The 54,771-nt window shown below is 64.8% G+C and carries 55 protein-coding genes and 3 pseudogenes (1 of these 58 only partly in view); 28 read left to right on the forward strand and 30 right to left on the reverse strand.

Annotated elements, in window-relative coordinates; genetic code table 11:
- Nucleotides 1-140 precede the first annotated feature (140 nt).
- On the forward strand, nucleotides 141-893 hold the full coding sequence (locus tag ACFFWD_RS23380) for a sulfate transporter family protein (protein WP_376968957.1): 753 nt from the start codon (nucleotides 141-143) through the stop codon (nucleotides 891-893).
- Between the two features lies 1 nt (nucleotide 894).
- On the opposite strand, the gene ACFFWD_RS23385 is transcribed toward ACFFWD_RS23380, so the two are convergent.
- From ACFFWD_RS23385 to nth, 5 genes and pseudogenes are all read right to left on the reverse strand, one after another.
- Nucleotides 895-2,397, reverse strand: coding sequence for a DHA2 family efflux MFS transporter permease subunit (locus tag ACFFWD_RS23385; RefSeq protein WP_376969383.1), 1,503 nt, complete (start codon nucleotides 2,395-2,397; stop codon nucleotides 895-897).
- A gap of 62 nt (nucleotides 2,398-2,459) precedes the next feature.
- Nucleotides 2,460-2,952: pseudogene (locus ACFFWD_RS23390) on the reverse strand (isoprenylcysteine carboxyl methyltransferase family protein).
- On the reverse strand, nucleotides 2,949-4,001 hold the full coding sequence (locus tag ACFFWD_RS23395; RefSeq protein WP_376968959.1) for a type III polyketide synthase: 1,053 nt from the start codon (nucleotides 3,999-4,001) through the stop codon (nucleotides 2,949-2,951). Before ACFFWD_RS23395 ends, ACFFWD_RS23390 begins: the two are co-directional and overlap by 4 nt.
- A 108-nt stretch (nucleotides 4,002-4,109) precedes the next feature.
- Nucleotides 4,110-4,310: pseudogene (locus tag ACFFWD_RS23400) on the reverse strand (MFS transporter); the annotation flags it as partial.
- A gap of 71 nt (nucleotides 4,311-4,381) precedes the next feature.
- Nucleotides 4,382-5,155: an endonuclease III gene (gene nth / locus ACFFWD_RS23405; RefSeq protein ID WP_376969385.1), complete on the reverse strand. Its 774-nt coding sequence runs from the start codon at nucleotides 5,153-5,155 to the stop codon at nucleotides 4,382-4,384.
- A gap of 22 nt (nucleotides 5,156-5,177) precedes the next feature.
- Here nth and ACFFWD_RS23410 point away from each other — a divergent pair, with 22 nt between their 5' ends.
- Both ACFFWD_RS23410 and ACFFWD_RS23415 read left to right on the forward strand, forming a co-directional pair.
- Nucleotides 5,178-5,723, forward strand: coding sequence for a DUF2244 domain-containing protein (locus tag ACFFWD_RS23410; RefSeq protein ID WP_376968961.1), 546 nt, complete (start codon nucleotides 5,178-5,180; stop codon nucleotides 5,721-5,723).
- Nucleotides 5,724-5,832: 109 nt separating this feature from the next.
- On the forward strand, nucleotides 5,833-6,729 hold the full coding sequence (locus ACFFWD_RS23415) for a methylated-DNA--[protein]-cysteine S-methyltransferase (protein WP_376969387.1): 897 nt from the start codon (nucleotides 5,833-5,835) through the stop codon (nucleotides 6,727-6,729).
- A gap of 170 nt (nucleotides 6,730-6,899) precedes the next feature.
- On the opposite strand, the gene ACFFWD_RS23420 is transcribed toward ACFFWD_RS23415, so the two are convergent.
- The 8 genes from ACFFWD_RS23420 to dnaK form a co-directional block, all read right to left on the reverse strand.
- Nucleotides 6,900-7,523 carry a 2,3-bisphosphoglycerate-dependent phosphoglycerate mutase gene (locus ACFFWD_RS23420; RefSeq protein ID WP_376968963.1) on the reverse strand — a complete coding sequence of 208 codons (624 nt, stop codon included), beginning with the start codon at nucleotides 7,521-7,523 and terminating at the stop codon, nucleotides 6,900-6,902.
- Between the two features lie 30 nt (nucleotides 7,524-7,553).
- Nucleotides 7,554-8,366 (reverse strand): 4-hydroxy-tetrahydrodipicolinate reductase, encoded by an 813-nt coding sequence (gene dapB, locus ACFFWD_RS23425; protein WP_376968965.1) that lies wholly within the window; start codon nucleotides 8,364-8,366, stop codon nucleotides 7,554-7,556.
- Between the two features lie 130 nt (nucleotides 8,367-8,496).
- Entirely contained in the window at nucleotides 8,497-8,793 is a 297-nt protein-coding gene (locus tag ACFFWD_RS23430) for a DUF1330 domain-containing protein (protein ID WP_376968967.1), read from the reverse strand.
- Nucleotides 8,794-8,875: 82 nt separating this feature from the next.
- Nucleotides 8,876-9,583: an orotidine-5'-phosphate decarboxylase gene (gene pyrF / locus ACFFWD_RS23435; RefSeq protein ID WP_376968969.1), complete on the reverse strand. Its 708-nt coding sequence runs from the start codon at nucleotides 9,581-9,583 to the stop codon at nucleotides 8,876-8,878.
- 6 nt (nucleotides 9,584-9,589) lie between these two features.
- Entirely contained in the window at nucleotides 9,590-10,168 is a 579-nt protein-coding gene (locus ACFFWD_RS23440; protein ID WP_376968971.1) for an NADPH-dependent FMN reductase, read from the reverse strand.
- 46 nt (nucleotides 10,169-10,214) lie between these two features.
- Complete coding sequence (locus tag ACFFWD_RS23445) at nucleotides 10,215-10,817, reverse strand: class I SAM-dependent methyltransferase (RefSeq protein ID WP_376968973.1); 603 nt, start codon at nucleotides 10,815-10,817, stop codon at nucleotides 10,215-10,217.
- A 98-nt stretch (nucleotides 10,818-10,915) separates the two neighbouring features.
- Nucleotides 10,916-12,043: a molecular chaperone DnaJ gene (gene dnaJ, locus ACFFWD_RS23450; RefSeq protein ID WP_376968975.1), complete on the reverse strand. Its 1,128-nt coding sequence runs from the start codon at nucleotides 12,041-12,043 to the stop codon at nucleotides 10,916-10,918.
- A gap of 149 nt (nucleotides 12,044-12,192) precedes the next feature.
- Nucleotides 12,193-14,094, reverse strand: a complete 1,902-nt coding sequence (gene dnaK, locus ACFFWD_RS23455) for a molecular chaperone DnaK (protein ID WP_376968977.1) — start codon at nucleotides 14,092-14,094, stop codon at nucleotides 12,193-12,195.
- Nucleotides 14,095-14,694: 600 nt separating this feature from the next.
- Between dnaK and ACFFWD_RS23460 the strand changes: the two genes are divergently transcribed.
- The 4 genes from ACFFWD_RS23460 to ACFFWD_RS23475 all read left to right on the forward strand — a co-directional run bounded on the left by ACFFWD_RS23460 (nucleotide 14,695) and on the right by ACFFWD_RS23475 (nucleotide 17,088).
- Entirely contained in the window at nucleotides 14,695-15,633 is a 939-nt protein-coding gene (locus tag ACFFWD_RS23460; protein ID WP_376968979.1) for a hypothetical protein, read from the forward strand.
- An 89-nt stretch (nucleotides 15,634-15,722) separates the two neighbouring features.
- The gene (locus tag ACFFWD_RS23465; RefSeq protein ID WP_376968981.1) at nucleotides 15,723-16,577 is read left to right on the forward strand and encodes an AraC family transcriptional regulator; all 855 of its coding nucleotides are present in this window, start codon (nucleotides 15,723-15,725) and stop codon (nucleotides 16,575-16,577) included.
- A 77-nt stretch (nucleotides 16,578-16,654) separates the two neighbouring features.
- Complete coding sequence (locus tag ACFFWD_RS23470; protein ID WP_376968983.1) at nucleotides 16,655-16,867, forward strand: VOC family protein; 213 nt, start codon at nucleotides 16,655-16,657, stop codon at nucleotides 16,865-16,867.
- Between the two features lie 32 nt (nucleotides 16,868-16,899).
- Nucleotides 16,900-17,088: a VOC family protein gene (locus ACFFWD_RS23475; protein ID WP_376969389.1), complete on the forward strand. Its 189-nt coding sequence runs from the start codon at nucleotides 16,900-16,902 to the stop codon at nucleotides 17,086-17,088.
- Between the two features lie 43 nt (nucleotides 17,089-17,131).
- Here the strand turns inward: ACFFWD_RS23475 and grpE are convergent, their stop codons facing one another.
- Together grpE and hrcA are read right to left on the reverse strand one after the other, a co-directional pair.
- On the reverse strand, nucleotides 17,132-17,737 hold the full coding sequence (grpE, locus tag ACFFWD_RS23480) for a nucleotide exchange factor GrpE (protein WP_376968985.1): 606 nt from the start codon (nucleotides 17,735-17,737) through the stop codon (nucleotides 17,132-17,134).
- Between the two features lie 165 nt (nucleotides 17,738-17,902).
- Entirely contained in the window at nucleotides 17,903-18,991 is a 1,089-nt protein-coding gene (hrcA, locus tag ACFFWD_RS23485; RefSeq protein ID WP_376968987.1) for a heat-inducible transcriptional repressor HrcA, read from the reverse strand.
- A gap of 160 nt (nucleotides 18,992-19,151) precedes the next feature.
- Here hrcA and rph point away from each other — a divergent pair, with 160 nt between their 5' ends.
- From rph to hemW, 3 genes are read left to right on the forward strand one after another with little or no spacing between them, the layout of a single operon-like run.
- Nucleotides 19,152-19,865, forward strand: a complete 714-nt coding sequence (gene rph, locus ACFFWD_RS23490) for a ribonuclease PH (RefSeq protein WP_376968989.1) — start codon at nucleotides 19,152-19,154, stop codon at nucleotides 19,863-19,865.
- An 11-nt stretch (nucleotides 19,866-19,876) separates the two neighbouring features.
- Nucleotides 19,877-20,512, forward strand: coding sequence for an RdgB/HAM1 family non-canonical purine NTP pyrophosphatase (gene rdgB / locus ACFFWD_RS23495; protein WP_376968991.1), 636 nt, complete (start codon nucleotides 19,877-19,879; stop codon nucleotides 20,510-20,512).
- Entirely contained in the window at nucleotides 20,499-21,656 is a 1,158-nt protein-coding gene (gene hemW, locus ACFFWD_RS23500) for a radical SAM family heme chaperone HemW (RefSeq protein ID WP_376968993.1), read from the forward strand. Before rdgB ends, hemW begins: the two co-directional genes overlap by 14 nt.
- Here the strand turns inward: hemW and ACFFWD_RS23505 are convergent.
- Nucleotides 21,653-22,864, reverse strand: a complete 1,212-nt coding sequence (locus tag ACFFWD_RS23505) for a penicillin-binding protein activator (RefSeq protein WP_376968995.1) — start codon at nucleotides 22,862-22,864, stop codon at nucleotides 21,653-21,655. The two genes, hemW and ACFFWD_RS23505, sit on opposite strands and share 4 nt — an antisense overlap.
- A 219-nt stretch (nucleotides 22,865-23,083) precedes the next feature.
- Here ACFFWD_RS23505 and rsmI point away from each other — a divergent pair, with 219 nt between their 5' ends.
- From rsmI to ACFFWD_RS23545, 8 genes and pseudogenes are all read left to right on the forward strand, one after another.
- A complete protein-coding gene (rsmI, locus tag ACFFWD_RS23510) occupies nucleotides 23,084-24,049 on the forward strand; it encodes a 16S rRNA (cytidine(1402)-2'-O)-methyltransferase (protein ID WP_376968997.1) in 966 nt (321 codons plus the stop codon).
- Nucleotides 24,036-24,419: a YraN family protein gene (locus tag ACFFWD_RS23515; protein WP_376968999.1), complete on the forward strand. Its 384-nt coding sequence runs from the start codon at nucleotides 24,036-24,038 to the stop codon at nucleotides 24,417-24,419. The genes rsmI and ACFFWD_RS23515 overlap by 14 nt, the downstream gene beginning before the upstream one ends.
- A 31-nt stretch (nucleotides 24,420-24,450) precedes the next feature.
- The gene (gene gshB, locus ACFFWD_RS23520) at nucleotides 24,451-25,398 is read left to right on the forward strand and encodes a glutathione synthase (protein ID WP_376969001.1); all 948 of its coding nucleotides are present in this window, start codon (nucleotides 24,451-24,453) and stop codon (nucleotides 25,396-25,398) included.
- A 178-nt stretch (nucleotides 25,399-25,576) separates the two neighbouring features.
- Nucleotides 25,577-26,548 carry an MBL fold metallo-hydrolase gene (locus ACFFWD_RS23525; RefSeq protein ID WP_376969003.1) on the forward strand — a complete coding sequence of 324 codons (972 nt, stop codon included), beginning with the start codon at nucleotides 25,577-25,579 and terminating at the stop codon, nucleotides 26,546-26,548.
- A 421-nt stretch (nucleotides 26,549-26,969) separates the two neighbouring features.
- Complete coding sequence (locus ACFFWD_RS23530; protein ID WP_376969005.1) at nucleotides 26,970-28,721, forward strand: adenylate/guanylate cyclase domain-containing protein; 1,752 nt, start codon at nucleotides 26,970-26,972, stop codon at nucleotides 28,719-28,721.
- A gap of 103 nt (nucleotides 28,722-28,824) precedes the next feature.
- A pseudogene (locus ACFFWD_RS23535) lies at nucleotides 28,825-30,343 on the forward strand (YifB family Mg chelatase-like AAA ATPase).
- Between the two features lie 117 nt (nucleotides 30,344-30,460).
- Nucleotides 30,461-30,928, forward strand: coding sequence for a hypothetical protein (locus ACFFWD_RS23540; protein WP_376969007.1), 468 nt, complete (start codon nucleotides 30,461-30,463; stop codon nucleotides 30,926-30,928).
- Nucleotides 30,929-31,112: 184 nt separating this feature from the next.
- The gene (locus ACFFWD_RS23545; protein WP_376969009.1) at nucleotides 31,113-33,362 is read left to right on the forward strand and encodes a PAS domain-containing hybrid sensor histidine kinase/response regulator; all 2,250 of its coding nucleotides are present in this window, start codon (nucleotides 31,113-31,115) and stop codon (nucleotides 33,360-33,362) included.
- Nucleotides 33,363-33,469: 107 nt separating this feature from the next.
- On the opposite strand, the gene coaA is transcribed toward ACFFWD_RS23545, so the two are convergent.
- The 7 genes from coaA to hisB all read right to left on the reverse strand — a co-directional run bounded on the left by coaA (nucleotide 33,470) and on the right by hisB (nucleotide 38,302).
- Nucleotides 33,470-34,426 (reverse strand): type I pantothenate kinase, encoded by a 957-nt coding sequence (gene coaA / locus ACFFWD_RS23550; protein ID WP_376969011.1) that lies wholly within the window; start codon nucleotides 34,424-34,426, stop codon nucleotides 33,470-33,472.
- A gap of 76 nt (nucleotides 34,427-34,502) precedes the next feature.
- Nucleotides 34,503-34,826, reverse strand: a complete 324-nt coding sequence (locus ACFFWD_RS23555; protein ID WP_376969013.1) for a phosphoribosyl-ATP diphosphatase — start codon at nucleotides 34,824-34,826, stop codon at nucleotides 34,503-34,505.
- 94 nt (nucleotides 34,827-34,920) lie between these two features.
- Nucleotides 34,921-35,697, reverse strand: coding sequence for an imidazole glycerol phosphate synthase subunit HisF (gene hisF / locus ACFFWD_RS23560; RefSeq protein WP_376969015.1), 777 nt, complete (start codon nucleotides 35,695-35,697; stop codon nucleotides 34,921-34,923).
- 3 nt (nucleotides 35,698-35,700) lie between these two features.
- Entirely contained in the window at nucleotides 35,701-36,444 is a 744-nt protein-coding gene (gene hisA / locus ACFFWD_RS23565; RefSeq protein ID WP_376969017.1) for a 1-(5-phosphoribosyl)-5-[(5-phosphoribosylamino)methylideneamino]imidazole-4-carboxamide isomerase, read from the reverse strand.
- A complete protein-coding gene (gene hisH / locus ACFFWD_RS23570; RefSeq protein WP_376969019.1) occupies nucleotides 36,441-37,091 on the reverse strand; it encodes an imidazole glycerol phosphate synthase subunit HisH in 651 nt (216 codons plus the stop codon). Before hisH ends, hisA begins: the two co-directional genes overlap by 4 nt.
- The gene (locus ACFFWD_RS23575) at nucleotides 37,088-37,621 is read right to left on the reverse strand and encodes a DUF2628 domain-containing protein (RefSeq protein ID WP_376969021.1); all 534 of its coding nucleotides are present in this window, start codon (nucleotides 37,619-37,621) and stop codon (nucleotides 37,088-37,090) included. Before ACFFWD_RS23575 ends, hisH begins: the two co-directional genes overlap by 4 nt.
- An 87-nt stretch (nucleotides 37,622-37,708) precedes the next feature.
- Nucleotides 37,709-38,302, reverse strand: coding sequence for an imidazoleglycerol-phosphate dehydratase HisB (gene hisB, locus ACFFWD_RS23580; RefSeq protein WP_376969023.1), 594 nt, complete (start codon nucleotides 38,300-38,302; stop codon nucleotides 37,709-37,711).
- A gap of 182 nt (nucleotides 38,303-38,484) precedes the next feature.
- Here hisB and hslV point away from each other — a divergent pair, with 182 nt between their 5' ends.
- From hslV to ACFFWD_RS23605, 5 genes are all read left to right on the forward strand, one after another.
- Nucleotides 38,485-39,042, forward strand: coding sequence for an ATP-dependent protease subunit HslV (hslV, locus tag ACFFWD_RS23585; protein WP_376969025.1), 558 nt, complete (start codon nucleotides 38,485-38,487; stop codon nucleotides 39,040-39,042).
- A 2-nt stretch (nucleotides 39,043-39,044) separates the two neighbouring features.
- On the forward strand, nucleotides 39,045-39,530 hold the full coding sequence (locus tag ACFFWD_RS23590; RefSeq protein WP_376969027.1) for a GNAT family N-acetyltransferase: 486 nt from the start codon (nucleotides 39,045-39,047) through the stop codon (nucleotides 39,528-39,530).
- Nucleotides 39,527-40,123 (forward strand): DUF2585 domain-containing protein, encoded by a 597-nt coding sequence (locus tag ACFFWD_RS23595; protein ID WP_376969029.1) that lies wholly within the window; start codon nucleotides 39,527-39,529, stop codon nucleotides 40,121-40,123. Before ACFFWD_RS23590 ends, ACFFWD_RS23595 begins: the two co-directional genes overlap by 4 nt.
- A 64-nt stretch (nucleotides 40,124-40,187) precedes the next feature.
- Entirely contained in the window at nucleotides 40,188-41,492 is a 1,305-nt protein-coding gene (hslU, locus tag ACFFWD_RS23600) for an ATP-dependent protease ATPase subunit HslU (RefSeq protein WP_376969031.1), read from the forward strand.
- Between the two features lie 181 nt (nucleotides 41,493-41,673).
- Nucleotides 41,674-42,804: a hypothetical protein gene (locus tag ACFFWD_RS23605; RefSeq protein WP_376969033.1), complete on the forward strand. Its 1,131-nt coding sequence runs from the start codon at nucleotides 41,674-41,676 to the stop codon at nucleotides 42,802-42,804.
- A gap of 4 nt (nucleotides 42,805-42,808) precedes the next feature.
- Here the strand turns inward: ACFFWD_RS23605 and ACFFWD_RS23610 are convergent, their stop codons facing one another.
- The 3 genes from ACFFWD_RS23610 to ACFFWD_RS23620 are packed head-to-tail and all read right to left on the reverse strand — an operon-like array spanning nucleotide 42,809 to nucleotide 45,634.
- Nucleotides 42,809-43,396, reverse strand: a complete 588-nt coding sequence (locus ACFFWD_RS23610) for a Smr/MutS family protein (protein WP_376969035.1) — start codon at nucleotides 43,394-43,396, stop codon at nucleotides 42,809-42,811.
- Entirely contained in the window at nucleotides 43,393-44,952 is a 1,560-nt protein-coding gene (mltA, locus tag ACFFWD_RS23615; RefSeq protein WP_376969037.1) for a murein transglycosylase A, read from the reverse strand. Before mltA ends, ACFFWD_RS23610 begins: the two co-directional genes overlap by 4 nt.
- Complete coding sequence (locus ACFFWD_RS23620) at nucleotides 44,930-45,634, reverse strand: Tim44/TimA family putative adaptor protein (protein ID WP_376969039.1); 705 nt, start codon at nucleotides 45,632-45,634, stop codon at nucleotides 44,930-44,932. The genes mltA and ACFFWD_RS23620 overlap by 23 nt, the downstream gene beginning before the upstream one ends.
- Nucleotides 45,635-46,055: 421 nt before the next feature.
- Between ACFFWD_RS23620 and secB the strand changes: the two genes are divergently transcribed.
- Nucleotides 46,056-46,544, forward strand: a complete 489-nt coding sequence (secB, locus tag ACFFWD_RS23625; protein WP_376969041.1) for a protein-export chaperone SecB — start codon at nucleotides 46,056-46,058, stop codon at nucleotides 46,542-46,544.
- 233 nt (nucleotides 46,545-46,777) lie between these two features.
- On the opposite strand, the gene dnaQ is transcribed toward secB, so the two are convergent.
- Genes dnaQ through ACFFWD_RS23645 form a run of 4 tightly spaced genes read right to left on the reverse strand, consistent with a single transcriptional unit; the run spans nucleotide 46,778 to nucleotide 49,619 of the window.
- Nucleotides 46,778-47,497, reverse strand: coding sequence for a DNA polymerase III subunit epsilon (dnaQ, locus tag ACFFWD_RS23630; protein ID WP_376969043.1), 720 nt, complete (start codon nucleotides 47,495-47,497; stop codon nucleotides 46,778-46,780).
- A gap of 26 nt (nucleotides 47,498-47,523) precedes the next feature.
- On the reverse strand, nucleotides 47,524-48,123 hold the full coding sequence (gene coaE / locus ACFFWD_RS23635; protein WP_376969045.1) for a dephospho-CoA kinase: 600 nt from the start codon (nucleotides 48,121-48,123) through the stop codon (nucleotides 47,524-47,526).
- Between the two features lie 40 nt (nucleotides 48,124-48,163).
- Nucleotides 48,164-48,772, reverse strand: a complete 609-nt coding sequence (locus ACFFWD_RS23640; RefSeq protein WP_376969047.1) for a Maf family protein — start codon at nucleotides 48,770-48,772, stop codon at nucleotides 48,164-48,166.
- Between the two features lie 10 nt (nucleotides 48,773-48,782).
- Nucleotides 48,783-49,619, reverse strand: coding sequence for a pyruvate, water dikinase regulatory protein (locus ACFFWD_RS23645; RefSeq protein ID WP_376969049.1), 837 nt, complete (start codon nucleotides 49,617-49,619; stop codon nucleotides 48,783-48,785).
- Nucleotides 49,620-50,064: 445 nt separating this feature from the next.
- On the opposite strand from ACFFWD_RS23645, the gene hemJ reads away from it, so the two are divergent.
- From hemJ to mnmG, 4 genes are all read left to right on the forward strand, one after another.
- Nucleotides 50,065-50,487 carry a protoporphyrinogen oxidase HemJ gene (gene hemJ / locus ACFFWD_RS23650; RefSeq protein ID WP_376969051.1) on the forward strand — a complete coding sequence of 141 codons (423 nt, stop codon included), beginning with the start codon at nucleotides 50,065-50,067 and terminating at the stop codon, nucleotides 50,485-50,487.
- Between the two features lie 251 nt (nucleotides 50,488-50,738).
- The gene (rho, locus tag ACFFWD_RS23655; protein ID WP_376969053.1) at nucleotides 50,739-52,004 is read left to right on the forward strand and encodes a transcription termination factor Rho; all 1,266 of its coding nucleotides are present in this window, start codon (nucleotides 50,739-50,741) and stop codon (nucleotides 52,002-52,004) included.
- A 308-nt stretch (nucleotides 52,005-52,312) separates the two neighbouring features.
- A complete protein-coding gene (gene mnmE / locus ACFFWD_RS23660; RefSeq protein ID WP_376969055.1) occupies nucleotides 52,313-53,647 on the forward strand; it encodes a tRNA uridine-5-carboxymethylaminomethyl(34) synthesis GTPase MnmE in 1,335 nt (444 codons plus the stop codon).
- Nucleotides 53,648-53,849: 202 nt separating this feature from the next.
- A protein-coding gene (mnmG, locus tag ACFFWD_RS23665; RefSeq protein ID WP_376969057.1) for a tRNA uridine-5-carboxymethylaminomethyl(34) synthesis enzyme MnmG crosses the window boundary here: on the forward strand, nucleotides 53,850-54,771 show its 5' end (the start). Its footprint extends 962 nt past the window's final position; 922 of the gene's 1,884 nt are visible here — the first part of the coding sequence; its start codon is at nucleotides 53,850-53,852; the stop codon falls past the right edge of the window.

A 54,771-nucleotide genomic window follows, 5' to 3' on the forward strand; every position in this document is an offset into this window, starting at 1 on the left:
ATCACGATTTGCCCCGAAAGGGAATCCCTTCCGATTCCACCAGGTCGGAAAATGCTCTAGGTTATTGTTTTGACGCGTTTTCTTCACGCGAACCGGTGCCCACTTCGCTTGAAAACGCTTTTGGGAGAGGGTGCCCCGCCATGTTGGACGCCGCCGTCAAGGCGCTTTCGCAAATCCTGTCGCCGCCGATGCGCTCCATCCTGTGGCGCTCGATCGCCCTCGCGCTGGTGCTGATCACCGCGTTGGCGGTCGGATTGCAGCGGCTGCTGAGCTGGTTCGCCGACTACGGCGAGGTCTGGGCCGAGGGCATGCTCGGCCCGAACTTCCATTCCACGCTCAACGTGCTGTCCTGGATCGTCTCGATCGCCGCCGGCCTCGGCGTCGTGCTCGGCGGCATCTTCCTGATGCCCGCGATCACCTCGCTGGTGGCGAGCCTGTTCGTCGACGACGTCGCCGACCATGTCGAGCGCGAGCACTATCCGGCGGAACGGCCTGGCGTCGCGTTACCATTTTCGCTCGCGATGACCGAGGGCGTCAAAACCGCGCTGCTGACGATATTGGTCTACCTGATCGCGCTGCCCTTCGTGTTGTTCGCCGGCGCCGGCTTCCTGGTGTTCTTCATCGCCACCGCCTGGCTGCTCGGCCGCGAATATTTCGAGCTCGCGGCAATGCGGTTCCGCTCGCCGGCCGAGGCCAAGGCGATGCGCCGGGACAACGCTGCGACGGTGTTCACCGCCGGGCTGATCATCGCCGCCTTCGTCTCGATCCCGATCGTCAATCTGGCGACGCCGCTGTTCGGCATGGCCTTCATGGTCCACATGCACAAGCGCCTGTCCGGCTCGCGGCCCGAACTGATCGAACCGGTGCGGCGAAGCAACGTGCCGATGGTCTAGGCTAGGCCGCGTCCGACGGCACTGCCAGCAATGCGGGTGCCCGGTCGCGCGCGAACGGCACCAGCAGCAATCCGACGATCGCCACGAAGGCGAGCATCGCCCAGGCCTCGTTGACAGAGAGCGCAAGCGACGCGCGCTCGACCAATGGGCGGACGAATGCCACCGTGGCTTCGTCGGGCGGCCCCGGCGGGCGGTCGATGAGCAGCTTCGGATCGAGCCCGATCGCCTGCGCCGCGGTGATATCTCCAGCCAGCAGACGCGCGCGAAAATCCTCGCCGTAGATCGGGCTTCGGCCGTACAGGATCGTGTCGATCAGGGCGATACCGATCGCGCCACCGAGATTGCGCATCAGGTTGAACAGCCCACTGGCATCAGCGACGTCCGCTTCCGGCAATGCGCCCAACGCAATGCGCGTCGGCGGCAGCAGGCAGAACATGATCGCGACGCCGCGCACGATCTGCGGCCAGAACATGTCGTCGAAATCGGCGGTGCGCGGCTGAAGCGCGCTCAAGCCGAGGCCGAGCGCGAACAACGCAAAGCCGGCACCAGTCAGCACGCGCGCGCCAAGGCGGCTCTCGAGGATCGCCGCCACCGGCGCTGCGGCGAGCTGCGCGATCCCCGTAACCAGCATGATAGAGCCGATCTCGAAGGCATCATGGCGCCGGACGAAGCCGAGAAAGACCGGCATCAGATAGGTCGATCCATACAGGCCGTCGCCGAGGCAGAAGCTTAAGGAGCAGCCGATCGCGAACGACCGTCGCCTGAACGTCGACAGCCGCGCGATCGGATACGCCGCGCGCAGCGTGCGCCGGATGGCGATCGCCATTCCGGCGATGCTTCCCGCAAGCAGGCTCACGCAAAGCAGCGAGACCCAGCCGCGCTGCGGCGCCTCCTTCAGCCCGATCTCGAAGCTTGCCAGCGCCGCTGCGAGCAGGACAAGCGAGCATCGGTCCAGCTTCGCCAGGTTGCGCAGATGCGTGGCCTCGCGCGGCAGCAGGAACGGGGTGACGGAGGCCGCAATGATTCCTGGAACGACGTTGATCAGGAACAGCCAAGGCCACGACCAGGTCTGCGTGATCCAGCCGCCGACGACAGGCCCCACCGTGGGCGCAAGCACCGCAACGACGCCGCCGATCGTGGTGGCCACGGCATGGAGCCGCGGCGGGAACAACATGAACACCGCGGAGAACACCGCCGGGATCAGGACGCCGCCGGAAAACCCCTGCACTACGCGGAAGATCAGCAGCACGGCGAAACCGCCGCTGAAGGCACAGCCGATCGACGCGACGGTGAACAGGCTCACGGCGATCACGAACAGCCATCGCAGCGACAGCCCATGCGTGAACAGTCCGGTCAGCGGTATAGCGATCACTTCCGCGATCAGATAGGCGGTCTGGATCCAGCTCATCGCCGCCGGCGAGATCGCGAGCGCGCGCTGGATCGTCGGCAACGAGGTCGCGACCACCTGGATGTCGAGGATCGCCATGAACATGCCGAAGCACATCAGGAGGAACCCTGCCCAGGTCGCAACCGATGGACTGTCAATGCGATGCGCTGCCCGACCGCTCATGGCGTGTTTGTGCGCGGCCGGCCGAGATCGGAGAGCGCGCGCTCCTCGACGCGAATTCGCACGGCGAGCACCGCGAGATTGAGGACCGTGAAGATCAGTGCCGTCAGCGGCAAATGCAGCGCGAGCGGAAGCAGCGCGATTTCGCCTACGACGACGACATAGTTGGGATGCGAGACGAACCGATAGGGCCCGGATGCCACCAGCGGTTTGCCGGGCAGCACGATGATCCGCGTGGTCCAGCGGGGCCCGAGTGTAGCCCTGCAACACCAGGTAGGCGGCAAGCGCCGCCAGGTTGACGTCCTGATCGCGGCCCCAAAGCCACAGAACGATCAGCCAGGCGGCGTGAAGCGATACGATGAGCGGATAATGATTGGCGCCGACTTCGATGGCGCCGCGCGCCAGAAGCCGCCGCGTGTTGTACCGTGACAGCATGAGCTCGCCGAGACGCTGCAGCGTCACCAGCACGAGGATGATCGACGCGAAGCTCACGCCGCGTGCCGTAGCGCGACGCAGCTGACGGTGAAGCCGGGCCCGAGTGCCGTCAGCAGCGAGCGCGGCGGCAGGCCCTTGGCGCGGGCGCGTTCGAGGACGAAGAGAACCGTCGGCGCCGACATGTTGCCGCAATCGGCGATGACGTCGCGCTCATGATCGAGCGTGCCCTGATCGAGCGCCAGCGCCCGCTCCAGGGCCGCGATGACCTTGGTGCCGCCGGGATGGCACAGGAAGCGGTCGACATCGGCAACCGTCAGCTTCATCCGCGCGAGGATCTCGGCAACCGCCGGCGCCATGTGGTCGCGGACGAAATCAGGAATGGTGCGCTGAAAGACCACGCCGAACCCTTCCGGGTCGACCGTCCACCCCATGATGTCGAGCGTATCCGGCCAGAGCTTTTCGCCGCTGGCCTCGATCCGCGTCGTACCGCCGTCGCCGGCGCGCAGCACGATCGCCGCAGCGCCGTCGCCGAACAGGCTGGCCGCGACGATGTTCGCCTTGGTGAGTTCGTCATGCCGGACCGCGAGCGTGCAAAGCTCGAGCGCGACCAGCAGCACATTGGCGCCGGGACGCGCTTCCGCAAGCCGCGCTGCGATCGACAGGCCCGACACGCCACCCGCGCAGCCAAGCCCGAACACCGGCACGCGCGATACGTCCGCCCGCAAGCCGAGCTTGCCGGCGACGCGCGCCTCCAGCGTCGGCGTCGCAATCCCGGTCGAGCACACCGTGACCACGATATCGATGTCACTGCCGGAGAGATCGGCGCGCGCAATCGCCTTGCGCGCGACATCGACAAACAGCGATTCGGCGCCTTCCAGGAAGGCTTGGGTCCGCTCCGGCCAGCCGCGCCGCTCGAGATACCATTCGATCGGTTTGACGCCGTAGCGATGCTGGATGCCGGTATTGGCGAACAGGCTCGAAAGCGTTTCAAATTGCGGATAGCGGTCGGCCAGGAGATCGCGCGCAGCTTTCAGGATTTGTCCCTGATGGAACAGGTGCGGTGGAACCGAGGTCGCCATCGAGACAAGCGCGGCCGTTTGCTTCATTCAACTCATCCTGGTTCCGATCCCCTGCTATGGAACCGCGCGATGAGCCGAATATTTCAGGCACGCCGGTCATCAGGCGCCCATCACCTTCACTATAAGTTGAATGCTCTAACCGCGAGCCGGTGCAATAGCGACGCCGCATTTTCGCAGCACGCGCTTCGCGAAGCCGAACGGTTCCGGCGTGAACGGCCCCGGCGGCGCGCGCGTGATCAGCGCGACCAGAAAGAGAGCTGTTATCGCGAGCCAGAAGCACAACCAGAAACCGTCGATATAGGCCAGCACGTTCGCCTCGCGCTGCACCCGCGCGGCAGCAGCGCGAATTGCGAGCCGCTCGCCCCGGTCCGCCGGACAAGGCACAGCAACAGAACCTCGATCATGCCTCAGACGGTCTTCTCCGGCCACCGGCAAAGATCATTGATCAGGCATACCTCGCAGCGCGGCTTGCGCGCGAGGCAGGTGTAACGGCCATGCAGGATCAGCCAGTGATGGGCGTGCAGCTTGAATTCGGGCGGGATCACCTTCTCCAGGCCCAGCTCGACTTCGAGCGGCGTCTCGCCCGGCGCGAGCCCGGTGCGATTGCCGACGCGAAACACGTGGGTGTCGACCGCCATCGTGTGTTCGCCGAACGCCATGTTGAGCACGACATTCGCGGTCTTGCGGCCGGCGCCCGGCAGCGACTCGATCTCAGCTCGCGTGCGCGGCACCTCGCCGCCGAACTCGGCGATCAGTTTCTCCGAGAGCACGATGACGTTCTTGGCCTTGTTGCGATAGAGCCCGATCGTCTTGATGTAATCGCGCACTCTCTCCTCGCCGAGCGCGAGCATCTTCTCCGGCGTGTCGGCGACCGCAAACAATTCGCGGGTCGCCTTGTTGACGCCGGCGTCGGTCGCCTGCGCCGACAGCACCACCGCGACCAGCAGCGTGTAGGGGTTGAGATGTTCCAGCTCGCCCTTCGGCTCGGGATTGGCTTTGCGGAACCGGTTGAAGGCTTCATAGACTTCCGCCGCCGTCCAAGGCTTGGATTTAAGTTTCGGCTTGGCCGATTTTTTGGCCGCGCGTTGAGGCAACGATTTCGTTGCCTTGTTCGCAGGCTTCTTCGGTGCGGATCGCACGCTGGATGTTTTTGTACGTTGGGCGCGGATGATTTTGGCCATGATCGGGATATACTGATACGTCATGACCGCAGGCAACGATTTTGATCCCAAGAGCGAGTTTGAGGCTGGCGGGCGCGAGGACGAGCCGAAGCTGTTCTCGGCGTTGCTGACGCCGCATCGCTCGCTCAACCGCACCGGCTTCGTGGTGCTGATGAGCTTCGTGACGGTGATCAGCTTCATCGCCGGCGCGGTGTTCTGGTGGATGGGGGCCTGGCCGATCTTCGGCTTTTTCGGGCTCGACGTGCTGGTGATCTATTGGGCGTTCAAGGTCAATTTCCGCACCGCCCGGGCGAGCGAAGAGGTCACGGTGACGCCGTCGGAATTGCGGGTGCGCCGGATCAGCCATCGTGGCCATGTGGTGGAATGGGTGCTCAATCCGCTCTGGGTCCAGTTCGAGCAGATCTCGCATGAGGAGTTCGGCATCGAGCGGCTCTATCTGGTCTCCAGGGGCCGCCGGGTGAGCGTCGGCAGCTTCCTCAGCCCGGATGAAAAGGCCAGCTTTTCCAAAGCCTTGGTCGCCGCACTGAACACCGCCAAGCGCGGCCCGACCTACAATCCCATTCACTAGCTCCTTGTTTGAGCATGATCTTTTCGGAAAACCGGTTTCCACTTTTCCGGATCATGCTTTGTCGGAAATCGGGTGGTTTGGACGCGCGATGGCTCCTAAATCAGATCCCATGATGACACTCGCCATACATGACCAGCGCTTGGCCAAGCCGGGCCTGCAGAACGCCGCGCTGCGCGACTATGACTCAGTGCGGCGTGCGATCGCCTTCATCTCGGAGCATTGGCGCACGCAGCCGACCATCGAGGCGATGGCTGATGCCGCCGCCGTGACGCCGGATGAGCTCCACCATCTGTTTCGCCGCTGGGCCGGGCTCACTCCGAAGGCCTTCATGCAGGCACTGACCCTGGACCACGCCAAGGGCTTGTTGCGCGACTCGGCAAGCGTGCTCGACGCGGCACTCGACTCCGGCCTGTCGGGGCCGGGCCGCCTGCATGACCTGTTCGTTACCCATGAGGCGATGTCGCCGGGCGAATGGAAGAACGGTGGCGCCGGCATGACGCTGCGCGTTGGCTTCCATCCCTCGCCATTCGGCACCGCGATCGTGATCGCGACTGCCCGCGGGCTCGCGGGCCTCGCCTTCGCCGACCCCGGCGACGAGCAGACGGCGTTTGCCGACATGAAGCGGCGCTGGCCGAACGCAACCTATGTTGAGGACACCGACGGCACATCAGCGCTGGCGCAGCGCATCTTCGATACGCGGCTGTGGCGTCCGGACCAGCCGCTGCGCGTGGTGCTGATCGGCACCGATTTCGAGGTGCGGGTGTGGGAGACGCTGCTGAAGATCCCGATGGGACGCGCGGTCAGCTATTCCGACATCGCCAACAAGATCAGCAATCCGAAGGCCTCGCGCGCCGTCGGCGCCGCGGTCGGCCGCAACCCGGTGTCATTCGTGGTGCCGTGCCACCGCGCCCTCGGCAAGAGCGGCGCACTGACCGGCTACCACTGGGGCATCACCCGCAAGCAGGCAATGCTCGGCTGGGAAGCCGGCCAGGTGGGATTGCACTAAAGCGAAGGTTTCTTCCCCGTCACCCTGGGGAGCGCGAAGCGCGTCTCGAAGGGTCGACGGCCCGGCTGGCGGCCGTGCATCCTTCGAGACGCGCGCAAGGGCGCGCTCCTCCAGCGACAACGGCAAAGCCGTTGCGCGGGGATGACGGATCGACGTGCCGACTGCTTCGCTTACCCGGCCAGATCGACCTTGGACGCAACGGTGGAATCGGCGTTGAGCCGGTAAACCACCGGCGCGCCGGTGGCGAGCTCGCGCTTGAGGATCTGCTCCGGCGTCAGCTTCTCCAGCACCATGATCAGTGCCCGCAGCGAATTGCCGTGGGCTGCGACGAGCGTGCGCTGGCCGCGCAGCACGCCGGGCAGGATCTCCTGCACGTAGTAAGGCAGCGCGCGCGCCAGCGTATCCTTCAGGCTTTCACCGCCGGGCGGCGGCACATCGTAGGAGCGCCGCCAGACCAACACCTGGTCCTCGCCCCACTTCTTGCGCGCGTCGTCCTTGTTCAGCCCCGAGAGGTCGCCATAGTCGCGTTCATTGAGCGCGAGGTTCTGCGTCGTCGGCAAGCCGGTCTGGCCGATCTCGGCGAGCATCAGCTTCAGCGTATGCTGGGCGCGCGTGAGGTCGGAGGTGAAGGCGACGTCGAACGACAGGCCCTGCTGCTTGAGCTTGCGGCCGGCTGCCTTGGCCTCCGCGATTCCCTGTTCAGTGAGGTCGGGGTCCTTCCACCCGGTGAAGAGGTTTTTCAGGTTCCAGTCGCTCTGGCCGTGCCGCACGAGCACGAGAAGACGATCGCTCATTCAAGGTTTCCGTTTTCGCTTCAGCTAGATTTATTCGCTCAATCCAAGCACGTCGGCCATCGAGTACATGCCGGGCTCCTTGCCGTGCGCCCACAGCGCCGCCTTCAACGCACCTTGCGCGAACAGCGCGCGATCCTCGGCGTGGTGCGACAGCGTGATGCGCTCGGACGGACCGGCGAAGATCACGCTGTGGTCGCCGGCCGCGGTGCCGCCGCGCAGCGAGGCGAAGCCGATGTCGCCGGCACGCCGTGCGCCGGTCAATCCATCGCGGCCACGCGCCGAATGCTGCGCCAGCGCGATTCCCCGACCGACGGCGGCGGCTTCGCCGAGCATCAGGGCGGTGCCCGACGGCGCGTCGATCTTGGACTTGTGGTGCATTTCCAGGATTTCGATGTCGAAGCTCTCGTCGAGCGATTGCGCGACGCGCTTGACCAGCGCCGCAAGCAGATTGACGCCGAGGCTCATATTGCCCGACTTCACCACGATGGCGCGGTCGGTCACGCTCTTGATCACGGCATCGTCCGACGGCGACAGGCCGGTCGTCCCGATGACGTGGACGAGGCCGCGCTGGGCCGCGATCGCGACGTTGGCGATGGTCGCAGCCGGCACAGTGAAATCCAGGATGCCGTCGGCGTTGGCCGACATCGTCCAGAGGTCCGCCGAGAGCGCAACGCCGTTGGCCGGAAGGCCGGCGAGGACGCCGGCGTCCTTGCCCAGGAGCTCCGAGCCCGGCGCTTCCAGCGCCCCCACCAGAACCGCCCCCGGGGTTTCCGAAATCACCCGCGTCAGCGTGCGGCCCATCCGGCCGCCGGCTCCCGCAACAATCAGACGCATGTCAGCCATGGCTCACCTCTGAGAGGCCGTATAAAGCATGATCCGGAAAAGTGGAAACCGGTTTTCCGGCCTGGATCATGCTCAAACAACGGTCCGCCATGGCTGTTCCGGCGACCACACCCGCTGGCCGATATCCGGGCTACGGGCTCTCAAAGCCCTCGACGATGATCAGATCGGCGATCGAGTGCGGCTGCCGCACCTTGATGTTGGCCTGGTATTCCGGCGAGCGGTAGCAGGCGAGCGCCGTCTCGTAGTCGGGGAATTCGATCACGACATTGCGCGCGCGGCTCTGGCCTTCGACGCTGGTGAACTTGCCGCCGCGAACCACGAACCTGCCGCCGAACTTCTGGAAGATGGCCGGGTTGGCCGCCATGTAGGGCTTGTAGCCCTCCTCATTGTGCACGTCGACGCGGCCGATCCAGTATCCCTTCGCCATCGTTCTTCTCCGTTGTTGTTCAGCAAGTTCTGTTTTGACGCATTTTCTTCACGCGAACCGGTAGCCGCTTCGCTCGAAAACGCTATAGCGCCTGAGCGATCTCGGCCTGGATAGCCTCGGCCGCGGCCCTGGGATCGGCCGCCTCCAACACCGGCCGCCCGACCACCAGATAGTCTGCGCCGGCGGCAATCGCTCGCGCCGGCGTCATGATCCGCTTCTGGTCGCCGGTCGCGGACCCTGCGGGACGAATGCCCGGGGTCACCAGATTCATCTGGTGGCCGACGATCTTGCGCAACGCGGCCGCCTCTTCGGGCGAGCTCACAAGACCGTCGACGCCGAGCACCTGCGCCTGCTGGGCCCGTGCCTCGACAAGATCGGAGACGCTGAGACGGTAGCCGGCGGCATGAAGATCACCGTCATCGTATGAGGTCAGCACGGTGACCGCGAGGATCTTCAACCCCGAGCCCGCGCGGGCCTCGACAGCCGCCTTCATGGTCTGGGGATAGGCATGCACGGTGAGAAAGGTGGCGCCGAGCGTTGCGATGCTTTCGACGCCGCGCGCGACCGTGTTGCCGATGTCGTGGAGCTTGAGATCGATGAAGACCTTCTTGCCGCTGCCTGCAAGTTGCTTGGCGAGCGGCAGGCCACCGGCATAGGCGAGCTGATAGCCGATCTTGTAGAAGTTCACGCTGTCGCCGAGCTTCTCGATCATCGCTTCCGCCGCGGCGACGGCGGGCAGATCGAGCGCCACGATCAACCGGTCTCTCGGCGCGATACTGGCTGGCTGCATGTCACCTCACATCATGCGTTGGGAATAGTCGATGAACTGCCGCACCAGCGCCCGCATCGCATCGATATCGGCCTGGTGTTTCAGATGATCCATATCGTCGTAAGCGTGTTCGGCGAACGACAATGCGAGCTGGTTCGGAATCACGGTCGCGTGGCACGCGGTGAGGATCAGCCGCAACGCTGCAAGCGCGCGCGTGCCGCCGAGCCGGTTGCCGGAGGCGGCCGCGATCGCGAAGATGCGGTCCCGGAACACCTCGCCGCGGTTTTCGTGCGGATCCTGCACGCGGCTCACCCAGTCGATGGTGTTCTTCACCAGCGCCGGCACAGAGGAGTTATATTCCGGCGTCACGATCAGCACGCCATGATGGGCGCCGATCATCCGCTTGAGATTGACGGCGTTCTTCGGGACCCCCGACTTGGCCTGCAGGTCGCCGTCATAGATCGGCAGCGGAAAGTCGGCGAGCGAGATGCGGGTGACATCGGCACCCAGCCGCGCCAGCTCGTGCGCCGCGACGGCCGCCAGTTTCGCGTTGAGCGAGCCGGTGCGAAGCGATCCCGGGATCACAAGGATTTTCAGCGCGGACATATTGAAATCGCGTCCAGGGCGGGCCCCGCGCGACGACGCAGGGCGATCAACCCTTGCGATACACCCAGACCCGGGCCGGCGGAAGGTTCATCCAGATTCGCTCGGACGCCTCTGTGGACACACCCGGCAGCGACTTGGGAATCGGGGGCACCACCGAATAAGTGAATTGAACGAAGGGCGCGCCGGGAGCGAGCGCCGCGAAGGCATCGCGGATCAGCTTCAAGCGGGTCAGCATCGGCTTCGTGACCAGCGGCAGGCCCGAGACCACGGCCGAGGCCGGCGTCTTCAGCACGTCCCACAGCGAGTCGCGGAGCTTATAGGCGTCGCCCTGGACAACCTTGGCGTGCGGATAGCGCTCGCGCAGCAGGGCGCAGAAGCCGGGATTGTATTCGACCAGCACGAGCCGCTTTTGATCGACGCCGTGCTCGATCAGCGCGTTGGTGATCGCGCCGGTGCCCGGTCCAAGTTCGACGACTGGACCTTCTGCGTCAGGGTCGACATATTGCGCCATGGTCCGCGCAAGCAGGCGCCCCGACGGCATGACCGCGCCCATATGCAGCGGCTTCTCTATCCATGATCGGAGAAAACGGACCTCGTCGTCGAGACGGGGGGGCTTCTTCAACGCACGCGCGGACGATTGCAAGGGCATGTCGCTACCAGGCGGGACCGCACAATCGAGCGGTTGTCAGAAAACAGTCATAAAGACGTATAGGTCAGAGCCGTCACGGTCAAGCACCACCGCGACGACTAGGCCGAGCGGTTTCCGAAGAAGTCCTTGACCTTAGAGAAGAAACCCGCCGCCTCCGGTTGCGTTGCACCGGACGACAGTTTTTCGAACTCCGTCAGCAATTCCTGCTGTTTCTTGGTCAGATTCTGCGGCGTTTCGACCACGACCTGGACATACATGTCGCCGGTCTGGCGCGACCGGAGCACCGGCATACCCTTTGATGCGATGCGGAATCGACGTCCGGACTGCGTGCCCGACGTCACTTTGACCTTGGTCTTGCCCTTGTCGATGGTCGGCACCTCGAATTCGCCACCAAGCGCCGCTGTGACCATCGAGATCGGGACGCGGCAGTGCAGGTCGGCGCCGTCGCGCTGGAAGAACTGGTGCGCTGTCAGCGACAGGAAGATGTAGAGGTCGCCGGGCGGGCCGCCGCGGATACCCGCCTCGCCCTCGCCGGCAAGGCGGATGCGGGTGCCGTCCTCGACACCAGGCGGAATGTTGACCGACAGCGTGCGGTCGCGCGTCACGCGGCCGGAACCGGCGCAGGAGGTGCAGGCGTCCTCGATCATCTGGCCACGGCCCTGGCAGCCGGGGCAGGTGCGCTCCAGCGTGAAGAAGCCCTGGGCCTGCCTGACACGGCCGGCGCCGCCGCAATGCGAACAGGTCTTCGGCTTGGTGCCGGCCTTGGCGCCGGTGCCCGAGCAGGATTCGCAGGTGACCGAGACCGGGATCTCGATCTGCGCGGTCTTGCCCTGGAAGGCTTCCTCGAGCGTGATTTCCATGTTGTAGCGCAGGTCGGCACCGCGCTCGCGGCCGCCGCCGCGGCGCTGCCCGGCCATGCCGAACAGGTCTTCGAAGATGTCGGAGAATGACGAGGCGAAGCCCGCACCGAAGCCCGGACCACCGCCGCCCATGCCCTGCTCGAACGCGGCATGGCCGAAGCGGTCGTAGGCGGCGCGCTTGTCGCCGTCCTTCAGCACCTCATAGGCTTCGTTGATTTCCTTGAACTTGACCTCGCTCTGCGAATCGCCGGGATTGCGGTCCGGGTGCCACTTCATCGCGAGCTTGCGGAAAGCCGACTTCAGCTTGGTTTCGTCCGCGTTCCGTTCGACCTCGAGGGTCTCGTAGTAGCAGCGCTTGGTGGACATCCTTCAATTCCGTCCGAAGTTCGTCGCCGTCGCCAGGGATCGTGCCTGTCTGGAAGATGCAGCGACCGGCTTAACGAAAAATGACCCCCACTCCATCGAGACGCCTGGCGTGCTCTTTGGTGTGAGGGTCATCATCTCTAGCCCACCGGTTAAGCAGACTTCTTGTTGTTCTTGTCGTCGTCGACCTCGGTGAACTCCGCGTCGACGACGTCATCCTTCGCAGCGTCCTTGGCCGCATCGGCCTCGGCCTGCTGCTTGTACATCGCTTCCCCGAGCTTCATCGAAGCCTGCGCCAGCGTATTGGTCTTGGCCTTGATCGCCTCGGCGTCGGTGCCCTTCAGCGCTTCCTTCAGATCGCTGACGGCGTCCTCGATCGCGCGACGCTCGGTGTCCGAGATCTTCGAGCCGTGCTCGGCCAATGCCTTCTCGGTCGAATGCACGAGACCGTCGGCGTGGTTCTTGGCGTCGACCGCCTCGCGGCGCTTCTTGTCCTCGGCGGCATTGGCCTCGGCGTCCTTGACCATCTTCTCGATGTCGGCCTCGGACAGACCGCCGGAGGCCTGGATCCGGATCTGCTGTTCCTTGCCGGTCGCCTTGTCCTTGGCCGAGACGTTGACGATGCCGTTGGCGTCGATGTCGAAGGTCACCTCGATCTGCGGCATGCCGCGCGGAGCCGGCGGAATGCCCATCAGGTCGAACTGACCGAGCATCTTGTTGTCGGCCGCCATTTCACGCTCGCCCTGGAAGACGCGGATGGTGACGGCATTCTGATTGTCTTCCGCCGTCGAGAACACCTGGCTCTTCTTGGTCGGGATCGTGGTGTTGCGGTCGATGATGCGGGTGAACACGCCGCCCAGCGTCTCGATGCCCAGCGACAGCGGGGTCACGTCGAGCAGCAGCACGTCCTTGACGTCGCCCTGCAGCACGCCGGCCTGGATCGCAGCGCCGATCGCCACGACCTCGTCCGGGTTGACGCCCTTGTGCGGCTCCTTGCCGAACAGCTGCTTCACCACTTCCTGAACCTTCGGCATGCGGGTCATGCCGCCGACCAGCACCACCTCGCCGACTTCAGCGGCGGTGAGGCCGGCATCCTTTAGCGCCTTGCGGCAGGGTTCGATGGTCTTCTGGATCAGATCGTCGACCAGCGCCTCGAACTTGGCGCGGGTCAGCTTCATCGTCAGATGCTTCGGCCCGGTCTGGTCCGCCGTGATGAACGGCAGGTTGATCTCGGTCTGCGTGGTCGACGACAGCTCGATCTTGGCCTTCTCCGCGGCCTCCTTCAGGCGCTGCAAGGCAAGCTTGTCGTTGCGCAGGTTGATGCCCTGCTCCTTCTGGAACTCGTCGGCGAGGTAGCCGACCAGGCGCATATCGAAGTCTTCGCCGCCGAGGAAGGTGTCGCCGTTGGTCGACTTCACCTCGAACACGCCGTCACCGATCTCGAGGATCGAGATGTCGAACGTGCCGCCGCCGAGGTCGTACACCGCGATGGTGCCGGACTTCGACTTGTCGAGGCCGTAGGCGAGCGCCGCCGCGGTCGGCTCGTTGATGATGCGCAGCACTTCGAGGCCGGCGATCTTGCCGGCGTCCTTGGTGGCCTGACGTTGCGCGTCGTTGAAATAGGCGGGAACCGTGATGACGGCCTGATCGACCTTCTGGCCGAGGTGAGCCTCTGCGGTCTCCTTCATCTTCTGCAGGATGAACGCGGAGACCTGCGAGGGCGAATAGGTCTTGCCATCGGCTTCGAGCCAGGCATCGCCGTTCGATGCCTTGACGATCTTGTAGGGGACGAGCTTCTTGTCCTTCTCGACCATCGGGTCGTCATAGCGGCGGCCGATGAGGCGCTTCACCGCAAAGAACGTGCGCTCGGGATTGGTCACCGCCTGGCGCTTGGCCGGCTGGCCGACGAGGCGCTCGCCATCGTCCGTGAAAGCAACGATCGACGGCGTCGTCCGCATGCCTTCTGCGTTCTCGATCACCTTGGCGTTTTTGCCATCCATTACGGCGACGCACGAATTCGTCGTGCCGAGGTCGATCCCAATGACCTTACCCATGGTTCTCATATCCTTGTTGCTACGGCAGGTTGGTTGGGCCCTGACGGCGCTCCGAACCGAACCCCCAGACGTTCAAATACTCGCGATATTGCGACGGTGAGCCTGATATAGGAGGGAGGGTCCAGCCCGCAAGGACTGGACGCAACGTTGAGCCCTGAAAAGACTGACGTTTGAAAGATTGTGTCAGCCCAGGACCCGCGCTGGTTCAACCGCTAAACGTGTTAACAAATAGGCAATGAAGCGGGGCGCGATCAACTGCGGTCGCCACCACGCGAATGGGTCACGCTTGTTGAGTGAACGCTCACAACGGCCCTGCGCGCGAGGGTCGGCAGACCATGCGCCGCGTGGGGCGCGTTATTTGGCCGCTGCGCGGGTCCGGCGGCGCCGCGATCGGGCGCTCGGGAAATGCCTGGAAACATTGGAAAGCACCGCCCGACCCGGCGAAAGGGCCGGAAATCCGGACGCCAAGGCGGGAGCGGGGACGCTGCCGACCCTGTTGCGGGCCATCAAAACCGCTAAAAGCGGGCCGACTGAATGAGGCCCGCCCAGCCCTGCACCGGCCCCAGTGAAGGGCCTCCAAGCAAACCCGGTTGATCCTCAATGATACGCTTTCGAGTTCTTGCTGCGGTCGCCTTGCTCGTAGCCGCGACCTGCTCTGCATTTGCGGCAGACGTGATGTTTCCGCCGGGCGCGCGCGTCGGGATGAAGCCGCTTGTCGGCCTTGTGCGCGCAAAATCCTTCATCGGCTTCGAGACCGAGGACCAGGGTGTGCGGGTCCTGATCGCCGACTTGCCGGCGGACGCCTATGGCGAGGTCGCCAGTGCCTTCAAGGCCAATCCGGCCGGCAGCGGCGGCATCAAGCCGGAGAGCCTCGAGACCCCGGCAGGGCTCGCCTATTACACCGTGGAGAGCGCGCGGGACGGCGCGAGCAATGTGCGGCGGTATTCCATGATCCTGCCCGGGCCGACCTTCTCCGGCTATGTCGCGGTGCAGGTGCCCGAGAACGCCTCCAAGATCTACACCGACGACGCCGTTCGGCAGATGTTTGCCACCGCCGTCATCCGCAACGAGGTTCCGGTCGACGAGCAGCTTGGCCTGATGCCGTTCAAGGTCACCGAACTCAGCGATTTCAAGAATGTCCGGATGGTGGCGCCAGGCGCAGCGTTGATCATCTCCGACGGCGACGAGAAGACCGGCTTCGAAACCAGGCCCTTCATGATCCTCGGCGTCATTGCATCGACGGCAGCATCGCCCGATGATCGCGGCCGCTTCGCCCAGCAGGTCGCCACCACGATTCCGGGCGTGCGCGACGGACGCATCACCATGTCCGAGCCGATCCGGATCGACGGCCAGCCCGGCTACGAGACGCGTATCGACGCGGTTAGCGGCAAGGACAATACACCCGTCACCATCGTGCAATGGCTGCGGTTCGGTTCGCAGTCCTCGATGCGCATCATCGGCAGTTCCCCGCGCGACGGCTGGGCCAAGGCGTTCCCGCGCTTTCGCGCCGTGCGCGACGGCATTCAACCGCGCGGTTGATTGGGGGGCGTCCACAATGACCCGAGCCCGCGTCAGGCCTATCCAGGCGACGGATTGCTGGTAAGGCGCGGAGTTCGCGAGAGGTCGACATGGCTGGCATCGCGCCCCCATTCGAGTTCGAGCTGGCGCGGCGCGCCCCATCGCAACGCCTGGCCGGCCTGATCGTCGGAATGACCGGCTATCGCGAAACGGCGCCGGGCTGGTCCTCGCAGCGTCACGCCGCACCGCTCATCGTCCCGCTGATCATCAGCTTCGGCTCGCCGTTCCTGATCGCGCTCGGACGCGAGCCCGACGCGAGGGACCGCCAACTGAGCTTCGCGGCGGGACTGCACGCGGGGCCGGTCTACATCGAGTCCGACGGCCGGGCCGAATGCGTGCAGTTGGATTTCACGCCGCTCGGGGCCTACGGCTTCTTCGGCGGCGCGGTCACCGAACTGGCCGGGAGCATGGTCGCTATCGGCGACGTGCTCGGCGTCGAGGGCCAGCGGTTGCGCGAGCGCCTTGGCGCTGCGACACGCTGGGAGCACCGTTTCGACCTGCTCGAGGATTTCGTTCTCGGCCGCATCGCCCACATGCCATCCCCGGAGATCATATTCGCCTATCGCCGGCTGGCGCGTTCGGCCGGCGCCGCGCGGATCACCGTTCTCGCGAAGGAGATCGGCTGGAGCCGCAAGCACCTCGTCCAGCGCTTTCGATCCGAGCTCGGCCTCGCACCCAAGCCATTGGCACGCATGATGCGGTTCCATCAGGCCTGCCGGCTTGCGCAGGGCGAAGCGGCGCAGGGCTGGGCCGGGATCGCGGCAGACAGCGGCTATTCCGACCAGGCCCACCTGGCACGCGAGTTCGTCGAGTTCGCCGGCGAGCCGCCGACCGCCTGGGCGCGGCGGTTGGCGCTGCGAGACAGCCGGCTTGTGCGTTCCGACGACGCGCTGGCGCACTGGTAACAAATCTTCAAGCCGATCACGCGGCGCTCTGCGCATAGTGACGCGATCAAGCGACCAGCCAGGGAGACCGCGTGACCATGACGAGCGAGATTGAACCGCCCCGTATCTTCCCGACGCTGCGCTGCAGGGACGCCAACGCGATGATCAGCCGGCTCAAGGAAGCGTTCGGGTTCACCGAGCACGCCGTCTACCGCGGTGACGGCGTGATCCATCATGCCGAGCTCGCCTATGGCTCCTCGCTGCTGATGCTCGGCCAGAGCCGCGACGATGCCTATGGCAAGCTAGTCTAGTCGGCGAGGCGACCGGCCGCCGCACCGATTCGATCTACGTCGCCGTCGACGATCCCGATGCGCTCTACGCGAAGGCGAAAGCAGCCGGCGCCCGGATCGAGATGGAGCTGCGCAATACCGATTACGGCAGCCGCGACTTCATCTGCCGCGATCCGGAAGGCAATCTCTGGAGCTTCGGCACCTATTGGCCGAAGGCCCATGAGAAGCCGACCGAGGCGTAACGTCCGCTTCGTCTCGCGACGTGGACTGGCCGTCGTCAGCCGATCAGGCCCGGATGTCTGCGGCCGGGGCAGCCTTCGCGCCGCCCTTGGCGACGCCGACCAGCGCGGGGCGCAGCACGCGCTCGCCGATCGTGTAGCCGGCCTGCACGACCTGCACCACGGTGCCCGACGGCACTGACGGATCGGGCACTTCGAACATCGCCTGCTGGAAATTCGGATCGAACTTCTCGCCGATCGGATCGAACTTCTTTACGCCGTTCTTCTCGAGCGCGTTGAGCAGCGAACGTTCCGTCAACTCGACGCCTTCGATCAGCGCCTTCAGGCCGGGATCGGCGGCTTCCTTGGCCTCGGTCGGAACCGCGTCGAGGGCGCGCTGCAGATTGTCGGCGATCTCGAGCACGTCGCGGGCGAATCCGGTGATCCCGTAGGTCTTGGCGTCGGCAACCTCGCGCTTGGTGCGCTGGCGCAGATTCTCCATCTCGGCCAGCGTGCGCAGCGTCCGGTCGCGCGCCTCGGCGACCTCCTTGGTCAGCGCCTCCACCGACCCCTGCTCGGGTTCGTCAGGCATGATGTAGGGCTTCGAGACCACAGGCTCGCCGCTCTGCGCCGAATTCTCGGTGTTGTCATTCGCCCGGTTCGGATCGGTCATGGTTTGCCTTCTCGAAAACTCGCGTCGGTTCAAATCTTGGGGATTGGCTAGCCGGGATATCGTGCTTTAGGCGACGAAAATCAAGCGCCGTCTGCCGTTTCCGGGCAAAGCGGCCTCCTCTTCGCACGTCCGAAGCTGCGTCAAATGAAACGAAACCAGGCCCGATCAGCCGCCCAGAATCCGGCTGACAATGCGCGCGGCATAGTCGACCGTCGGGATCACCCTCGCATAATTCAACCGGGTCGGACCGATCACGCCGAGGACGCCAACGATGCGGCCCACCGCATCGCTGTAGGGTGCGATGATGGTCGAGGAACCTGACAGTGAGAACAGCTTGTTCTCCGAGCCGATGAAGATTCGCACGCCCTCGCCACGTTCGGCGCGGCCGAGCAGGTCGATGACGCCACGCTTGGTCTCAAGATCGTCGAACAGCGATTTGATGCGTTCGAGATCGTCGAGCGCATGCAGATCCTCCAGCAGATTGGCATGGCCGCGCACGATCAGCTGCCGGTCCTCGTGCTCGCCGCCGGACCAGCTCGCGATCCCCGCGGCGATGACCTTCTGCGTCAATTGATCGAGCTCGGCGCGGCTCTGCGCCAGCGCGGTCTCGAGCTCGAGGCGCGCTTCGGCCAGCGTTCGGCCGCGAATGCGCGCGTTGAGAAAATTGGTCGCTTCCATCAGGGCCGAGGAGGGCACGCCGGGCGGCAGCGCCAGCACGCGGTTCTCGACCTGGCCGTCCTCGGCCACCAGCACGACCAGCGCCTTTTCAGGTTCCAGCCGGACGAATTCGATGTGCTTCAGTCGCGCGTTCGACTTCGGCGTCAGCACCACCGCCGCGGCCCGGGTCAGGCCCGACAGCCGCGTCAGCGCTTCGCCAAGCGCCGCCTCGACCGACTGCGCGCGGCCGACGGAGGCGAGCTGGCTCTGGATCGATTGCCGCTCGGCTTCGGTGAGGTCGCCAATCTGCATCAAGGCGTCGACGAAGAAGCGCAAGCCGAGCTCGGTCGGCAACCGGCCGGCCGACGTGTGTGGCGCATAGATCAGGCCGAGCTGCTCGAGGTCCGACATCACGTTGCGAACCGAGGCCGGTGACAACGGTAACGCGATCAGGCGTGAGATATTGCGCGAGCCGACGGGCTCGCCGGTCGCCAGATAGCTTTCGACGATTTGACGAAAAATGTCGCGCGAACGCTCATTGAGCTGGGCCAGCCCCGCATGCGGCGCGATCAGGCCAATCGGATCGTGGTGAGCCACACTCCACTCCCTCACACTTGCCCCTAATTTGTCCGCCCCGGAGGCCGGTGACAAGCATGCATTCAGCTCCCGGAACCTGGGGCCGAAAACCCTTGCCGCTGCCCCTTCCCCCTCCTACAAGCACGGCCAGCCATTTCGCTCGGATTTTCGGAGGATTTCCATGCGGCCAAGCCGCCGTGCACCCGATGAACTGCGTCCCGTGTCGCTGGAACGCGGCGTCGTCAAATATGCCGAGGGTTCCTGCATGGTGAAGTTCGGCGACACCCATGTGCTGGTGACCGCGACGCTGGAGGAACGGCTGCCGCCCTGGCTCAAGGGCCAGGGCCGCGGCTGGGTCACCGCCGAATACGGCATGCTGCCGCGCGCCACGCTGGAACGGACCCGCCGTGAGGCCTCCGCGGGCAAACAGGGCGGCCGGACCGTCGAAATCCAGCGGCTGATCGGCCGTTCGCTGCGCGCTGCGGTCGACCTGGAAGCGCTCGGCGAGCGCCAGATCACCGTCGACTGCGACGTCATCCAGGCCGATGGCGGCACCCGCACCGCCTCGATCACCGGTGCCTGGGTGGCACTGGCTGATTGCATCAGCTGGATGAAGGCCCGCAACATGCTGAAGACCAACGTGCTGCGCGACAACGTCGCGGCAATCTCCTGCGGCATCTACCAGGGCACCCCGGTGCTCGATCTGGACTATGCCGAGGACTCCGAGGCCGAGACCGACGCCAATTTCGTCATGACCGGCGATGGCCGCATCATCGAGGTGCAGGGCACCGCCGAGAAGACGCCGTTCTCGGAAAGCGAATTCCTGGCGCTGATGGCGCTCGCGCGCAAAGGTGTCGCGCGTCTGGTCGACTTGCAAAAGCTCGCGGTGGCGTAGTCAGATTGGCCATGCACCGCCGAATCACCGGAAAGCTCGTCATTGCGACCCATAATCCCGGCAAGCTGGCCGAGATGCGGGAACTGCTGGCGCCACACGGCGTCGAGGCGGTGTCGGCGGGCGAGCTCGACCTCTCTGAGCCCGAGGAAACCGGCGACAATTTTCGTTCCAACGCCGCGATCAAGGCCATCGCGGCGGCCAAGGCCGCGGGACTACCAGCCTTTGCCGACGATTCGGGTATCGTGGTCGATGCGCTCGATGGCGCGCCCGGCATCTATTCGGCGCGCTGGGCCGGCGAGACCAAGGACTTCATGGCGGCGATGACGCGGATCGAGCGCCTGCTGCAAGAGCGCGGCGCCACCACCCCGGACAAGCGAGGGGCGCACTTCGTCTCCGCGCTCTGCGTGGCCTGGCCGGACGGTCATCTCGAAGAGGTCGAGGCCCGTGTCGATGGAACCCTGGTCTGGCCGCCGCGCGGCACCGCCGGCTTCGGCTACGATCCGGCCTTCCTGCCGGACGGACACGCGCGTACCTTCGGCGAGATGACGAGCATCGAAAAACACGGCCTGCCGCCGCTCGGGCTTGGCCTGTCGCATCGTGCCCGCGCCTTCGTCAAGCTCGCGGAGATCTGCCTTGAGCCGCGCTGAACGAGCAGCCTTCGGCGTCTACGTGCACTGGCCGTTTTGCCTGTCGAAATGCCCGTATTGCGACTTCAACAGCCATGTCCGGCATGCGCCCGTCGACGAAGAGCGCTTCGTGCGCGCCTTCGCCCGCGAGATCGAGACGACGGCTTCGCGCATACCCGGACGCGAGGTCTCCTCGATCTTCCTCGGCGGCGGCACGCCCTCGCTGATGCAGCCTGAGACCGTCGGCGCGGTGCTCGACGCGATCGGCAAGCACTGGTCCGTCGCGCGCAACGTCGAGGTCACGCTGGAAGCGAATCCGACCAGCGTCGAGGCGACGCGGTTTCGCGGCTATCGCGCAGCCGGCGTCAACCGCGTCTCGCTCGGCGTGCAGGCGCTCGACGACGCATCGCTGAAGGCGCTCGGGCGCCTGCACACCGCGCGCGAGGCGCTCGATGCTGTCGCGATCGCACGCAGCGCATTCGACCGCTACTCGTTTGACCTGATCTATGCACGTCCGGATCAGACGCCGCAGATGTGGGCAACCGAATTGAAGCAGGCGATTGCGGAAGCCGCCGAGCATCTGTCGCTCTACCAGCTCACCATCGAAGAGGGCACGCCGTTCTTCGGCCTGCACGCCGCGGGCAAGCTGCAGACACCGGATGAGGCGACGGCACGCGCGCTCTATGACGTCACGCAGGAGGTCTGCGCGCGCGAGGGACTGCCGGCTTACGAGATTTCCAACCACGCCCGCGCCGGCGCGGAGTGCCGGCACAATCTGGTCTATTGGCGCGGCGAGGAATATGCCGGCATCGGCCCCGGCGCGCATGGCCGCCTCGACATCGACGGCGTCAGGCACGCGACCGCGACGGAGAAGCGCCCCGAGGCCTGGCTGATGCGGGTCGAGACCAACGGACACGGCGTCGTCACCGACGACAGCCTCAACAGCGAAGAGCGCGCCGACGAATTCCTGCTGATGGGATTGCGGCTCGCCGAGGGCATCGATCCCAAGCGCTACACCGCGCTCTCCGGCCGCGCGCTCGATCCGCACCGGATCGCAACGCTGCGCGAGGAAGGCGCGATTGCTGTCGATGCCGACGGACGGCTGCGGGTGACGAAGTCAGGCTTTCCAGTGCTCGACGCTGTTGTTGCCGATCTCGCGGCCTAAGCGCCAAAGCTTTTCGGCGAGCCGGCAACCGGGGTGCCGCCGCCCGACGCCACCTTCATCACCGCGAGGCCGCGCTCATTGGTGCCGTCGGAGCGGAAGCGGAACAGACCGTCGATCCCGGCAAAGCCCGATGGATTGGTCAGCGTCTCCGCTGCAAAGCGCTGTGCACCCTGCGTACGCGCGAGCGCCGCGACCAGCGCCACCGCGTCGTAAGCGAGCGTTGCCGTGCGCACCGGTTCACCGCCGAACTTGGCGCGGTAACGGTTGGCGAAGCTGCGGAAGCCGGACGGATCGGGGGCGGCGTAGAGACCGCCCTGCAGGACCGGGCTCGCGAACACCCGCGGATTGTCCCACAGCCCGGTGCCGAGCAACTGGGTATTGCGCAAATTCGCGCCGGCCGCCGTCAGCGCATCGGCGGTCGCCACCACCGAATCACCGTCGTCGGCGAGCAAGAGCGCATCGGCCTGGCCGAGCGCCTGCGCCACCGACCGTGCCGCCGTCGCGCGGTCGGCGCCATATTTCTCGAATGCCACGACGCGGCCGTTCTTGCGGCCGACCGCCTGCTTGAAGGCGGCTTCGACCACGTTGCCATAGGCGTTGTCGGGCACCAGCGCCGCAAACGAACGCTTCCCGGTGCCCGCGGCGTAATCGACGATCCGGTTGACGTCGGATTCCGGCAGGAAGCTCAACAGATACACGCCGCGGCCGGCCACGCTGGAGTCGGTCGAGAACGCGATCACGGACGTCCCGCGGGTGCGCGTCAGCTGGGCGGTGGCCGGCACCGAGCCGGCGAACAGCGGCCCCAGAATGATCTCCGCGCCTTCCGTCAGCGCCTGCTGGGTTCCCTGCGCCGCGCCCTGCGGGCTGCCGGCATCGTCCTTGATCAGGAGCTGGATGTTCGGGTTCTGGAACTCGGCCAGCGCCATTTCGGCGGCGTTCTTCATCGATTGCGCCGCTACGCCGGCATTGCCGGACGCCGACAGCGGCAGGATCAGGCCGACCTTGACCTGCCCGGTCCCGACAGCCTGCGGCTGCTGCGGCGGACCGGACGGGGTGGCGTCCTGGCCGCCGAACGGGTTGGAAAACTGGCTGAGGCTCTGCTGCACGCTGGAGCAGGCCGACAAGAGCGGCGCGCCAACGATAAGGCCAAGCGCCGTCCGCCGGGTTGCGCCCGACGGCTGAGACTTGCGGTTATGCGGGCCCACCATCGTATCTCTTCTCTTGACCGACCGTGATCGGCCAGGACTCCATCCAACCATGATGAGGAGGATGGATTCAGGCATATTGTCGGCGAATAGTTAACCAAAACAATAGGATTGTGGCCTCGCGGCGCCAGTGCCGGAGCTCACTTTTCTCGACAGCGATGCTTTCGGCACACACCCCCTCCCGATGTGGCGTAAGCACTGCCGTCCCTCTAGATTGGCATTATGCGCCCAAAAGCTAGTTCCCCATACGGCTCCGAAGCTCCCGCGGGTTCTGCAAACAGAACTTTTTCCATCGCGGGCCAACTGCTTGCCGCGCCAAGGGCGGCCGCGGGGCTGCATCTGGTCGCGACCCCGATCGGCAATCTCGGCGATATCACCCTGCGCGCACTGGAGACGCTGGCCGGCGTCGACATCATCGCCTGCGAGGACACCCGGATCACCCGCCGCCTGACCGAGCGCTATGCGATCACGGCCGAGCTGAAGCCCTATCACGAACACAATGCCGCGCAGGCGCGACCAAGGATCCTGGAGCGGCTGGCGCAGGGCGCCTCGATCGCGCTGGTCTCGGACGCCGGCACGCCTTTGATCTCCGATCCGGGCTTCAAGCTGGTGCGCGAGGTCTGCGCTGCCGGGCACCAGGTCATCGCAGTGCCGGGACCGTCGTCGGTGTTGACCGCGCTGTCGGTGGCGGCGCTGCCGACCGACCGGTTCTTCTTCGAAGGCTTCCTGCCGGCGAAGGAGCACGCCCGGCGCACCCGGCTTGCGGAGCTCGCCCGGATCGATGCAACGCTCGTGATGTTCGAATCCGGCAATCGCGTACAGGATAGCTTGCGCGATCTCGCCGCCGCCATGGGCACGCGCGACGCCGCGATCTGCCGCGAACTGACCAAGGTGCATGAGGACATCCAGCGCGCGCCGCTCGCCGAGCTCGCCGCGCGCGCGGGCGGCCTGGAAACGCGCGGCGAGTTCGTGCTGGTGGTTGGCCCGCCGGCGGACAATGCCGGCGTGATGGCCGAGGACGCACTCGATGATTTGTTGCGCGCGCAGCTCGCAGGCGGCAGCGTCAAGGATGCCGTTGCGCATGCCGTCGAACTGTCCGGCCGGCCGCGCCGCGAGGTCTATGCCCGTGCGCTGGAGCTCGCCAAGGATCTAGTCAAGGACCTCAGGGGCGACGATGGCCAAGACTGACAGCGCCTCTCCCGAACGCGTCGCCGCGTTTCGCACCGGGCTCTCGGCCGAAAGCCGCGCCGCCGCCTATTTGATGGCGAAGGGCTACCGCATCCTCGCAAAACGCTTCAAGACGCCCTATGGCGAGATCGACCTGGTGGCGCGCCGGCGCAATCTGATCGCCTTCATCGAGGTCAAGGCCCGTGCCAGCCTCGATGACGCCGCCTATGCGGTGACGCCGCGCCAGCAGCAGCGCATCATTGATGCCGCGCAGGCCTGGCTGATGGCGCATCCCGAGCATGCGGAATTTGATCTCAGATTCGATGCCGTCCTGATTGCGCCGAAGCGCCTGCCGCGCCATCTGTTAGCAGCATTCGACGCAAGCCCTTAAGAATTTCTCCAGACCCCGCGGGATACGCCTCATGAAATTGAACGTCGCCGTCCAGATGGACCCCATCGCGCGCATCAACGTCCGCGGCGATTCGACCTTTGCCCTGCTGCTTGAAGCGCAGAAGCGCGGCCACGGCATTTCCTATTACACACCGGACAAGCTGTCGCTGCGCGGCGGCGAGCTGGTGGCGCCGGTGCAGCTTCTGACCGTGCGCGACGATGTCGACAACCACTTCGCGCTGGGCGAGCCGAAGCGCGAGCCGCTGAACGCCTTCGACGTCATACTGCTGCGGCAGGACCCGCCGTTCGATCTCGCCTACATCACCTCGACGCATCTCCTCGAGAGCATTCATCCCAAGACATTGGTCGTCAACGATCCTGCCAGCGTGCGCAATGCGCCGGAAAAGCTGTTCGTGATGAATTTCCCGCAGCTGATGCCGCCGACGCTGATCTCGCGCGATCTCGACGAGATCAACGCATTCCGCGATCAGCATGGCGCCGTCGTCATTAAGCCGTTGCACGGCCATGGCGGAGCGGCCGTGTTTCGCGTCATGCCGCAGGACATGAATTTCGGCTCGCTGTTCGACATGTTCTCGGTCACCTTCAAGGAGCCATGGGTGATTCAGCGCTTCCTCCCCGAGGTGAAGCATGGCGACAAGCGCATCATCCTGGTCGACGGAGAATTCGCCGGCGCCGTCAACCGCGTGCCGGCGCCCGACGATTTGCGCTCCAACATGGTGCGCGGTGGCGCGGCGCAGGCGACTGAACTCTCCCCGCGCGAGCGCGAAATCTGCGCGACGCTCGGGCCTGCATTGCGCGAGCGTGGGCTCTTGTTCGTCGGCATCGACGTGATCGACGGCAACCTCACCGAGATCAACGTCACCTCGCCCACGGGCATCCGCGCGGTCCAACGGCTCGGCGGCCCGGATATCGCCGCCCGGATCTGGGACGCCATCGAAGCGAAGCGCGCCGCGAAATAGGCGTTCCCTTCTGCGTTGCACAGTAGAGTCTTTTCTACTGTGCGCACTTCACGGAATCTGATTCCACTTGCCAGCTTCCGCGGGCGGGCGCAGCATGCGTGCACCCGCGACAGGTCAAGCGGCGGATCAGCGCGGGCGACAACGCGAAAAATCCCAAAAGAACCGTGGAGGAAGACGTATGACGCTCAATGTCTCACGACGATCCTTGCTCGCGCTTGGTGCCGGCCTCGGCGCCAGCGCCATGTTCGGCGGCAGCGCGCTGGCGCGGGCTCCGAAGCTCGGCACGCAAACTCCCTATTGGCACCGCTTCATTCTCGGCGATGCCGAGGTGACGGTCGTGTCCGACGGTCCGCTTCCGCTCGGCCCTCCCAAAGGAACGTTCGTCGGCGTGCCGGACGATGAAGTGAAGAAGATCCTCTCCGACAACTTCCTCTCGCCCGAGAACGTCGTGCTCGAGCAGAATTCGCCGATCGTCAACACCGGCGACAAGCTGATTCTGTTCGACACCGGCATGGGCACGTCGAAGGCGTTCGGCCCGACCACCGGCCGCCAGCAAAAGAGCATGGCAGAAGCCGGCATCAAGCCGGAGCAGATCGACGCGGTGGTGTTCTCGCACGCACATATCGATCACATCGGCGGCGTGGTCGGTGAAGACGGCAAGCCGCTGTTCCCGAACGCGCAGTATTACATCGCCCAGAGCGATTTCGATTTCTGGACCGATGAAGGCAAGCTCGGCAGCCCGCTGAAGGACTTCGTCATCCACGCGCGCAAGAATCTCATGCCGATCCGCGACCGCCTGGTGTTCTTCAAGGACGGCCAGGAGTTCCTGCCCGGCGTGCAGGCGATCGCCGCGCCCGGTCACACCGTGGGCCACACCATCTTCATGGTGACGTCTTCAGGCAAATCGTTCTGCTTCCTCGGCGACCTCTCGCACCATGCGGTGCTCCTGCTCGAGAAGCCGCGGATGGAATTCTCCTACGACACCGACCCGAAGCAGGCGGCGGCGACGCGGGTGAAGCTGCTCGATATGCTCGCGGCCAACAAGACCGCGGTGATGTCCTACCACTTCGCCTGGCCCGGCTATGGCCATGTCGCCAAGATCGGCGAAGGGTTCCACTATTACCCCGAACCGATGCAGATGTCGTTGTAAAGAAACAGCTTCCGGGCGCCGCGTAGCACCGGCGCCCGCAGGCGTAATGCTGCAAAATCTCGGTTGCGGCACAGAGACCGCCCAATTCACAGTTCGAAATCAGCCTCGACCCGGATCCACGTGAGCCGGGCGCGCGGCGCGAGCGCGCGCCCGAGATCGCGTCCGCCGCAGGCGGACATCATTTGCTTAAGTGACATCCCTTTGATCTGGGCTCAATTAGCCATCCGATCTTCAGAGATTGACAATTAACCCGGAAGATCGCTGGGGCGCCGACCGGCTGATTTTCTCAATGGCAGACCGCACCAGGCGCGGGCGCACATCGACCCGGTGCGCCCATTTTGGTAATCTGCGTCCCCCATGGCGGGATTGTTCGATTTCGAGAGAGGCCACGGGGCAGCGCATTGGTTGAGCGGTTGGAGCCGTGAGCGAAACGCGAAAACTCGCAGCCATCCTTGCCGCCGACGTCGTCGGCTTCAGCCGACTTGCCGCGATAGATGAGGATCGTACGCTGGCACGGTTGCGCGCGCTGCGCAGTGAGGTGATCGATCCCGTAGTCGCCGTCCATCGCGGGAGAGTGGTCAAGCGGACGGGTGATGGCGCCATCGTCGAGTTTCGCAGTGCTGTGGACGCGGTGCGCTGCGCGGTCGAAATCCAGACTGTCATGGTCGAGCGCAATACCGGTGTGGCCGCAGACCAGCGCATCGACTTTCGGATCGGCATTCATATCGGTGACGTCGTTGAAGAAGCCGACGGCGATCTGATGGGCGACGGCGTCAACATCGCGGCACGGTTGGAAAGTGTCGCCGCGCCCGGCGGCATCTCCATTTCCGAAGATGCCTGGCGACAGGTGAGCGGAAAGGTGAATGCAACGTTCGTTGATCGCGGGGAGACGCGTCTCAAGAATATCCCGCGTCCAATCCGAGTCTACAGCATCGATCTGGGCAGAAGGTCTGCGGGGCCGTTGGAGTCCGTCTCCCCTTCCTCCTCCGATACGCCATCGATCGCCGTCCTTCCGTTCCAGAACATGAGCGGCGACGCCGAACAGGACTATTTCTGTGACGGCCTTGTTGAGGACATCGTCACGACCTTCTCGAAACTTGCTGGATTACGGGTCATCGCCCGCAATTCCACGTTCCTTTACAAGGGAAAGTCGGTCGACGTTCGCGAAGTTGCGCAGCAGCTCGGCGCCCGTTACGTGCTCGAAGGAAGCGTGCGCAAATCCGGGCATCGCATTCGAGTTACTGCCCAGTTGATCGACGCCAAGGACGGCTCGCATATCTGGGCCGAACGGTACGACCGCGCTGTTGAGGACATCTTTGCGATCCAGGACGAAATCACCCTCGTCCTTGCCACGGATATGCAAGTCAAGCTCACGGAAGGTGAGCAAGCACGGCTGCACTACACGACGACGTGTAACGTGGAAGCCTGGTCGCTATGGACGCAGGGGCTTTCCCTCTACCGGCAGGCGGTCTCAAAAGACAATATGGGTCGGGCCCTTGCCCTGTGGCAAAAAGCCCTGGCGCTGGATCCGTCCTCGGCGCCGCTCAATGCGATGGTCGGGTTCGCCCACTGCGCCGATGCGCGCTTTGGCTGGTGGGACGATCGCTCGACTGCCCTGAGGAAAACTTGGGCGTATACCGCAAAGGCGCTCCAGCTCGACTCCGACAATCCGGACGCGCACACCGCCGCAAGTATTGCGCACATGATACAGGGGCAATTCGATGATGCCGTTCTGCACGCGCGCAGAGCCGTCGAGGTGGCTCCCGGCTCAGCCGACGCGGCGGTCCTGGCCTGTTTCGTGCTTGCATCGGCGGGGTATGCCCATGAGGCCGTGCCGCTGATCGAGAAAGCGATGATGCTCAGCCCACACTATCCCGCCAATTACCTCGGCCATCTTGGCAACGTCTACCGTCTGACCGGACAGTTCGAGAAGGCTATTTCCGCGTTCAAGGCCTTCGACGCACGTTCATCCGGGTTCGGACTGACCGATCTCGTCATCGCTTATCAGCAAACGGATCAGCCGGAGTTGGCGAAGGAAACCGCAAAGCGACTGCACGCGGTTCGACCGACCTTCACGGTGCGGAACTGGCTGAACACACAGTTCCGCCGGGACGAGGCCTTGCTGGAAGCCGAGGCGAACGCGCTGCGTGCCGCGGGCCTCCCTGACGGTTGACGACCCTCGCGCCGCACCTATCCGACGCCAACGCGCTTCTGTTCCCGTATTGTTCTTGCGCTGGCCGGCCAGTTCCGCTACCTTTTCGGAATGAAGGGGCAGCATGGTCCAGCGCGTTTCCACCGTCGCTTTCGAGGGGATTGAGGCCCGCGCGGTCGACGTCCAGGTGCAGGTGGCGCCGGGGCTACCCGCCTTTGCGATCGTCGGACTTCCCGACAAGGCGGTGTCGGAGGCGCGGGAGCGGGTGCGCTCGGCGCTGATCGCCTCGGGGCTCGCGCTGCCGGCCCGCCGGATCATCGTCAACCTCGCGCCCGCCGATCTGCCCAAGGAAGGCAGCCACTACGACCTGCCGATCGCGCTCGGGCTGCCCGCCGGATGCGCTCAACGGCTTCACCGTGCTCGGCGAGCTCGGGCTCGACGGCTCGATCGCGCCAGTCGCCGGCGTGCTGCCGGCCGCAATCGGCGCCAATTCGCGCGACGAGGGGCTGATCTGCCCGGCGGCCTGCGGCTCGGAGGCCGCATGGGCGAGCCCGGACATCCAGATCATCGCCGCGCAATCGCTGATCCAGATCGCCAATCACTTCAAGGGCACGCAGGTCCTGTCACGCCCGCAGCCGAAGGTGCATGAGCGCGAGGAGGCGCTCTTGGACCTGCGCGACATCAAGGGCCAGGAGAGCGCGAAACGGGCGCTCGAGATCGCGGCCGCCGGCGGACATCATTTGCTGATGATCGGTTCGCCGGGCGCGGGCAAATCGATGCTCGCGGCGCGGCTGCCCTCGATCCTGCCGCCGCTGTCGCCGTCGGAGCTGCTCGAAGTGTCGATGATCGCCTCTGTCGCCGGCGAAATCCGCGACGGCGCGTTGACGGCGCGGCGCCCGTTTCGCGCACCTCATCATTCCGCCAGCATGGCCGCACTGACCGGCGGCGGCACGCGCGCCAGGCCCGGCGAGATCTCGCTTGCCCATCAGGGCGTGCTGTTCCTCGACGAGCTGCCGGAGTTCGATCCACGCGTGCTGGATTCGCTGCGCCAGCCGCTGGAGAACGGCGAGGTCGCGGTGTCGCGCGCCAACCACCGCGTCACCTATCCGGCGCGCTTCATGCTGGTCGCGGCGATGAACCCGTGCCGGTGTGGCCACGCCTATGAGCCCGGCTATTCCTGCAGGCATGCACCGATCGATCGCTGCACCGCCGACTACCAGATGCGGATCTCGGGTCCTCTGATGGACCGCATCGACTTGCGGATCGAGGTGCCGGCCGTGACCGCCGCCGATTTGATCCTGCCGCCGCCATCGGAAGGATCGGCCGAGGTCGCCGCGCGCGTCGCGGCGGCGCGCGGCATCCAGCTCGCGCGCTATGCCGCCGCCGGCATGCCGCATGTCCGCACCAATGCGGAAGCGCCGAGCGCATTGCTCGAGACCATCGCGCAGCCCGATGCGCAAGGGCAGAAGCTGCTGCGCGAAGCCGCCGAGACCATGCACCTCACCGCGCGCGGCTATCACCGCGTCCTGCGGGTGGCGCGCACGCTCGCCGATCTCGACGGTGCCGAGACGATCGGCCGGCTGCACCTCGCGGAAGCGCTGTCCTATCGTGCATTGGCCGACGACCTTCGCCGCGCGGCGTGATTTGTCCCGCTTGACGCCGAACGTCCGCCACGTCAACGCGACAGTAACCACTCTCATTTACGCTCGGCAAACCATAAGCGCCGCGATCTGCGGGGCTTGCTGGAAGCGAGTTGTGTCATGTTGCGTTTCAAGATTCTGGCCTCGGTGGTCCCACTGGCCGTGGCCGCGGTATTCGCGCGTGCCGAGTTCCTGCCCGGCCCGCGGCCCTGCATCGAGGTTGGCGGTGCGGCGATGCAGATCGCCTCGATCCCCTGGCTGGCCCAGTCTCACGTCAGCTTCACCGACGACCCAGGCCTCGCCACCGTCCGGGTCCAGATCGCCGACAGCGCGGAAGCGGCCGACTTCACCGTGATCGACGACATCGACGACACCGAGGCCGGCGCCTGCGAAGGCAACGCGGTGCCGCAACTCATCACGGTCTCCCGCAATCCGTCGGCCTCCGATCCCGTGATCTTTCTGTCGCATGATGGCCCGTCCGACTATCGCGTCTTCGTGCAGTCGAGGACGTTTTCGGCGCGCGATGCCGCAGCCTTGATCGTCGGCGCCCGCGGCAGCCATCGGCGCCTCCAAGCCGCGTCGCTCTAGCTTTGGGCCGCGACCCGCTTCCCGGATCAGGTGGGCGTTAACCTTTTGCTAACCCTGTTCTCAGCGGAGCGCAAATCGGCCACCAGCCTCAAGCACTTTGCAAGGTGACCGACCACATCGTCTTGAGCAGATACGGGGATGCGCATTGAGCGGCCTCTCACAACCAATCTCAGGGTCGTCATTGATGGGGCGTTTCTTCAGGATCAGGTTGCGCCTGCGCCGCTTCCTCCGGCGCCATCCCTGGATCACGCTCATCGTCCGCTCGTTCATGATATTCAGCGCCGCGTTCGGCGGCGCCTTTGGATTCATCTCGGGCGCCCTGTCGGACAAGAGCAACTACGATCCCAACAACTTCGCGATCGGCGTGAGCTTTCTGTTCGCGCTCGCCTGCCTCTGGATCGTGACCTTGGGCATTCGCCTGCGGCTGATGCGCAAGAAGCTGCGCACGATCGCCGTGCATAATGAAGCGATGGCGGACCGCAACTGGGAACTGCAGGAGGCGGAGCAGCGCGTCCGCAACCTGTTCGAGGCGCAAGGCGATCTGATCGTGCTGCGCGATGCCGAGGGCCGCATCACCTATGTCAACGATGCCTATTGCGCGCTGGCGCAGATGTCGCACGGTGACCTGATCGGCAGCACCGCCACCCTGAAGGTGCTCGAGCAGGGCGCTACCGCGCTCGAACCCAATGGCACCCGCGTCCACGACCAGAAGATCGAGGGGCCACTCGGTCCGCGCTGGATCGCGTGGCGCGAGGGCCTCGTGCGCAACGACGCCGGCGGCCCGGCGGAGATGCAGGGCGTCGGCCGCGACGTCACCGGTCGCACCGAGAGCGAGCGCGCGCTGGCCGAGGCCCGCGACCAGGCGGATGCCGCCAACCGTGCGAAGTCGCGTTTCCTTGCGATGGCGAGCCACGAGATCCGCACCCCACTCAACGGCATCATCGGCATGAGCGGGCTGTTGATGGATACGGCGCTGACGCCGGAACAGACGACCTACGTCAAGGCGGTCAAGACCTCAGGCGACGCGCTCATGTCGCTGATCGAGGAACTGCTGGATTACTCCAAGATCGAGGCCGGCAAAATCGATCTCGAGCATCGCGGCTTCGCGCTGTCGGCGCTGATCGAGGACATCACCGAATTGCTGGCGCCGCGCGCCCAGGCCAAGGGCATCGAGATCGCCGCCTATGTCGACGAGCGACTGCCGATGCAGGTGGTCGGCGACGCCGCGCGGCTGCGTCAGGTGCTGCTCAATCTCGCCGGCAATGCCATCAAGTTCACCGCGTCAGGCGGCGTCGCGCTGATCGTCGAGCCCGGCATCTGGCCGAACGAGATCAGCTTCCTGGTCCGCGACACCGGCATCGGCATCGCGCCGGAAGCCCAGCAGCGCATCTTCCGCGAATTCGAGCAGGCCGACGAGCGCATCGCGCGCAGCTATGGCGGCACAGGCCTCGGCCTCTCCATCAGCGATCGCATCGTCAAGCGAATGGGCGGACGGATCGCGCTCGCCAGCACGCCGGGCGCGGGCTCGACATTCGAGGTGTCCATCCCGCTCGGAGCCGACGGCGATGGCGAGGCCAAGACGTTCGCGGCGCCGGATCTTGCGGGCCAGTCGATCATGCTGGTCGCGCCGCAGAGCATCGAGACCTCGCTGATCTCGCGTCGGCTGGAGCGCTGGGGCGCGCAGACCTGCATGGTTGCCGATGCCGAGGTCGCCGAGGCGCTGCTGCCGGAACGGACCTGGCACGCGATCCTGATCGACCATGCGCTCGGCACCGCGGCGACGGAAACGCTCGCCAACGCGGCCCGCACCCATGCCACGCACCGGATCGTGATGTTCACGCCGGCGAAGCGCCAGGAGCTGCTTGGCTCCCCGGCCGCAAGTTTTACCGGCTATCTGGTCAAGCCGCTGCGCGCAGCCTCGCTCGCGGCGCGTCTGACCGCATCGCCCGAGATCGCAGCGCCCAGCCTTGCGATCGAGGCGCTGGCCGTGGCCGCCCCCGCAATGGCGCAGGCCGCGCCGTCGAAGCGGGGGCTCTCGATCCTGGTCGCCGAGGACAACGAGATCAACGCGCTGTTGATGCGCTCGCTGCTCGGCCGGCTCGGCCACAAGGCCACGATCACCACCAATGGCGAGGAGGCTCTGGAATCCTGGCTGTCGGCGAAATCCGCCGGCACGCCCTATGATCTCGTCCTGATGGATATCCAGATGCCACGCCTCAACGGCGTCGAAACCACCAAGCGCATCCGTACGCTCGAAGCCGGACAAGGCGGACGGCGGACGCCGATCCTGGCGTTGACCGCCAACACGCTGGTGGAAGATCGCTACGCCTGCTTCGAAGCCGGCATGGACGGCTTCCTGATCAAGCCGCTCGACCGCGAGAAGCTGGAAGAGGCGTTGGCGGCGCTGGCCGCGTCACGGCATCTCGCGGCCTAGGGCGCGATCTAACCAATCGTCATTGCGAGCTGAGTGAAGCGATCCATGGCGACGCACGCGGAGAGATGGTTTGCTTCGTCGCTCCGCTACTCGCAATGCCACGAGAACTACAGCCGCCGCAGCGCGACGGTTTCCACCGAGTGGTCGGCGCCCTTCTTCAGGATCAGCGTCGCCCGCGGCCGGGTCGGCAGGATGTTGTCCTCGAGATTGGCACGGTTGGTCCGCTCCCAGATCGCGATCGCGGTCGCGGTCGCTTCCTCGTCCGACAGCAGCGCGTAGCGGTGGAAGTAGGAGCGCGGGTCGGTGAACGCGGTGTCGCGCAGCGCCAGGAAGCGCTTCACATACCATTGCCGCAGCACCGGCTCCTCGGCATCGATATAGACCGAGAAGTCGAAGAAGTCGGAGACGACAGGCACCGCCTTGCCGTCACGCGGCAGCCGTCCGGTCTGCAGCACGTTGACGCCCTCAACGATCAGGATGTCGGGGCGGTCGACCTCGGTCCACTCGTTCGGCACGATGTCGTAGGTGAGATGCGAATAGACCGGCGCACGCACCGGCCGCCGCCCGGCCTTGATGTCGCTCAGGAACGACAGCAGCATCGGCAGATCGTAGCTCTCGGGGAAGCCCTTCTTCTGCAGGATGCCTTGCGCCTCGAGCACGGCCTTCGGGAACAGGAAGCCGTCAGTCGTCACCATTTCGACCCTGGGCCGCGGCGACCAGCGCGCCAGCAGCGCCTGAAGCACGCGTGCAGTGGTCGACTTGCCGACCGCCACCGAACCGGCGACACCGATGATGTAGGGCACCTTGCGGTCACGAATGCCGAGGAACTGGCGTTGCGCCTGATAGAGCCGGTGTGTGGCATCGACATAGATCGACAACAACCGCGACAGCGGCAGGTAGATGTCCTCGACCTCCTTCAGGTCGAGGCGGTCGTGCAGCGATCGCAACCGCTCGAATTCACCCGGCTCCAGCGTCATCGGCGTGTCGTCACGCAGCCGCGCCCACTGCTCGCGCGAGAAGACCCGGTACGGATTGTACTGTTGCTCAGGTGCCCTGACATCCATGACGCGGCCCTCTCGTATCCCTCGCTTGGCGCATGATCTTCCCGGAACGCCGCTGTCGGTTGTTCCGGATCATGCGCTAGTCGCGCTTGCGCGACGCCTTCTCTTCCAGCCCGGACATCGACGTGCGCTTCTCCAGCGCCGCCTCGACATCTTCCAGCTTCACGCTACGTGACTTCAACAGGACCAGCAGGTGAAACACGAGATCGGCGCTCTCGGCGATCAGGTGATCGCGATCGTTCTCGATCGCGGCAATCACTGTCTCGACCGCTTCCTCGCCCAGCTTCTTGGCACAGTGCTCCGCGCCCTTGTCGAGCAGCTTGCGGGTGTAGGACGCCTCCCCGCCCGTCTCAGCGCGGGCATCGATGGTGGCGGCGAGATCATGGACCGTGAAACGCGACATCAACTCAACTCAAGCACAAGCGCCGGCACCGACAGGGTGCCATCCCCAAGGTGGGGACTTAGCACTTTTGTGACAAGGAGTCCCAAATCACGCGCTACGGATCGAGGCGCATCGGCAGGCCGGCGCGCACCATATGATCCTTGGCTTGGCGGATGGTAAATTCGCCGAAGTGGAATATCGAGGCCGCCAGCACGCCGGTGGCGTGACCCTCACGGACGCCGTCGACCAGGTGGTCGAGATTGCCGACGCCGCCGGAGGCAATGACCGGTACGGGAACACTGTCCGCGATCGCCCGGGTCAGCGGCAGGTCGAAACCCTGGCGGGTGCCGTCCCGGTCCATCGAGGTCAAGAGGATCTCGCCGGCGCCGAGCGCCACCACCTCCTGGGCATATTCGATGGCGTCGATCCCGGTCTCCTTGCGCCCGCCATGGGTGAAGATCTCCCAGCGGTCCGAACCGCCGGGGCGCTTGACCCGCTTGGCGTCGATCGCAACCACGATGCATTGCTCGCCGAACTTCTCTGCGGCTTCCTTGACGAATTCGCGGCGGCTGACGGCGGCGGAATTGATCGAGACCTTGTCGGCACCGGAGCGCAGCAGGGTCTTGATGTCGTCGACGGTGCGCACCCCGCCGCCGACGGTCAGCGGCATGAAGCAGGCCTCCGCGGTCCGCCGCACCACGTCCAGCATAATGCCGCGGTTTTCATGGGTGGCGGTGATGTCGAGGAAGGTGAGCTCGTCGGCGCCGGCGGCGTCATAGGCGATCGCGGCCTCCACCGGATCGCCGGCGTCGCGCAGGTCGACGAAGTTGACCCCCTTGACCACCCGGCCGTCCTTCACGTCGAGACAGGGGATCACGCGAACCTTGAACATGCTCTACTCCTGGGCGGTTCGGGCGTTCTTGATCAGCTCAAGCGCGGCGGCCGGATCGAGCCGGCCGTCATAGAGGGCGCGGCCGACGATGGCACCCGCAAGTTTGCCGGCGCGCGGCTCGAGCAGCGCCTTGACGTCGTCGATCGAGGCGAAGCCGCCAGAGGCGATCACCGGGATCGAGATGCGGTCGGCGAGCACGATCGTCGCGTCGAGGTTGAGGCCCTTGAGCAGGCCGTCGCGCGCGATGTCGGTGAAGATGATCGCGGCGACGCCGGCATCCTCGAAGCGCTGCGCGATCTCGAGCGCGGTGACATGCGAGGTCTCGGCCCAGCCCTCGACCGCGACCTTGCCGTCGCGCGCATCGAGGCCGACCGCGACGCGGCCCGGAAACTTCTTCGCCGCGCCCTTCACGAGCTCGGGATCGCGCACCGCGGCGGTGCCGATGATGACGCGCGTGATGCCCTTCGCGAGCCAGGCCTCGATGGTCTTGAGATCGCGGATGCCGCCGCCGAGCTGCACCGGCATGGTGACCGCCTTGATCATCGCCTCGACCGCCTGCGCATTCATCGGCTTGCCGGCAAAGGCGCCATCAAGATCGACGACGTGCAGATATTCGAAGCCCTGCGCAGCGAAGGCACGGGCCTGCGCCGCCGGATCGAGATTGAACACGGTGGCGCGCGCCATGTCGCCCTGCTCCAGGCGCACGCACTGGCCGTTCTTCAGGTCAACCGCGGGAAAGAGGATCACGGCTTCCACTTCAAAAAGTTCGAGATCAGGGCCAGGCCGAAGCGCTGGCTCTTCTCCGGGTGAAACTGGGTACCGATCGCAGTGTCCTTGGCGACGATCGCGGTCACCGGCCCGCCATAGTCGGCGCGTGCCAGCACGTCCGCCTCATTGGCGGCATTGAGGTGATAGGAGTGCACGAAATAGGCGTGACGGCCCTTCGGTCCGAGCGGCAACCGCTCCAGCACCGGGTGCTCGTGGACGAGATCGAGCGTGTTCCAGCCCATATGCGGGATCTTCAGGTTTTCATCCCGCGGGGTGATCTTCTCGACGTCGCCCGCGATCCAGTTGAAGCCCTCGGTGATCACATGCTCCTTGCCGCGCGTCGCCATCAGCTGCATGCCGACGCAGATGCCGAAGAAAGGCCGCGCCTTGACGCGCACCGCTTCGGTGAGCGCCTCGAGCATCCCGTCGACCGCATCGACGCCGTGGCGGCAATCGGCGAAGGCGCCGACCCCGGGCAGCACGATCCGGTCGGCGCGGAACACCGCGTCGGGATCGCGCGTCACCATGATCTTCTGCGGGTCTTCCATGCTGCGCGAGGCGCGCTCGAAAGCCTTCGCCGCCGAATGCAGATTGCCGGAGCCGTAGTCGATGATGGCAACGCTCATCGCGATCCTCCTGGCTCTGGAAACAATCCGATAATGCCGCCTTGCGGCAGCGGCGGCGGCGGCTTTGAAAACGGTTGGCCCGGCACGCTCCGGGTCGGCGGCGGTGCACCACGATCGACCGACCATTGGTCATTGACGATGCCGCGATGCCGCGCCGCCCAGCGATCAAAGAAGCGGCGCTCGGCGGCCTCCTCGTCATCGGCGACGACGATATCGAGCTGGCGCCATTTGCGCCGCGACAGCGTCCAGCGCTGCAGGCTCGCCGCCTCGAAGCCGATCAACAGTGCCAGCACCAGATCGACGAGAAGGATCACACCACGGCCGACCCCGAGTTTTGCGAGGCCGACGTCGATGACGAGGGTCAGCAGGATCCAGCCGGTCAGCGCCAGCCACAGCCGGTGCCAGGCAAGCCAGACCACGCTCGCGAACGCGGCCCAGAAATGGAAGCCGTCGCGCACGAAGGTGAACTTGTCGGTCGCCGCAAGATCGGCGCCGTTGCCCACTGGGGCATGCACTGTGTAGACCGGCATCAAAAACTCCGCCGAGGATAGACTCTTTCTTTGAGCATGATCTTTTCGGAAAACCGGTACCCACTTTTCCGGATCATGCTCCAGAGGTCAGCCGCCGAGCTGACCCTTCGTCGAGGGCACTTCACCCTGGGCGCGCGGATCGATCGCGACCGCCGTACGGAGTGCCCTGGCCAAACCCTTGAAACAGGATTCGGCGATATGATGGCTGTTCTCGCCATATAGGGTCTCGACGTGCAAAGTCACGCCGGCGTTCATCGCGAACGCATTGAACCACTCGCGCACCAGCTCGGTATCGAACTCACCGATCTTGTCACGCGGGAATTCCGCCTTGAACACCAGCATCGGACGGCCCGAGACGTCGATCACGACGCGGGTGAGCGTCTCGTCCATCGGCATGTGGATCGAGGCATAGCGGGTGATGCCGGCCATGTTGCCGAGCGCCTGCTTCACGGCCTGGCCGAGCGCGATCCCGACGTCTTCGGTGGTGTGATGGTAATCGACATGGAGATCGCCATCGGCCTTCACCGCGATATCGATGCGCGAATGCCGGGCCAGGAGGTCGAGCATATGGTCGAAGAAGCCGATCCCGGTCGAAACCGTGGATACGCCTGCCCCGTCGAGGTTGACCGTCACCTCGATGTCGGTCTCCTTGGTCTTGCGCTTGATGGTTGCCGTGCGCATGAAAATGAGCTTTCCCGTGCCGAAAACGCCGGTCTTTTAACAGGCTGATGTCACCTTCGCTACTGCGGGATGACGCCGAAAAGCCCGAACTTCGGACCATGGTGACCGGAATTCCTTGCTAAATCGCCCGGATTGTAACCCCCTGCCCGACCGCCTAAATCTGCCCCCAGGAGAGGTATCCTATGCAAGCATCCCAAAATGAGCTGCCGGTCTGGCATGGCACCACGATCTGCTCCGTCCGCAAGGGCGGCAAGGTCGTGATCGGCGGCGACGGGCAGGTTTCGATCGGCCAGACCGTGATCAAGGCCAATGCCAAGAAGGTCCGCCGGATCGGCAAGGGCGACGTGATCGGCGGCTTCGCCGGCGCCACCGCCGACGCCTTCACCCTGTTCGAGCGGCTCGAAAGCAAGCTGGAGCAATATCCGGGGCAACTGACCCGGGCGGCCGTCGAACTGGCCAAGGACTGGCGCACCGACCGCTATTTGCGCCGGCTGGAGGCGATGATGATCGTGGCCGACAAGGACGTCTCGCTGGTCCTGACCGGCACCGGCGACGTGCTGGAACCCGAGGCGGGCGTGATGGCGATCGGCTCCGGCGGCAACTATGCGCTCGCCGCCGCCCGCGCGCTCATCGACACCGACAAGGACGCCGAGACCATCGTGCGCCGCGCGCTCGATATCGCCGCCGACATCTGCGTCTACACCAACCGCAATGTGACGATCGAATCGCTGGGCGGCTGAGCATGGCCGGCCCTTTCCGCTTCCGCCCGATGACGCGGGACGACCTGCCGCAGATCAAGCGGTGGCTGGCGTTGCCGCATGTCCGGGAGTGGTGGGGCGATCCGGCCGGGCAATACGCGCTGGTCAGCGGCGACCTCGACGAGCCGGCGATGGACCAGTTCATCGTCGCGACCGATCAGGGCGATATCGGCTATATCCAGTGCTACGATCTGACGGCGTGGAACGCCGGCTTCGGCACGCATCCGGCCGGCACGCGCGGCATCGATCTCTTCATCGGCGAGCCGACGATGATGGAGGGCGGCCACGGCTCGGCGCTGATCCGCGGCTTTGTCGAAGAGCGGTTGGCGCAAGGCGTGCCGCGCATCGTCATCGATCCCAATCCGGACAACCCGCGTGCGATCCGCGCCTATGAGAAGGCCGGCTTTCAGAAGGTGCGCATGATCGATACGCCAGACGGTCCGGCGCTCTTGATGGTTCGCGACGCATGACGCTCGCGCGCAAGCCCATCACCGCCGTATCAGCGTGGCAATGGCTCGCGATCGCGGCCGCGCTGCTCGCACTGCAGGCGACGCTGCTCTATGCGATGGGCCGCCTGCCGATCTGCGCCTGCGGTTATGTCAAACTCTGGCACGGCACGGTTCAGAGCTCGGAGAATTCGCAGCACATCGCCGATTGGTACACACCGTCGCATGTGCTGCATGGCCTGCTGTTCTACGGCCTGACCTTCCTCCTATTGCCGCGCCTCGCCTGGCCGGGGCGGCTGATTGTCGCGATGCTGATCGAGGGCAGCTGGGAGATCCTCGAGAACTCCAACTGGATCATCGAGCGCTATCGCGCCGGCACAATCTCGCTGGACTATTATGGCGACACCATCGTCAATTCGGTGTCGGACACGCTTGCGATGGTTTTCGGCTTCCTGCTGGCGCGCCAGCTGCCGATCGCCGCAACCGTCGCGCTCGGCATTTTTTTCGAAATCGTGATGCTGCTTCACATTCGCGACAATCTAACATTGAACATCATCATGCTGATCCACCCGTTCGAGGCGATCAGGCAGTGGCAGGCCGGGCCGCCCATCATTTAGTGGGTCATGCCTTGGCCGGAGACTGCCGCTTGCCGAGACCGCGATTTCAACCTAGCTAGAGCCCATGACCGACTTCTCTCCCCGTGAAATTGTTTCCGAACTTGACCGCTTCATCGTCGGCCAGACCGATGCCAAGCGTGCCGTGTCGATCGCCCTGCGCAACCGCTGGCGGCGGCTGCAGCTTTCCGGTTCCCTGCGCGAGGAGGTTCTGCCGAAGAACATCCTGATGATCGGACCGACCGGCGTCGGCAAGACCGAGATCGCGCGGCGGCTGGCCAAGCTCGCGGGCGCGCCCTTCCTCAAGGTGGAAGCCACCAAGTTCACCGAGGTCGGCTATGTCGGCCGCGACGTCGAGCAAATCGTCCGCGACCTCGTCGAGGTCGCGATCATCCAGGTGCGCGAGCGCAAGCGCAAGGACGTGCAGGCCCGCGCCCAACAGGCCGCCGAGGAACGCGTGCTGGATGCGCTGGTCGGGCCGGCCGCCAGCGCCGGGACGCGCGAGTCGTTCCGCAAGAAGCTGCGCGCCGGCGAGCTCAACGACAAGGAAATCGAGATCGAGACGCAGTCGTCCGGCGGCGGCTTTCCGATGTTCGAGATTCCCGGCATGCCCGGCGCCCAGATGGGTGCGATCTCGCTCGGCGATATCTTCGGCAAGATGGGCGGACGCCCAAAGACCCGCCGCCTGACGGTTGAAGGCTCGCACGAGATCCTGGTCAACGAGGAGTCCGACAAGCTGCTCGACACCGAGCAGCTTGTGATGGAAGCGATCAGCGCGGTCGAGAACAACGGCATCGTCTTCCTCGACGAGATCGACAAGATCTGCGTGCGGGAAAACCGCGTCGGCGGCGACGTCTCGCGCGAGGGCGTGCAGCGCGACCTGCTGCCGCTGATCGAGGGCACCACGGTTTCGACCAAGCACGGCGCGGTCAAGACCGACCACATCCTGTTCATCGCCTCCGGCGCGTTCCATATCGCGAAGCCCTCGGACCTGCTGCCCGAGTTGCAGGGCCGCCTGCCGATCCGCGTCGAGCTGGCCGCGCTGAGCCGCGACGACTTGCGCCGCATCCTGACCGAGCCCGAGGCGTCGCTGATCAAGCAATATGTCGCGCTGCTGAAGACCGAGGGCGTGACGCTGGAGATCACCGACGGTGCGGTCGACGCGCTGGCCGACATCGCGGTCGCGGTCAACTCGACGGTGGAGAACATCGGCGCGCGGCGATTGCAGACCGTGATGGAGCGCGTGCTGGACGAGATCTCGTTCACCGCCCCCGATCGCAGCGGCGAGACCATCCAGGTCGACGCCGACTATGTGAACAAGCACGTCGGCGATCTCGCCAAGAACGCCGATCTGAGCCGGTTTATTTTGTAGGCGCTACAGCTAAGATTGTCGTGCCTGCGAAAGCAAGGACCCATAACCACCGGCGACCATTGTTGAAGCGAGCAGCAGCCCCAGCCATCGCCAAATGCAAGCCGGTGGCTATGGGTCCCGGCTCGCGCTTCCGCCTTCGCTCGTGGAGCTACGGCGGACAAGCCGGTTGGCCGGGACGACGATGAACGTGAATTTGGGACGGTGGCAAAACCCCTGGCGCTTGATGCTCGCCGTCAACGCGGCCGTTTTGCTCGGGGTGTTCCTGGTCAAGATCAGGCTTCCGCCCTACGTCCCCTACATCCACCTCCTGGTCGACTATCACTACGGCTTCACCAAGCGCGCGCTGATCGGCGCCATCGTCGCGGTGTTCACCGACAAGGTGCCGGTGTGGCTGGTGTTTGCGCTGGCCGGTGCGACCTGGCTGATCACGCTCGGCCTGTTCGCGAAGCTCTTCCGGCGCACGTTCGGCTTCGACGATGCGCAGCTTCCGCTGTTCGTCTTCACCGCGGGATCGCCGTTCTTCCTGAAGAATTTCATGCACACGCTCGGCCATTTCGACATCTATGGCTGCGCGCTCGCGATCGGCCTGCTGCTGATCCCGGCGCAATCGATCGCCTATGTCGTCGTGGCCGCGCTGGTCGCGATCGTGCTGATCCTGATCCACCACATCAATCTTCTGATGTATGTGCCGACGATCGCGGCGATCGTCGTGCTGCGCTTCTATCTGGTGCAGGGGATCACGCGGCAGAACGTGGCGGTCGGGATCGCGGCGCTGGCCGCCGTCGGCATCCTGTTCCTGGTTGCGCAATTCGCCGGCACGATCGATGTGTCCTACGACGAATTCCTGCGGCATCTGCAGGGCCGGATGGCCGATCCATCGCGCACTGATCTCTTGGCCTTCGGCTATATCTGGTACCAGCCGCTGTCGAAGGAGCTCGCCGACACCTGGGCGCGGATGCCCTCCAACATCCTGGGCGTCCCGGTGTTCGCGCTCCTGATCTGGCTGCACACGCCGCTCTGGCGCTATTTCGCGCGGCTGATCGGCGCGCTCGGGAGCGAGCTGCATCGTCGCATTGTGATTGCGGCGATCATTATGATCAGCGCCGGCTATCTCGTGATGTTCGCGATCGTGTTCGACTATTCGCGCTGGATCTCGAACTGGGCGGTCTGCATGTTCCTCGTGCTGCACGCCGTGAAGATGCTGCCGTCGTCGAAGGATGTGCCGGTGATTCCGTCCGACGACCGGGCCACGACCATCTTCGCCTGGGTCGTCACGCTGATTCCCCGCGTCGGGATCGTGCGGCCGTTCTGAAGCTCTACCGCGACCGGCGGACGCGCACATAGAGCGCGCCCTCGCCGCCATGGCCGATATGGGCCTCCTCGAAGCCGACCACGAGCGAACGGAATTCGGGCAGGCTCAGCCATTCCGGCACCTGACGCCGCAGCACGCCGCGTTCGGACTCCCCGCCGCCGGCCTTGCCTTTGCCGGTGATGACCAGCACGAAGGTCAGCCCCTCGCTGTGGGCGCGCTGCAGGAAGGTGAACAGCACGCGATGCGCACGGATCTGCGTCATGCCGTGCAGGTCGAGCCGCGCATCGATCTCCTGCCGGCCGCGCGACAGTTTTGCCCGTTCGCGGCGTCCGATCGGCGCCAACGGCGGCATAGCAGGCCGCGGCGCCGGCGCAGCCTTTGCGGGCGTTGCCGACTTGACCGGCACCGGTTTGATCGCAACCTGATGCGGGCCTGCGTCGCGAGGTACGGCGTGCGGCTTCGCCGCCGGTTTCTTGCGCAGCGGCTTGACCTGCTTCGCCACGCTTTCCCAGAGCGCACGCTCTTCCTCGCTCAACGCACGCTTGCGCCGCGAAGGTGTGGAGAGGTCGGGGATCGTCGCGGGTCGTTTCATCTGTAACGGTGATGACGATAACGCCGTTGACGACGTTTCTCTGATGGCGGCGGAATGTTGGGCCGGGCTTCCGGCAACGGCTTTGCCACAGACGCGGCCTGCGCGACAGGGGGTGTCGACACGGGCGCTGAAGTGGCGGGGCCCTTGGCGGCGGGCGCAGCCGGCACATCCGCAGGCTTCACCGCCGGCTTGTCCTTCTGCGGATCGGTCTGCGGAAACAGCTTTGCGATCTTCGCCGACGGCCGCGCGTCCGGCACCGGCAGCTTGCGGGCACGCTCGGCGGGATCGAGGCTCCTCGGCACCAGCATGACGAAACGCATATTGTGCCGCAGCCGGCCCGACACCTTTCCGGCATCGGCGCCGGCGCCGAAATAGAGATCGGCGCGCGCCGGACCGACGATCGCAGATCCGGTGTCCTGCGCGATCATCAGCCGGTGGAACGGCGTCTTCAACTGCTCGGATTCGATCGGCAGCTCGCCGGCGATGAAGAACGGCGTGCCATAGACATGCAGCGCCTTGTCGACCGCGATCGAGCGGCCCGGCGTCAGCGGCACACCCTGGGCGCCGACCGCCTCGTCCTTGTCCGAGAGCTGCACCTCGCGGAAGAAGATGTAGGAGCGGTTCTGCCGCCTGAGCTCCTTGGCGCCGTCGGGGTTCTGCTCCATCCACTCCCTGATCTTCTGCATCGACATCTGGTCCTTCGGGATGATGCCGCGGTCGATCAGGATGCGGCCGACCGGTGTGTAGGGGTAGCCATTATGCGCATCGTAGTTGATGCGCACGGTCGAGCCGTCCTCGAGCTTGATCCGTGCCGAGCCCTGGATCTGCGCGAACAATAGCTCGGTCGGATTCTTCAGCCAGCAGATTTCGAGCCCGCGGCCCGCAATCGCGCCGTCCTCAATCTCGGCGCGGTCGTAATAGGGCACGAGCTTGCGGCGGCCGATCTTGCGGAACACCTGGCCGCCGTTCGGCAGACCGGTCGAACTCTGCGTCTTGCCGCGCACGAACAGGTTGGAGGGACGGCGATAGACCGGCACGCTGTAGACGTCGGTCTGCGTCCGCGAGCCCTCCAGCACCGGCTCGTAATAGCCGGTGACAAATCCTTCGCCCTCGCCAAGCCGGGAGATCCGCAAGGGCACGAAGTTCTGCTCGAAGAAAACCTTCGCGCTCGCGCTGTCGGTCAGCTCGAGGCCCTTGGCGATCCGGCAGGGATCGCGCAGCGAGCCGCCCAGCGCCTTTGGGTCCGCCGGCGCGCCTTGCTGGGCCGCAATCGGCCTGCAGCTCGCACGGAATGTCTTGTAGGCGGCGAGATGATCGTCGTCGCTCCAGCCCGGAATGCCGGCCCAGTTCAGCGGCTCGTACTGGCTGCCGTTGACCTGCAACGGCAGTTCCAGATTGCGGTAGGGAATCGCGCGCGCGTGCTCGCGGTGTGGCTGGGCGTGCCGGGACTTGTATCGCGCGGCTAGCGCTGCGGTCGAACACAGAAGCGCAAGCGCAAGACACGCGACGGCGAGGCGCCCATAGCTGAAATGTTTAGTGAGCGCTTCCGGTACCAACCAGCTTCCAGTTCGGATCGCGGGACGTCGAGTCGCGGGCGAATGTCCAGACATCGGTGATGTCGGCGACCTTGTCCGGGTTGCCGTCGACCATGGTGCCGGACTTGTCGCGCGTGACCGAGATCATCTGTGACACGAAGCGCACCGTGAGCTGGGCCAGACGATCGCGCGTCTCCGCGCTGACAATCTCCGCCTTGTCGATCGACACGAACCGCGTCTCGGTCTTCTGCTCGTGCTTTTCGCGATCCTTGATCGCGGCCTCGAAGCTGTCATAGACCTCGCTCGACAGGAGGTCCTTCAGCGCGCGGCGATCGCCATTGGCAAAGGCCAGCACGATCATCTCGTAGGCCGAGCGCGCGCCGGACAGGAAATGCCGCGGATCGAATGAGGAGTCCTGGGCGACGATGGCGTCGAGGCCCTGCGCCAGCGCGCTGCCCGGGTCGGCGATGCCCTTCCAGCGATCCGACGGTTCGACCGGCTCGGCACTCGGCGCCGTGGTCGACTGATCGATCACCGATCCCGGCATCGGGACCACGTTGTTGTCCTGGCTGCGCTGCACGACGTTGGGCGCGGCACGATCATAGGGCGGCCGCTCGCTTCCGGTGCGCTGTCCGAGGACGCTGCGCAGGCGCAGGAAGATGAACACAGCCAGCGCCAGGAAGATGATGGTGTAGATATCCACGTCGTATTCGCTTTCTGGTCTCTGCCGGCAACGGGCCGGCCGTCCAAGCGTTCCCGGTCGGGAACGGCAGAGATTACATCACCGATTGAGTCCGCAGCATGTAGGCATGAAACTATGCCCGGCCAATGGCGCTTTTTGGCACGGGCAATTGTAGCGCGTTTTGCCGACCGGGGGAAACCACTTCCTGCCCGGAAATCGCGCATATTCAATAATTTAGGAAGCCATTAAGGGATTGGGCAGCAGGTGTCGTGACCTCCTGTGCGCGAATCGGCCACGCCACAGCCCTCTCTCTGCCTCGTCGTCCTTGTGGACCGAGCCGGGCCTATGATAGCCACTCGCGCGGCATCGGCACTGCAACACACCCACGCGCGCCTGAGGGACATCTGCCGTCCTGAGCGCCCGCGCTTCAGGAGACAGTTTTATGACCAACGGCAACGGCGCCCCCGCCGATCAGGCTCCTCCCCAGCTCAACGTGCTGGCGCAGTACACCAAGGACCTGTCGTTCGAGAACCCGAACGCACCGGCATCGCTCGGCCCGCAGCAGCAGCAGCCGGCGATCAACATCCAGATCAACGTCTCCGCCAACAACCTGTCGGAGAACGAGTTCGAGGTCATTCTGTCGATCGAGGGTAAGGCTGAAAGCGCCGGCAAGGTGATGTTCAGCTTCGATCTCGCGTATGCCGGCGTGTTCCGGATCGTGAACGTGCCGAAGGAAAACCTGCACCCGCTGGTCATGATCGAGTGCCCGCGGCTCCTGTTCCCGTTCGCGCGCGAGATCGTCGCGACCTCGGTGCGTGATGGCGGCTTCCCGCCCTTGATGCTCGATCCGGTCGATTTCGTCGGCCTGTACCGGCAGAACATGGAGCGGCAGGCGGCCGCCCAGGCTGCGTCCGGCGTCAAGCCGAGCTGAGCCGGATTGATCGGAGCTGACGCGTCATCCTTCGGGTTCGTGGAACCTGTCGTCGGTCGCGCAAATGCGCGACCCGTTGGCGCGCACCTCAGGCCGAAGTGCGCGCAACTCCATCCACGTCATTGCGAGCGAAGCGAAGCAATCCATAGTTCAGCAGAACGGAAAGCTGGATTGCTTCGTCGCTATCGCTCCTCGCAATGACGGGGCGACGAGGATTTGCACCCTCAAATTGACTACGCGGCCGGCACAGCCGCCGGTGCCGGCGGCAAATACTCATTCCAGATTGGCTTGTCGCCCAGCGTGGCGACAAAGGCGCGATGCGCCTCGCGGTCGGCGTCGCTGACCCGCGGCGTCAGCGGAATTTCGCGCTGCCGCCGCGGCGTATCGCCATAGCCGCCGGCGCGCGCGTCCGACGTCTCCGATGCCAGAATGAGCTGCGACTGCCGCGCCCCGATCAGGTCGATATAGACTTCGGCCAACAGCTCCGCGTCGAGCAGCGCGCCGTGCTTGGTGCGGCGGGAATTGTCGATCGAATAGCGCGAGCAGAGGTCGTCGAGCCGGTTCGAGACGCCGGGATGCTTGCGCCGCGCAAGCAGCAGCGTATCGACCAGCCGGTCCTTCGGGATCGCCGGCTTCTTGATGCGGTCGAGCTCGGCATTGATGAAGCTGATGTCGAACGACGCGTTGTGAATCACCAGCGGCGTATCGGCGATGAAGGCCAGGAAGTCGTCGACAACCTCATGAAACAGCGGCTTGCTGGCCAAGAATTCGGTCGACAGCCCGTGCACGGCGAACGCCTCCGCCGGCATATCACGCTCGGGATTGATGTAGACGTGGTAGGTCTGCCCCGTCGGCATCCGGTTGAAGATCTCGATGCAGCCGATCTCGACCAGCCGGTCGCCGCGCAGCGGATCAAGGCCGGTGGTTTCAGTATCGAGGACGATTTCGCGCATGAGCCAGAAGACCGGAAAGCGGCGAATCAGTCGCGCCGCTCTGGTATCTTAACAACCTCGGCCAGAATGTCGCTGATGCGTGCGCGCACCGGATCAAGTCCGTGCGAAGTATCCACTATGAAATCCGCGCGCTTGCGCTTCTCGGCGTCCGGCATTTGCTTCGCGATGATGGCGTCCAGCTTGGCGGCATCCATGGTGCCGCGCGCCAAGACGCGCTCGCGCTGCAGTTCCGGCGAGGTCGTGACCACAACGACCGCATCGACGCGCGTCTCGCCGCCAGTCTCGAACAACAAGGGAATATCGAGGACGACGACCGGCGCGCCGGCGGCCTCCGCGTCATCAAAGAATTTTTGCCGTGACGCGCCGAGCATCGGGTGCACGATCTGCTCGAGCTGCTTCATCGCCGCGGGATCGTGCACCACGCGCGCGGAGAGCTTGGCGCGGTCGACCTTGCCGCCGGCGGTGGTGCCGGGAAACGCCGCCTCGATCGCGGGCGCCGCCTCGCCTTCATACAGTTGATGCACGGCCGCATCGGCGTCGTAGACGGGAACGCCGGCCTCCGCGAACAGTTTTGCGGTGGTGGATTTCCCCATCCCGATCGAGCCGGTCAGTCCAAGGATCAACATCGGATCAACATCTCTGCGTCGCTAGCCTTCTGAAAATGTCTTACACCGCGAGCAGGTTCTCGCCGCGCAGGAACGCAAGCAGCGACAATAGCGGCAGGCCGAGAATGGTGAAATGGTCGCCCTCGATGCGCTCGAACAGATGCACGCCCAGGCTCTCGAGCTGATAGGCGCCGACACTGGTCGTCACCGCGGCTCCCGCCTGGTCGAGATAGGCCTCGATCTCCGCATCGGTGAACCGCCGCATCGACATGCGCGCGACACTGACATCTGAGAACAGCACTGTGCCGTCGCGCGCAACCGCGACAGCCGAATGCAGTTCGTGAACATGGCCGGCAAGGGCACGCAATTGCTCGGCCGCCTGCGCGCGCCCGGCCGGCTTGCTGAACATGCGCTGCCCCAGCGCCAGCGTCTGGTCGGCGCCGACGACGTATTGCCTCGGCTTCTGGCGGGACACGAACAGCGCCTTTTCGCGCGCCAGCAATCCTGCAATGGCGCCGGGAGCCGCAAGCCCGGAATTCGCCTGCACTGCGCGCTCGTCGATATCGGCGAGCAACGCCTCGAAATCGAGGCCGGCATTCTCCAGCAGCATTTTTCGCGCGCGGCTCTGCGACGCCAGGATCAGCTTTTGTTGTCCACGCCAGATGCTCATGACGAGGTGATCACTCCAACGGCCGCGCGCGCTGGCGATCGGCATAGAGCTTCATGATCGCCGCCGCCGTCTCCTCAATCGAGCGACGCGTGACGTCGAGCAGCGCCCAGTTGAACTTGGCGCTCAGACGCCGCGCAAACGCGACCTCGTCGGCGACGGCCTGTCTGTCGATATACGTGTCGTTGTCGCGATCGCCCATGGTGAGCAGACGGTTCTGCCGAACCTGGATCAATCGCTCGGGCGTTGCGTGCAGGCTGACGATCAGCGGCTTGGTCAGGTTTTCGAGCTGATGCGGCAGCGGAATGCCCGGCACCAGCGGGACATTGGCGGCGCGGATGCCGCGGTTGGCGAGATAGATCGAGGTCGGCGTCTTCGACGTGCGGGACACGCCGACCAGAACGACGTCCGCTTCCTCGAGGCCTTCGACGTGCTGACCGTCATCATGCATCATCGTGTAGTTCAGCGCATCGATGCGACGGAAATATTCCGCGTTGAGCACATGCTGCGCGCCGACGCGGCCCGTAGTTGCCGCACCCAGATACGCTTCGAACAACTGCATCACCGGCCCGATGATCGACAGACTCGGAACGTTGATCTCCTTGCACTTGCCCTCGAGACGGCCGACCAGATCTTTCTCCAGCAGCGTGAACAGCACGATGCCGGGCGATTCCTCGATCTCGTCCAGCACGCGATCGAGCTGCTTCTGGCTGCGCACCAGCGGATAGACATGCTCGACCGCGGTCACATTGGCGTATTGCGCGGCGACCGCGCGCGCCACCGTGATCAGCGTCTCGCCGGTCGAGTCCGACACCAGATGCAGATGAAAATAGTTGGAGCTCGTTGGCACCAAAACCCCTGTCTATCCTGTGAATCCTTGTGGAGGCCGGGGAGGAAAATCCAGGGCCGCCGCCGGGCCCCGGGATATCTCATCCCTTTCTTCACAGCACCTCGCAGAAGGATAAGTCGACGTCATGGAACCGATGATAGTGAGAACGTGTGGATTTGTCTCTTCATAAGCTGCCCACAGTCTCACGCAAGCAGTTGACGAGAAGCACGTAATCCGGATGAGCGGGCTTGCGGGCAAGAATGTTGAGGGATGTGAACAAGCGCCCAAGAAAGACTGGATCGTCTTGTGTGAGTCAAATCCACCGTCATTCAGACTCAAACCTTAGAATCTAAAATTAAATAGGTTTAGGAGAGCCGAGCTTGCGGATATGTATCCGTCCCTCGCTTGCAGAGCTTGGCTCGCAACGCTGAGACTGTCCGAGCCCCTCCGTGAAAGGCCCCCCGCGATGTATGAGTGGATCAAGGCGCTGCACATCATTGCCGTGATTTCCTGGATGGCCGGCATGCTCTATCTGCCGCGGCTGTTCGTCTACCATTGCGAGGCTGAGGTCGGCTCGAAGCAGTCCGAGACCTTCAAGGTCATGGAACGGCGGCTTTTGAAGGCGATCATCAACCCTGCGATGATCGTGACCTGGCTCGCCGGGCTTTATCTGGTCTGGGCCGGGCACTGGTATTCGTCCGGCTGGTTTCACGCCAAGCTGACGCTGGTGCTCGTTCTATCCGGTGTCCACGGCTTTTTTTCCCGCTGGGTGAAAGATTTTGCCGCCGACCGAAATCAGCGTAGTCAGAGATTCTATCGTATTATCAATGAAGTACCTACGCTTCTGATGATCTTGATCGTTATCCTGGTAGTGCTGAAGCCATTCTAGCCAAGGATGCTCAAGAAGCAGGCTTCAGTCCTTCTTGCGGAGCAGGGATCGATTTTCTATATAGGAGTTATCCCACCCCACGCAGGCGGATGTGGTCGCGTTCCGGTCTCATTTGGACCGGCCGCCGCATCAGGTTTGAAGCCCCAACGGCACTTTCCTGGCTGAGACCTGCGGACCTTCCCTTTGGCGTCCGCTTTTTCCGAAGCCACCTCGCATCCCTTCCCTACCTACTTCCTCACAGGACGACCCCAATGCGGGAAATCAAACTTCAGGACCTCAAATCGAAAACGCCGGCGGAGCTTGTCTCGTTTGCGGAAGAGAACGGGGTCGAAAATGCCAGCACCATGCGCAAGCAGGAGCTGATGTTCGCCATCCTCAAGCAGCTTGCTGCCGCCGAGACCGACATTGTCGGTGAGGGCGTCGTCGAGGTTCTGTCCGACGGCTTCGGCTTCCTTCGCTCGCCCGATGCGAATTACCTGCCCGGTCCCGACGACATCTACGTCTCGCCCTCGCAGATCCGCCGCTTCGGCCTGCGCACCGGCGACACCATCGAGGGGCACATTCGCAGCCCGAAGGAAGGCGAGCGCTATTTCGCGTTGCTGAAGGTCAATACGCTCAATTTTGAAGATCCCGAAAAGGCCAAGCACAAGGTCAATTTCGACAATCTCACGCCGCTGTTTCCCAATCAGCGTTTCCGCATGGAGCTTGAGGATTCGACCAAGAAAGACCTTTCTGCGCGGGTGATCGACATCGTCGCACCGATCGGCAAGGGCCAGCGCGCGCTGATCGTGGCGCCGCCGCGCACCGGTAAGACGGTGCTGATGCAGAACATCGCCCACTCCATCACCGCCAATCATCCCGACTGCTATCTGATCGTGCTTCTGATCGACGAGCGTCCGGAAGAAGTCACTGACATGCAGCGCTCGGTGAAGGGCGAGGTGGTGTCGTCCACCTTCGACGAACCGGCGGTGCGTCACGTCCAGGTCGCCGAGATGGTGATCGAGAAAGCCAAGCGGCTCGTCGAGCACGGTCGCGACGTCGTGATCCTGCTCGATTCGATCACGCGTCTGGGCCGCGCCTACAACACCGTCGTGCCGTCATCCGGCAAGGTGCTGACCGGTGGTGTCGACGCCAACGCGTTGCAGCGGCCGAAGCGGTTCTTCGGCGCCGCGCGCAACATCGAGGAGGGCGGTTCGCTGACGATCATCGCGACAGCGCTGGTCGATACCGGCAGCCGCATGGACGAAGTCATTTTCGAAGAGTTCAAGGGCACCGGTAACTCGGAACTGATCCTCGACCGCAAGGTCTCGGACAAGCGGACCTTCCCGGCGATCGACATCGCCCGTTCCGGTACCCGCAAGGAGGAGTTGATCACCGATCCGCAGGTGCTCAAGAAGATGTACGTGCTGCGCCGGATCCTCAATCCGATGGGCACCATGGACGCCATCGACTTCCTGCTCGACAAGCTCCGGAACACGAAGAGCAACTCCGAGTTCTTCGATTCGATGAATACCTGAGGCCGTATTGGCCGGACGGAGAGGGCGCCTCGCGAAGCGTGGGGCGCCCTTTTTGCTGCGAGGTTTGCTGCAGCATGACCGCAACATGGTTGAGTATGATCCCCTCGCTGACTTCAGTATAAGATGCTGAGATATTTGGCCTTCTTACCTTGACTATGGTGACAGGGGTCAGGGCTGATCGTTCGCGTAACATAATTGCTACGGGAATGTTGCGCCGACACTAGGTTATGCTGCATTGCAACAAAATGCGTATCCCCCCGCGAGAAGAAACGGCGTTGTGTTTGTGACGGCTCAGGAACAAATAGGCGATGCATCCACGCGACCAAACGATCTTCGCCCTCTCGTCTGGCCGTCCGCCGAGCGCGATCGCCATCGTGCGGGTCTCTGGGCCAATGGCCGAGTCGGTCGTGTCAGCCCTGGCCGGCAAGACACCGGTTCCGCGGATGGCGACTCATACCTTGCTGCGCGATTCCAGCGGCCAGCCGATCGACGATGCTGTTGTGCTCTGGTTTCCCGGCCCGGCCAGCGCGACCGGCGAAGACGTCGCCGAGTTTCATGTCCACGGTGGACGCGCCGTGCTGGCCGCCATGTTCAACGCGCTCGCGGCATTCGATAATGTCCGCACCGCTGAGCCCGGTGAATTCACCCGCCGCGCGTTTGAGAACGGCAAGCTCGATCTGACCGAGGCCGAGGGCCTCGACGATCTCATCCATGCCGACACCGATCGCCAGCGCCGTCAGGCGCTGCGCCAGTTGAAGGGCATGCTTGGCGATCGGGTGCGCGACTGGCGCGAGCAGATCATCGCGGCGTCGGCGCTGATTGAGGCCGGCATCGATTTCTCCGACGAGGGCGACGTGCCCGCCGAGCTGATCGCGCCGGCGCTGGTAAAGATCCAAGCGTTGCTTGGCGAAATCAAAGGAACCCTTGCGGCACAAGGTCGAAGCGAACGCCTGCGCGACGGCCTGGTGGTTGCGATTGCGGGTCCGCCGAATGTCGGCAAGTCGACGCTGATGAATCAGCTCGTGCGGCGCGAGGTCGCGATCGTCTCGCCGCATGCAGGCACCACGCGCGATGTGATCGAGGTGCAGCTCGATCTCGACGGCTATCCCGTCACGGTGATCGACACCGCCGGTATCCGCGAGACCGACGATCCGGTCGAACAGGAGGGCGTGCGTCGCGCCCGCGCCCGCGCCGCCGAAGCGGATCTCGTGCTGTGGCTTGCGGAAGGCGCGGGCAACATCGACCTGAACCAGGGGACCACACCGGTCTGGCTGGTCCGCAACAAGATCGATCTCGACAGCGCGCGACCGGTTGCGTCGGGCGAGGGGACTGCGCATCCAGAGTTCAGGATTTCCGCTGCGCGCGGCGACGGGATTCCTGAACTGATCACCGCCCTGGTCGGCTTCGCGCATGATTATTTCGGGACCAGCGAAGGTGCCTTGATCAGCCGGGCACGCCAGCGCAGATTGCTGGAGGAGACCGCCGATTCGCTCCGCCGCAGCATCGATGTGGTCGGGCAGGGCGAAGAGCTCGCTGCCGAGGAACTCCGCAGCGCGGCCACGTCCCTCGGCCGCCTGCTCGGTCGGATTGATGTCGAAGACATACTCGACGTCATCTTCCGGGAATTTTGTGTAGGGAAGTAATATTACTTCGTTCAGGGTCTAGCGCTACTGTTTCACGTGAAACGCGGCGGGCTCCTGACTTCCCACGGTCTTGTTTCACATGAAACACTGGCTGGCTTCGGGTCCCCGCCGCGGCCGTTTCACGTGAAACAGCCCATCGCTCGTGATGACGCCCCTAACTTCCTTCTTCCGGCTTTCATCACTCCGGGATAGAAGTCCGGCCATGACTTCACGGGCAGACTCATTCGACGTCATCGTCATCGGCGGCGGCCATGCCGGCTGCGAGGCCGCAAGCGCGGCTGCCCGGATGGGCGCAAAGACGGCGCTTGTCACCCATCGTTTTTCGACCATTGGCGCGATGTCCTGCAATCCTGCGATCGGCGGGCTCGGCAAGGGTCATCTGGTGCGCGAGGTCGATGCCCTTGACGGCCTGATGGGCCGAGTTGCGGACGCCGGCGGCATCCAGTTCCGGATGCTCAATCGGCGGAAGGGTCCCGCCGTCCGTGGACCCCGCGCCCAGGCCGATCGAAAGCTCTACGCCGCGGCGATGCAGGCGGCGATCTCAGAAACAGCAGATCTCAGTGTCATTGAGGGCGAAGCGGACGAGCTGATCGTCTCCGATGGCCGCGTCACCGGCATTCGTCTGGGTGACGGCCGCCTTTTCCAGGCGGGTGCGGTGGTGATCACGACCGGCACCTTCCTGCGGGGCTTGATCCACCTCGGTGAGAGGAACTGGCCAGCGGGCCGGGTTGGCGAAGCGCCCGCCATGGGGCTTTCCGCATCCTTCGAACGCGCCGGCTTTACGCTGGGCCGGCTCAAGACCGGCACGCCGCCGCGCCTGGACGGGACCACGATCGACTGGTCGGTGGTCGAAATGCAGCCCGGCGACGAGCCGCCGGAGCCGTTTTCGGTCATGACCGACCGGATCACGACCCCGCAGATCCAGTGCGGTATCACCCGGACCACGCCCGCGACCCATGAGGTCATCAGGGCCAACGTCCACCGCTCCCCGATGTATTCAGGGCAGATCAAGAGCACCGGGCCGCGCTATTGCCCCTCGATCGAGGACAAGATCGTCCGCTTCGGCGACCGGGACGGTCATCAGATTTTTCTGGAGCCGGAAGGGCTCGACGACACGACGGTCT

It is taken from the genome of Bradyrhizobium erythrophlei (genome assembly GCF_042430365.1).
In the GTDB taxonomy this organism is placed as follows: domain Bacteria; phylum Pseudomonadota; class Alphaproteobacteria; order Rhizobiales; family Xanthobacteraceae; genus Bradyrhizobium; species Bradyrhizobium erythrophlei.

Excerpts from the sequence above, each read along its gene's own strand:
- ACFFWD_RS23380 (WP_376968957.1), top strand. The coding sequence starts at position 141 with ATGTTGGACGCCGCCGTCAAGGCGCTTTCGCAAATCCTGTCGCCGCCG.
- ACFFWD_RS23385 (WP_376969383.1), bottom strand. The coding sequence starts at position 2,397 with ATGTGCTTCGGCATGTTCATGGCGATCCTCGACATCCAGGTGGTCGCG.
- ACFFWD_RS23395 (WP_376968959.1), bottom strand. The coding sequence starts at position 4,001 with ATGAAGCAAACGGCCGCGCTTGTCTCGATGGCGACCTCGGTTCCACCG.
- nth (WP_376969385.1), bottom strand. The coding sequence starts at position 5,155 with ATGGCCAAAATCATCCGCGCCCAACGTACAAAAACATCCAGCGTGCGA.
- ACFFWD_RS23410 (WP_376968961.1), top strand. The coding sequence starts at position 5,178 with ATGACCGCAGGCAACGATTTTGATCCCAAGAGCGAGTTTGAGGCTGGC.
- ACFFWD_RS23415 (WP_376969387.1), top strand. The coding sequence starts at position 5,833 with ATGATGACACTCGCCATACATGACCAGCGCTTGGCCAAGCCGGGCCTG.
- ACFFWD_RS23420 (WP_376968963.1), bottom strand. The coding sequence starts at position 7,523 with ATGAGCGATCGTCTTCTCGTGCTCGTGCGGCACGGCCAGAGCGACTGG.
- dapB (WP_376968965.1), bottom strand. The coding sequence starts at position 8,366 with ATGGCTGACATGCGTCTGATTGTTGCGGGAGCCGGCGGCCGGATGGGC.
- ACFFWD_RS23430 (WP_376968967.1), bottom strand. The coding sequence starts at position 8,793 with ATGGCGAAGGGATACTGGATCGGCCGCGTCGACGTGCACAATGAGGAG.
- pyrF (WP_376968969.1), bottom strand. The coding sequence starts at position 9,583 with ATGCAGCCAGCCAGTATCGCGCCGAGAGACCGGTTGATCGTGGCGCTC.
- ACFFWD_RS23440 (WP_376968971.1), bottom strand. The coding sequence starts at position 10,168 with ATGTCCGCGCTGAAAATCCTTGTGATCCCGGGATCGCTTCGCACCGGC.
- ACFFWD_RS23445 (WP_376968973.1), bottom strand. The coding sequence starts at position 10,817 with ATGCCCTTGCAATCGTCCGCGCGTGCGTTGAAGAAGCCCCCCCGTCTC.
- dnaJ (WP_376968975.1), bottom strand. The coding sequence starts at position 12,043 with ATGTCCACCAAGCGCTGCTACTACGAGACCCTCGAGGTCGAACGGAAC.
- dnaK (WP_376968977.1), bottom strand. The coding sequence starts at position 14,094 with ATGGGTAAGGTCATTGGGATCGACCTCGGCACGACGAATTCGTGCGTC.
- ACFFWD_RS23460 (WP_376968979.1), top strand. The coding sequence starts at position 14,695 with ATGATACGCTTTCGAGTTCTTGCTGCGGTCGCCTTGCTCGTAGCCGCG.
- ACFFWD_RS23465 (WP_376968981.1), top strand. The coding sequence starts at position 15,723 with ATGGCTGGCATCGCGCCCCCATTCGAGTTCGAGCTGGCGCGGCGCGCC.
- ACFFWD_RS23470 (WP_376968983.1), top strand. The coding sequence starts at position 16,655 with ATGACGAGCGAGATTGAACCGCCCCGTATCTTCCCGACGCTGCGCTGC.
- grpE (WP_376968985.1), bottom strand. The coding sequence starts at position 17,737 with ATGACCGATCCGAACCGGGCGAATGACAACACCGAGAATTCGGCGCAG.
- rph (WP_376968989.1), top strand. The coding sequence starts at position 19,152 with ATGCGGCCAAGCCGCCGTGCACCCGATGAACTGCGTCCCGTGTCGCTG.
- rdgB (WP_376968991.1), top strand. The coding sequence starts at position 19,877 with ATGCACCGCCGAATCACCGGAAAGCTCGTCATTGCGACCCATAATCCC.
- ACFFWD_RS23505 (WP_376968995.1), bottom strand. The coding sequence starts at position 22,864 with ATGGTGGGCCCGCATAACCGCAAGTCTCAGCCGTCGGGCGCAACCCGG.
- rsmI (WP_376968997.1), top strand. The coding sequence starts at position 23,084 with ATGCGCCCAAAAGCTAGTTCCCCATACGGCTCCGAAGCTCCCGCGGGT.
- ACFFWD_RS23515 (WP_376968999.1), top strand. The coding sequence starts at position 24,036 with ATGGCCAAGACTGACAGCGCCTCTCCCGAACGCGTCGCCGCGTTTCGC.
- gshB (WP_376969001.1), top strand. The coding sequence starts at position 24,451 with ATGAAATTGAACGTCGCCGTCCAGATGGACCCCATCGCGCGCATCAAC.
- ACFFWD_RS23525 (WP_376969003.1), top strand. The coding sequence starts at position 25,577 with ATGACGCTCAATGTCTCACGACGATCCTTGCTCGCGCTTGGTGCCGGC.
- ACFFWD_RS23540 (WP_376969007.1), top strand. The coding sequence starts at position 30,461 with ATGTTGCGTTTCAAGATTCTGGCCTCGGTGGTCCCACTGGCCGTGGCC.
- ACFFWD_RS23545 (WP_376969009.1), top strand. The coding sequence starts at position 31,113 with ATGGGGCGTTTCTTCAGGATCAGGTTGCGCCTGCGCCGCTTCCTCCGG.
- coaA (WP_376969011.1), bottom strand. The coding sequence starts at position 34,426 with ATGGATGTCAGGGCACCTGAGCAACAGTACAATCCGTACCGGGTCTTC.
- ACFFWD_RS23555 (WP_376969013.1), bottom strand. The coding sequence starts at position 34,826 with ATGTCGCGTTTCACGGTCCATGATCTCGCCGCCACCATCGATGCCCGC.
- hisF (WP_376969015.1), bottom strand. The coding sequence starts at position 35,697 with ATGTTCAAGGTTCGCGTGATCCCCTGTCTCGACGTGAAGGACGGCCGG.
- hisH (WP_376969019.1), bottom strand. The coding sequence starts at position 37,091 with ATGAGCGTTGCCATCATCGACTACGGCTCCGGCAATCTGCATTCGGCG.
- ACFFWD_RS23575 (WP_376969021.1), bottom strand. The coding sequence starts at position 37,621 with ATGCCGGTCTACACAGTGCATGCCCCAGTGGGCAACGGCGCCGATCTT.
- hisB (WP_376969023.1), bottom strand. The coding sequence starts at position 38,302 with ATGCGCACGGCAACCATCAAGCGCAAGACCAAGGAGACCGACATCGAG.
- hslV (WP_376969025.1), top strand. The coding sequence starts at position 38,485 with ATGCAAGCATCCCAAAATGAGCTGCCGGTCTGGCATGGCACCACGATC.
- ACFFWD_RS23590 (WP_376969027.1), top strand. The coding sequence starts at position 39,045 with ATGGCCGGCCCTTTCCGCTTCCGCCCGATGACGCGGGACGACCTGCCG.
- ACFFWD_RS23595 (WP_376969029.1), top strand. The coding sequence starts at position 39,527 with ATGACGCTCGCGCGCAAGCCCATCACCGCCGTATCAGCGTGGCAATGG.
- hslU (WP_376969031.1), top strand. The coding sequence starts at position 40,188 with ATGACCGACTTCTCTCCCCGTGAAATTGTTTCCGAACTTGACCGCTTC.
- ACFFWD_RS23605 (WP_376969033.1), top strand. The coding sequence starts at position 41,674 with ATGAACGTGAATTTGGGACGGTGGCAAAACCCCTGGCGCTTGATGCTC.
- ACFFWD_RS23610 (WP_376969035.1), bottom strand. The coding sequence starts at position 43,396 with ATGAAACGACCCGCGACGATCCCCGACCTCTCCACACCTTCGCGGCGC.
- secB (WP_376969041.1), top strand. The coding sequence starts at position 46,056 with ATGACCAACGGCAACGGCGCCCCCGCCGATCAGGCTCCTCCCCAGCTC.
- dnaQ (WP_376969043.1), bottom strand. The coding sequence starts at position 47,497 with ATGCGCGAAATCGTCCTCGATACTGAAACCACCGGCCTTGATCCGCTG.
- coaE (WP_376969045.1), bottom strand. The coding sequence starts at position 48,123 with ATGTTGATCCTTGGACTGACCGGCTCGATCGGGATGGGGAAATCCACC.
- ACFFWD_RS23640 (WP_376969047.1), bottom strand. The coding sequence starts at position 48,772 with ATGAGCATCTGGCGTGGACAACAAAAGCTGATCCTGGCGTCGCAGAGC.
- hemJ (WP_376969051.1), top strand. The coding sequence starts at position 50,065 with ATGTATGAGTGGATCAAGGCGCTGCACATCATTGCCGTGATTTCCTGG.
- rho (WP_376969053.1), top strand. The coding sequence starts at position 50,739 with ATGCGGGAAATCAAACTTCAGGACCTCAAATCGAAAACGCCGGCGGAG.
- mnmE (WP_376969055.1), top strand. The coding sequence starts at position 52,313 with ATGCATCCACGCGACCAAACGATCTTCGCCCTCTCGTCTGGCCGTCCG.